General features: G+C 71.3%; 44 protein-coding genes. 24 read left to right on the forward strand and 20 right to left on the reverse strand.

What is annotated here, in order from left to right:
* From R2S09_RS34750 to glgB, 3 genes are all read left to right on the forward strand, one after another.
* Nucleotides 1-132, forward strand: a 132-nt coding sequence (locus tag R2S09_RS34750; RefSeq protein ID WP_316745343.1) for an alpha-glucosidase C-terminal domain-containing protein, incomplete at its 5' end; no start/stop codon positions are given.
* A gap of 93 nt (nucleotides 133-225) precedes the next feature.
* Complete coding sequence (locus R2S09_RS34755; protein ID WP_316745326.1) at nucleotides 226-1665, forward strand: maltokinase N-terminal cap-like domain-containing protein; 1440 nt, start codon at nucleotides 226-228, stop codon at nucleotides 1663-1665.
* Nucleotides 1666-1725: 60 nt separating this feature from the next.
* The gene (glgB, locus tag R2S09_RS34760; protein ID WP_316745327.1) at nucleotides 1726-4359 is read left to right on the forward strand and encodes a 1,4-alpha-glucan branching enzyme; all 2634 of its coding nucleotides are present in this window, start codon (nucleotides 1726-1728) and stop codon (nucleotides 4357-4359) included.
* A 72-nt stretch (nucleotides 4360-4431) separates the two neighbouring features.
* Here glgB and R2S09_RS34765 read toward each other — a convergent pair whose 3' ends face one another.
* The 5 genes from R2S09_RS34765 to R2S09_RS34785 form a co-directional block, all read right to left on the reverse strand.
* Nucleotides 4432-6666 carry an AAA family ATPase gene (locus R2S09_RS34765; RefSeq protein ID WP_306191786.1) on the reverse strand — a complete coding sequence of 745 codons (2235 nt, stop codon included), beginning with the start codon at nucleotides 6664-6666 and terminating at the stop codon, nucleotides 4432-4434.
* A 196-nt stretch (nucleotides 6667-6862) separates the two neighbouring features.
* Nucleotides 6863-7198, reverse strand: a complete 336-nt coding sequence (locus tag R2S09_RS34770; protein WP_306191781.1) for a co-chaperone YbbN — start codon at nucleotides 7196-7198, stop codon at nucleotides 6863-6865.
* Nucleotides 7195-7641, reverse strand: coding sequence for a MerR family transcriptional regulator (locus tag R2S09_RS34775; RefSeq protein ID WP_306191780.1), 447 nt, complete (start codon nucleotides 7639-7641; stop codon nucleotides 7195-7197). Before R2S09_RS34775 ends, R2S09_RS34770 begins: the two co-directional genes overlap by 4 nt.
* 58 nt (nucleotides 7642-7699) lie before the next feature.
* Nucleotides 7700-8464 (reverse strand): DUF2127 domain-containing protein, encoded by a 765-nt coding sequence (locus R2S09_RS34780; protein ID WP_316745328.1) that lies wholly within the window; start codon nucleotides 8462-8464, stop codon nucleotides 7700-7702.
* A 100-nt stretch (nucleotides 8465-8564) separates the two neighbouring features.
* On the reverse strand, nucleotides 8565-10244 hold the full coding sequence (locus R2S09_RS34785) for an MFS transporter (RefSeq protein ID WP_316745329.1): 1680 nt from the start codon (nucleotides 10242-10244) through the stop codon (nucleotides 8565-8567).
* Between the two features lie 116 nt (nucleotides 10245-10360).
* On the opposite strand from R2S09_RS34785, the gene R2S09_RS34790 reads away from it, so the two are divergent.
* A complete protein-coding gene (locus R2S09_RS34790) occupies nucleotides 10361-10978 on the forward strand; it encodes a TetR/AcrR family transcriptional regulator (protein WP_306191777.1) in 618 nt (205 codons plus the stop codon).
* A 193-nt stretch (nucleotides 10979-11171) separates the two neighbouring features.
* Here the strand turns inward: R2S09_RS34790 and R2S09_RS34795 are convergent, their stop codons facing one another.
* Entirely contained in the window at nucleotides 11172-12581 is a 1410-nt protein-coding gene (locus R2S09_RS34795; RefSeq protein WP_316745330.1) for a cation:dicarboxylate symporter family transporter, read from the reverse strand.
* A 151-nt stretch (nucleotides 12582-12732) separates the two neighbouring features.
* Here R2S09_RS34795 and R2S09_RS34800 point away from each other — a divergent pair, with 151 nt between their 5' ends.
* The 3 genes from R2S09_RS34800 (at nucleotide 12733) to R2S09_RS34810 (ending at nucleotide 16062) form a co-directional block, all read left to right on the forward strand.
* Nucleotides 12733-14469 (forward strand): sensor histidine kinase, encoded by a 1737-nt coding sequence (locus R2S09_RS34800; RefSeq protein ID WP_306191775.1) that lies wholly within the window; start codon nucleotides 12733-12735, stop codon nucleotides 14467-14469.
* Nucleotides 14466-15170 carry a response regulator gene (locus R2S09_RS34805; protein WP_306191774.1) on the forward strand — a complete coding sequence of 235 codons (705 nt, stop codon included), beginning with the start codon at nucleotides 14466-14468 and terminating at the stop codon, nucleotides 15168-15170. The genes R2S09_RS34800 and R2S09_RS34805 overlap by 4 nt, the downstream gene beginning before the upstream one ends.
* A gap of 181 nt (nucleotides 15171-15351) precedes the next feature.
* Entirely contained in the window at nucleotides 15352-16062 is a 711-nt protein-coding gene (locus R2S09_RS34810; RefSeq protein ID WP_316745331.1) for a helix-turn-helix transcriptional regulator, read from the forward strand.
* Here R2S09_RS34810 and R2S09_RS34815 read toward each other — a convergent pair.
* Nucleotides 16059-17084 (reverse strand): ATP-dependent 6-phosphofructokinase, encoded by a 1026-nt coding sequence (locus R2S09_RS34815; protein ID WP_316745332.1) that lies wholly within the window; start codon nucleotides 17082-17084, stop codon nucleotides 16059-16061. The two genes, R2S09_RS34810 and R2S09_RS34815, sit on opposite strands and share 4 nt — an antisense overlap.
* Before the next feature lie 248 nt (nucleotides 17085-17332).
* Here R2S09_RS34815 and pta point away from each other — a divergent pair, with 248 nt between their 5' ends.
* The 3 genes from pta to pyk all read left to right on the forward strand — a co-directional run bounded on the left by pta (nucleotide 17333) and on the right by pyk (nucleotide 22232).
* Complete coding sequence (gene pta, locus R2S09_RS34820) at nucleotides 17333-19438, forward strand: phosphate acetyltransferase (RefSeq protein ID WP_316745333.1); 2106 nt, start codon at nucleotides 17333-17335, stop codon at nucleotides 19436-19438.
* 36 nt (nucleotides 19439-19474) lie between these two features.
* Nucleotides 19475-20692, forward strand: coding sequence for an acetate kinase (locus R2S09_RS34825; RefSeq protein WP_316745334.1), 1218 nt, complete (start codon nucleotides 19475-19477; stop codon nucleotides 20690-20692).
* 109 nt (nucleotides 20693-20801) lie between these two features.
* Nucleotides 20802-22232, forward strand: a complete 1431-nt coding sequence (gene pyk / locus R2S09_RS34830; protein WP_306191769.1) for a pyruvate kinase — start codon at nucleotides 20802-20804, stop codon at nucleotides 22230-22232.
* Between the two features lie 104 nt (nucleotides 22233-22336).
* Here pyk and R2S09_RS34835 read toward each other — a convergent pair whose 3' ends face one another.
* The 4 genes from R2S09_RS34835 to R2S09_RS34850 form a co-directional block, all read right to left on the reverse strand.
* Entirely contained in the window at nucleotides 22337-23746 is a 1410-nt protein-coding gene (locus R2S09_RS34835; protein WP_316745335.1) for a hypothetical protein, read from the reverse strand.
* Nucleotides 23736-24287: a DUF6114 domain-containing protein gene (locus R2S09_RS34840; RefSeq protein ID WP_306191767.1), complete on the reverse strand. Its 552-nt coding sequence runs from the start codon at nucleotides 24285-24287 to the stop codon at nucleotides 23736-23738. The genes R2S09_RS34835 and R2S09_RS34840 overlap by 11 nt, the downstream gene beginning before the upstream one ends.
* A gap of 128 nt (nucleotides 24288-24415) precedes the next feature.
* Nucleotides 24416-25048, reverse strand: coding sequence for a DUF6230 family protein (locus R2S09_RS34845; RefSeq protein WP_306191766.1), 633 nt, complete (start codon nucleotides 25046-25048; stop codon nucleotides 24416-24418).
* 651 nt (nucleotides 25049-25699) lie between these two features.
* Nucleotides 25700-26674 carry a tetratricopeptide repeat protein gene (locus R2S09_RS34850; RefSeq protein WP_316745336.1) on the reverse strand — a complete coding sequence of 325 codons (975 nt, stop codon included), beginning with the start codon at nucleotides 26672-26674 and terminating at the stop codon, nucleotides 25700-25702.
* A gap of 291 nt (nucleotides 26675-26965) precedes the next feature.
* On the opposite strand from R2S09_RS34850, the gene R2S09_RS34855 reads away from it, so the two are divergent.
* Nucleotides 26966-27613 carry a TetR/AcrR family transcriptional regulator gene (locus R2S09_RS34855; RefSeq protein ID WP_316745337.1) on the forward strand — a complete coding sequence of 216 codons (648 nt, stop codon included), beginning with the start codon at nucleotides 26966-26968 and terminating at the stop codon, nucleotides 27611-27613.
* A gap of 108 nt (nucleotides 27614-27721) precedes the next feature.
* On the opposite strand, the gene R2S09_RS34860 is transcribed toward R2S09_RS34855, so the two are convergent.
* The 5 genes from R2S09_RS34860 to R2S09_RS34880 all read right to left on the reverse strand — a co-directional run bounded on the left by R2S09_RS34860 (nucleotide 27722) and on the right by R2S09_RS34880 (nucleotide 31212).
* Nucleotides 27722-29422 carry a methylmalonyl-CoA mutase family protein gene (locus tag R2S09_RS34860; RefSeq protein WP_316745338.1) on the reverse strand — a complete coding sequence of 567 codons (1701 nt, stop codon included), beginning with the start codon at nucleotides 29420-29422 and terminating at the stop codon, nucleotides 27722-27724.
* A gap of 78 nt (nucleotides 29423-29500) precedes the next feature.
* Nucleotides 29501-29839, reverse strand: a complete 339-nt coding sequence (locus R2S09_RS34865; protein WP_316745339.1) for a DUF3817 domain-containing protein — start codon at nucleotides 29837-29839, stop codon at nucleotides 29501-29503.
* Between the two features lie 135 nt (nucleotides 29840-29974).
* Nucleotides 29975-30484 carry a MarR family winged helix-turn-helix transcriptional regulator gene (locus tag R2S09_RS34870; RefSeq protein WP_030170104.1) on the reverse strand — a complete coding sequence of 170 codons (510 nt, stop codon included), beginning with the start codon at nucleotides 30482-30484 and terminating at the stop codon, nucleotides 29975-29977.
* Nucleotides 30485-30553: 69 nt separating this feature from the next.
* Nucleotides 30554-30871 (reverse strand): MTH1187 family thiamine-binding protein, encoded by a 318-nt coding sequence (locus R2S09_RS34875; protein ID WP_306191760.1) that lies wholly within the window; start codon nucleotides 30869-30871, stop codon nucleotides 30554-30556.
* Nucleotides 30868-31212: a DUF3817 domain-containing protein gene (locus tag R2S09_RS34880; protein ID WP_306191759.1), complete on the reverse strand. Its 345-nt coding sequence runs from the start codon at nucleotides 31210-31212 to the stop codon at nucleotides 30868-30870. Before R2S09_RS34880 ends, R2S09_RS34875 begins: the two co-directional genes overlap by 4 nt.
* A 131-nt stretch (nucleotides 31213-31343) precedes the next feature.
* Between R2S09_RS34880 and R2S09_RS34885 the strand changes: the two genes are divergently transcribed.
* The 4 genes from R2S09_RS34885 to R2S09_RS34900 all read left to right on the forward strand — a co-directional run bounded on the left by R2S09_RS34885 (nucleotide 31344) and on the right by R2S09_RS34900 (nucleotide 33994).
* On the forward strand, nucleotides 31344-31976 hold the full coding sequence (locus R2S09_RS34885) for an AIM24 family protein (protein WP_316745344.1): 633 nt from the start codon (nucleotides 31344-31346) through the stop codon (nucleotides 31974-31976).
* Between the two features lies 1 nt (nucleotide 31977).
* Nucleotides 31978-32628 (forward strand): AIM24 family protein, encoded by a 651-nt coding sequence (locus R2S09_RS34890; RefSeq protein WP_306191758.1) that lies wholly within the window; start codon nucleotides 31978-31980, stop codon nucleotides 32626-32628.
* The gene (locus R2S09_RS34895; protein ID WP_316745340.1) at nucleotides 32625-33422 is read left to right on the forward strand and encodes an AIM24 family protein; all 798 of its coding nucleotides are present in this window, start codon (nucleotides 32625-32627) and stop codon (nucleotides 33420-33422) included. Before R2S09_RS34890 ends, R2S09_RS34895 begins: the two co-directional genes overlap by 4 nt.
* A 95-nt stretch (nucleotides 33423-33517) precedes the next feature.
* On the forward strand, nucleotides 33518-33994 hold the full coding sequence (locus R2S09_RS34900) for a MarR family winged helix-turn-helix transcriptional regulator (protein WP_306191756.1): 477 nt from the start codon (nucleotides 33518-33520) through the stop codon (nucleotides 33992-33994).
* A 125-nt stretch (nucleotides 33995-34119) separates the two neighbouring features.
* Here the strand turns inward: R2S09_RS34900 and meaB are convergent, their stop codons facing one another.
* Together meaB and R2S09_RS34910 are read right to left on the reverse strand one after the other, a co-directional pair.
* Entirely contained in the window at nucleotides 34120-35076 is a 957-nt protein-coding gene (gene meaB, locus R2S09_RS34905) for a methylmalonyl Co-A mutase-associated GTPase MeaB (protein WP_030170126.1), read from the reverse strand.
* Between the two features lie 55 nt (nucleotides 35077-35131).
* Nucleotides 35132-36340, reverse strand: a complete 1209-nt coding sequence (locus R2S09_RS34910; protein ID WP_306191755.1) for an acetyl-CoA C-acetyltransferase — start codon at nucleotides 36338-36340, stop codon at nucleotides 35132-35134.
* A gap of 149 nt (nucleotides 36341-36489) precedes the next feature.
* On the opposite strand from R2S09_RS34910, the gene mce reads away from it, so the two are divergent.
* From mce to R2S09_RS34945, 7 genes are all read left to right on the forward strand, one after another.
* Nucleotides 36490-36930, forward strand: coding sequence for a methylmalonyl-CoA epimerase (gene mce, locus R2S09_RS34915; protein ID WP_306191754.1), 441 nt, complete (start codon nucleotides 36490-36492; stop codon nucleotides 36928-36930).
* A gap of 255 nt (nucleotides 36931-37185) precedes the next feature.
* Nucleotides 37186-41100 (forward strand): polarized growth protein Scy, encoded by a 3915-nt coding sequence (gene scy / locus R2S09_RS34920; RefSeq protein WP_316745341.1) that lies wholly within the window; start codon nucleotides 37186-37188, stop codon nucleotides 41098-41100.
* Nucleotides 41101-41328: 228 nt separating this feature from the next.
* Complete coding sequence (locus R2S09_RS34925) at nucleotides 41329-42264, forward strand: cellulose-binding protein (protein ID WP_306191752.1); 936 nt, start codon at nucleotides 41329-41331, stop codon at nucleotides 42262-42264.
* Between the two features lie 89 nt (nucleotides 42265-42353).
* A complete protein-coding gene (locus R2S09_RS34930) occupies nucleotides 42354-43349 on the forward strand; it encodes an ATP-binding cassette domain-containing protein (protein ID WP_316745342.1) in 996 nt (331 codons plus the stop codon).
* 3 nt (nucleotides 43350-43352) lie between these two features.
* A complete protein-coding gene (locus R2S09_RS34935) occupies nucleotides 43353-44126 on the forward strand; it encodes an ABC transporter permease (RefSeq protein ID WP_306191750.1) in 774 nt (257 codons plus the stop codon).
* 142 nt (nucleotides 44127-44268) lie between these two features.
* Entirely contained in the window at nucleotides 44269-45549 is a 1281-nt protein-coding gene (locus R2S09_RS34940; RefSeq protein ID WP_306191749.1) for an ABC transporter ATP-binding protein, read from the forward strand.
* Nucleotides 45546-46421 carry an ABC transporter permease subunit gene (locus R2S09_RS34945; RefSeq protein WP_306191748.1) on the forward strand — a complete coding sequence of 292 codons (876 nt, stop codon included), beginning with the start codon at nucleotides 45546-45548 and terminating at the stop codon, nucleotides 46419-46421. Before R2S09_RS34940 ends, R2S09_RS34945 begins: the two co-directional genes overlap by 4 nt.
* Before the next feature lie 55 nt (nucleotides 46422-46476).
* On the opposite strand, the gene R2S09_RS34950 is transcribed toward R2S09_RS34945, so the two are convergent.
* Nucleotides 46477-46809, reverse strand: a complete 333-nt coding sequence (locus R2S09_RS34950) for an ATP/GTP-binding protein (RefSeq protein WP_306191747.1) — start codon at nucleotides 46807-46809, stop codon at nucleotides 46477-46479.
* Between the two features lie 245 nt (nucleotides 46810-47054).
* Between R2S09_RS34950 and R2S09_RS34955 the strand changes: the two genes are divergently transcribed.
* Complete coding sequence (locus R2S09_RS34955; protein ID WP_306191746.1) at nucleotides 47055-48083, forward strand: LLM class flavin-dependent oxidoreductase; 1029 nt, start codon at nucleotides 47055-47057, stop codon at nucleotides 48081-48083.
* Between the two features lie 84 nt (nucleotides 48084-48167).
* On the opposite strand, the gene R2S09_RS34960 is transcribed toward R2S09_RS34955, so the two are convergent.
* A complete protein-coding gene (locus tag R2S09_RS34960) occupies nucleotides 48168-48560 on the reverse strand; it encodes an SCO5389 family protein (protein ID WP_030170159.1) in 393 nt (130 codons plus the stop codon).
* Between the two features lie 301 nt (nucleotides 48561-48861).
* Between R2S09_RS34960 and nucS the strand changes: the two genes are divergently transcribed.
* The gene (gene nucS / locus R2S09_RS34965; protein WP_306191743.1) at nucleotides 48862-49533 is read left to right on the forward strand and encodes an endonuclease NucS; all 672 of its coding nucleotides are present in this window, start codon (nucleotides 48862-48864) and stop codon (nucleotides 49531-49533) included.
* Nucleotides 49534-49635: the final 102 nt, after the last annotated feature.

The raw sequence follows: 49635 nt of genomic DNA on the forward strand, positions 1-49635 counted from the left end.
CGCGGGCGGCACCCGGTCGAGCTGTTCGGCGGGGTGCGCTTCCCGGCCATCGGCGAGCTGCCGTACCTGCTGACCCTGGCGGGGCACGGCTTCTACTGGTTCCGGCTCCGTACGGACGGCGTCACCGCGTAGCACCCCCTGGTGGGGCGGTTTCCCCCGCCCCACCTGTGGGCACGCGTCAGTCACAACCGACCAGCGATTGGACGCGACGCCATGTCGGAAGCCATGTCGCAAGCCGTCACACGCTCTGTCACCACCAGCCCCGTCACGAGCGGCTCCGCCACCAGCAGCGGCCACGGTCTCCTCGCGTCACTGGACCCGCTGCTGCGCGAGTGGCTGCCCCGGCAGCGCTGGTTCGCGGGCAAGGGGCGCCCGGTCACGGGATTCTCGCTGGTCGCGGCCACGGAGCTGCTTCCCGTCGAAGGGAAGACGGGGCTGTACCACCTGCTGGTCCGCGCCCACCAGCCGCTCGCCGCCGTGCAGGGGCACGTCCCGCACCCCGGCGACTGCTACCAGCTGCTCATAGGCGTGCGCGAGGCGCTGCCCCCGATGCTGGCGCCCGCGCTGATCGGTCACGTCCACGAGGGCCCGCTCGCCGGCCGCACGGTGTACGAGGCCCTGTACGACCCCCGGGCCGCCGAGGTGATCCTGGAGGCGCTGCGCACACGGGCCCGTATCGGCGGGCTGCGCTTCGAGCGGCGCGGCGAGATACGTCCCGACCTGGTGCCCCGCATGGTGACCGCCGAACAGTCCAACTCGTCCGTCATCTATGGCGATACGTTCATTCTCAAACTGCTGCGCCGGGTCCTGCCCGGCGTCAACCCCGACCTGGAACTGCCGCTCGCCCTGGCCCGCGAGGGCTGCCCGAGGGTTCCCCCGCCGACGGCGTGGATGACGGCGGAGGCCACCATCGAGGCGGGCACCGACGAGCCGTACGTCCTGGGCGTGCTCCAGCCGTTCGTCCAGGGCGCCTCGGACGGCTGGGAGCTGGCGCTGCGCGAGCTGGCCAAGGGCGAGGACTTCAGCGCCGAGGCACGGGCGCTGGGCCGCGCCACGGCCGAGGTGCACACCACGCTCGCCCGGGCCCTGCCCACCGTGACCCTGGGCCACCTCCAGCTCCAGTCGCTGGTCGACGGCATGACCGAGCGCCTGGAGGCGGCGGCGCAGGCGGTGCCCGCGCTCCAGCCGTACGCACCCGCCCTGTGCTCCGCCTTCGAAGCGCTGGCCGACCTGGCCGCCGAGGGCGAGACCTGGACGGCCCAGCGCATCCACGGCGACCTCCACCTCGGCCAGTGCCTGCGCTCGCCGGCCGGGGAGTGGTCGCTGATCGACTTCGAGGGCGAGCCTGCGAAACCGCTGGCCGAGCGGCGGATGGCCCAGCCCGTGGAGCGTGACGTCGCCGGGATGCTGCGTTCCTTCGACTACGCCGCGCACTCGGCGGGCGGCCCGCCCGCACCGGAGTGGGCCGAGGCCTGCCGGGCCGCCTACTGCACCGGATACGCGGAGGTCAGCGGGCGCGACCCGCGCACCGACCCGGTCCTGCTGCGGGCCTACGAGACCGACAAGGCGATCTACGAAGTCCTCTACGAGGCCCGGCACCGCCCCGACTGGCTGCCGGTACCGCTCTCCGCGGTGCGCCGCCTGGCCGGCCCCGCCCCGGTGTGATGCCTCTGTCAGCACGCACCGACCCGACCTGTCCTGTCCTGCGCCGAGGAGGCTCCGCCCGTGACTGACCGCCCCCCGTCCAGCGGTTCGGACCCGAAGCAGACGGCCCAGGCCGCCGGCGCCGAGCAGCCGGCGGTCGCGAAGAAGGCCACCCCGAAGAAGGCCGCCGCGAAGAAGACCACGGCGAAGAAGGCGACCGCGAAGAAGACGGCGGTCAAGAAGACGGCCGCCAAGAAGACCGATGCGGCGACGGCGATGACCACGGCGAAGAAGACCGCCGTGAAGAAGACGGCCGCGAAGAAGACGACCGCGAAGAAGACGGCGGCCGGGGAAGCGACCGCCACCAAGGCACCCGTGAAGAAAGCCCCCACGAAGAAAGCCCCTGCCAAGAAGGCCCCCGCCAAGAAGGCCCCCGCGAAGAGGTCCCCCGCCGAGGCGGTCGCCTCCGCCGCCGTGCCGGCCGTAGGGACGGAGGCCGCCGGGCTGACGGCGTCGGCGGGCATGGCCCTCTCCCCCGCCGTCGGCGTCCTGGACCGCGAGCGGCTGCTCGGCGGCACGCACCACGACCCGCACTCGGTGCTCGGCGCGCATCCCGTGCCCGGCGGGGTCGCCGTGCGGGCCTTCAGGCCGTACGCGCTGGGGGTGGCCGTCATCGCCGGCGACCTCCAGGTCGAGCTGAGGCACGACGGGGAGGGGTTCTTCTCGGGGCTGCTGCCGCTGCCGGACGTACCGGAGTACCGGCTGGAGGTGGCCTACGCGGGCACCGTGCAGCGCACCGAGGACGCCTACCGGTTCCTGCCCACGCTCGGCGAGCTGGACCTGCATCTGATCGGTGAGGGGCGGCACGAGCAGCTGTGGCAGGCGCTGGGGGCGCATCCGATGACCCACCAGGGCGTGGCCGGCACCCGGTTCGCGGTGTGGGCGCCCAACGCGCGAGGGGTGCGGGTGGCCGGTGACTTCAACTTCTGGGACGGCACCGCGTTCCCGATGCGCTCGCTCGGCTCCACCGGTGTGTGGGAGCTGTTCGTGCCCGGGATCGGCGAGGGCGAGCTGTACAAGTTCGAGATCACCCGGCCGGACGGCTCCCGGACGCTGCGCGCCGACCCGCTGGCCCGCCGCACCGAGGTGCCGCCCGCCACCTCGTCCGTCGTGCACGCCTCCCACCACGAGTGGGGGGACGGGGAGTGGGTTCTCCGGCGCGCGCAGCGGCCCGCGCACGAGGCGCCGTTCTCCGTGTACGAGGTACATCTGCCGTCCTGGCGCCCCGGGCTGACGTACCGTGAACTGGCCGAGCAGCTGCCCGCCTACGTCAAGGACCTGGGCTTCACCCATGTGGAGCTGATGCCGGTCGCCGAGCATCCCTTCGGCGGCTCCTGGGGCTACCAGGTCACCGGCTTCTACGCGCCGACCGCGCGTCTGGGCACCCCGGACGACTTCAAGTACCTGGTGGACCGCCTGCACCAGGCGGGCATCGGGGTGCTGATGGACTGGGTGCCGGCGCACTTCCCGCGCGACGAGTGGGCGCTGGCCGAGTTCGACGGGCGCCCGCTGTACGAGCACTCCGATCCGCTGCGGGCCGCGCACCCCGACTGGGGCACCCTCGAGTTCGACTTCGGCCGGCGCGAGGTGCGCAACTTCCTCGTCGCGAACGCCCTGTACTGGTGCGAGGAGTTCCACATCGACGGGCTGCGCGTGGACGCGGTGGCCTCCATGCTCTACCTGGACTACTCGCGTGAGCCGGGCCAGTGGACGCCGAACCAGTACGGCGGCCGGGAGAACCTGGACGCGGTGGCCTTCCTGCAGGAGATGAACGCGACCGTGTACCGCAGGGTGCCGGGCGTGGTGACCGTCGCCGAGGAGTCGACGGCCTGGGACGGCGTCACCCGGGCCACCCACCACCGGGGCCCGAGCGGCTTCGGCGGCCTGGGTTTCGGGCTGAAGTGGAACATGGGCTGGATGCACGACTCGCTGCAGTACATGAGTCACGAGCCGATCCACCGCAAGTACCACCACGACGAGATGACGTTCTCGATGGTGTACGCCTACAGCGAGAACTACATGCTGCCGATCTCCCACGACGAGGTGGTGCACGGCAAGGGCTCACTGGTGTCGAAGATGCCCGGCGACTGGTGGCAGCAGCGCGCGAGCCTGCGCGCCTATCTCGGCTTCATGTGGTCCCACCCGGGCAAGCAGCTGCTGTTCATGGGCCAGGAGTTCGCCCAGGGCAGCGAGTGGTCCGAGGAGCGCGGCCCCGACTGGTGGCTGCTGGACCCGTCGTACGGCGCGGCGGCCGACCACCGGGGCGTGCTGGACCTGGTGCGCGACCTGAACGCCGCCTACCGGGCGACGCCCGCCCTGTGGGCGCGGGACGTCCACCCCGACGGCTTCCAGTGGATCGTCGGGGACGCGGCGGACGACAACGTCTTCGCGTTCCTGCGCCACGACACCGAGGGCGCCCCGCTGCTGGCGGTGTCCAACTTCTCCCCGGCCGTCCGCCACGACTACCGGCTCGGCGTCCCCGACGACGTTCCCGCCTGGCTGGAACTGGTCAACACGGACGCGGCCCGCTACGGCGGCAGCGACGTCGTCCACCCCGATCCGATCAAGCCGGAACCCCAGGGGTGGCACGGCCGGCCGGCGAGCATCCGGCTGGCCCTGCCGCCCCTGGCGACGGTGTGGCTGCGCCCGGCGTGAGTGTCCCGGGGGCTCCCCGGAGCTCCCGGAGCCCCCGGAACCCTGGAGCGACCGGAGCCAGGACGGCCACCGCTACTCGGTGAACGCGGCGGCCAGGGCGGGGGGCAGCGCCCCCGTGTGCACCACACCGAGCCGCTGCGTGGCCCGGGTCAGGGCCACGTAGAGATCGCTCGTGCCGTAGCGGCCCGGCTCGACCACCAGGACGGAGTCGAACTCCAGGCCCTTGGCCTGGCGCGGGTCGAGGAGGACGACCGTGTGCGTCAGGTCGGGTTCGGCGCCGGCCGTGACCCCGTCCAGCCGGGCGGCCAGGGCGCGGTGCAGGTCGCGCGGGGCGATCACGGCGAGCCGGCCCTCGTCCGGGGTGAGCTCGGCGACCGCCTTCTCCACCGCGCCGGGCAGGTCGTCGGTGGCACGGGCCCAGGGCCGCACGCCCGTGGAGCGCACCGAGCTCGGCGGCCGGAAACCGGGGTTCTCCGCGCGGACCACGGCCGCGGCCACGTCCATGATCTCGGCCGGGGTGCGGTAGTTGACGCCGAGGCGGGTGTGCTCCCAGCGGTCCTCGACGTACGGCTGGAGGATGCCCTCCCAGGAGCCGACACCGGCCGCCTCCGCGGTCTGCGCCGGGTCGCCGACCAGGGTCATCGAGCGGGTGGGGCAGCGCCGCATCAGCAGCCGCCACGCCATCGGCGACAGCTCCTGCGCCTCGTCGACGATGATGTGCCCGAACGCCCAGGTCCGGTCGGCCGCCGCGCGCTCGGCGGCGCTGCGGTGGTCGGCCTCCTCCTGCCGCTCGGCGAACCGCTCGGCGTCGATGATGTCGTGCGCGGACAGCACCTCCGACGCGTCCGGGTCACCGTCCTCCTTGTCCTCGAACTCGTAGGTCCGGGAGGCGTACGACACGTCCAGGACGCCCTGCGCGTACGCCACCTGGGTCTCGCGCTCCCGCTCGGCGCGGGCCCGGGCCACCCGGTCGTCCTCGCCCAGCAGCTCGGCGGCCTCGTCGAGCAGGGGGACGTCCGCCACGGTCCAGGCCCGGGTCACCGGCCGGCGGACGGCGTCCGCGTCCTCCTCGGACAGATACCCGTCCGGCTCGGCGAGGAAGTCCGCGACCAGCCGCTGCGGGGTCAGCCGCGGCCACAGCTGGTCGATGGCCGCCCAGACCTCGGGGTTGTCGGCGAGTTCGTCGCGGATCTGGGTGATGTCGGAGGCGTCGAGAAGGCTGGAGCCGTCGTAGGGGTCGGTGCCGACCCGCTCCGCGTACAGCTCGGTCAGCGTGTTCAGGACGTGGCCCTCGAAGTGCTCGCGGGCCACGTTGTGCGGCAGCTTCGCGGCGCGGGTGCGCTCGCGGGCCACGCTCACCAGGCCGTCGTCGAGCATGAGCACCTCGCGCTCGTGCTCGACGGCGATCACCGGATCGGGCAGCGCCTGCCGGTCCCTGACGGCGGCGGCGAGCACGTCGGCCATGTCGGCGCGGCCCTTGACGGCGGCGGCCTCGGGCGTGTCGGTGCCCTTGGCCCGCACGCCGGGGAACAGTTCGCCCACGGTCGCCAGCAGGACGCCGGTCTCGCCCAGGGAGGGCAGCACCTCGCCGATGTAGCCGAGGAAGGCGGGGTTCGGGCCGACGATCAGCACGGCGCGCCGGGCGAGCAGCTCCCGGTGCTCGTAGAGCAGATAGGCGGCCCGGTGCAGCGCGACCGCGGTCTTTCCCGTGCCCGGGCCGCCCTCCACCACGAGCACACCACGGTGCGGCGCGCGGATGATGCGGTCCTGGTCGGCCTGGATGGTCCGCACGATGTCGCCCATCCGGCCGGTGCGCGCGGAGTTGAGCGCGGCCAGCAGCACCGCGTCGCCGGTCGGGTCCTCGTGCCCGGTGCGGGTGGCGTCGCCGAGGTCGAGGATCTCGTCATGCAGGGAGGTGACCCGGCGGCCCTCGGTGGAGATGTGCCGGCGGCGGCGCAGGCCCATCGGGGTGTGGCCGGTGGCCAGGTAGAAGGGCCGGGCGACGTCGGCCCGCCAGTCGATCAGGATCGGAGTGCGCTCGGCGTCGTCGGCGCGCAGCCCGATACGGCCGATGTGATGGCTGACTCCGTCGGTGAGGTCGATCCGGCCGAAGCAGAGCGAGCCGTCCACAGCGTTCAGCGCGGCGAGCAGCCCCGAGCGCTCGGCGACGAGGATGTCCCGCTCCAGCCTGGCCTGCATGGGCTTGTCGCCCTGTGCCAGCGCGTCCGTGACGGAGGCCTCGGCGTCGCCGCGCAGGGCGTCCACGCGCACGTACAGCCCGTCGATGAATTCCTGCTCCTGCCGCAATTCACCGTCGTGAAATTCGGTGTTTGACAATTCCGCTCCCGCCCGGATATACTGTGCGCACAACACTTCTCGGTGACCCGATTTCTCGGAAGTCGTGAATCACCGAATATACGCAGAGAAATCCTCCGAGCGCAATTGCGCTCGGAGGATTTCTCGTCTCTCCGGGCCCGCGGCCGGCCCGCTGTCGCCGAACCGCTCAGAGCACGTCGGCCAGCTCCTCCATCAGCCGCCGCTTGGCCCGCGCCCCCACCATCGACCTCACCGGCTCCCCGTCCCGGAACACCATCAGCGTCGGGGTGCCCAGCACGCCGTAGGCGAGCGTGGTCCCGGGATTCCGGTCCACGTCCAGCTGGACGATCTTCAGCCGGTCGCCCTCCTCGAACGCGATCTGCCCCAGCACGGGCGCCAGCTGCCGGCACGGCCCGCACCACTCGGCCGTGAACTGCACCAGCACCGGCAGGTCCGCCCCGAGCACCTCGGCCTCGAAGTCCGCGTCGGTCACCTCGGCCACCCCGGCCACCTGCTTGATCATCGCTCCTGCCCTCCCGGCGCCTGCTCGGGCACCAGCTCGCACCTCGGCTCCGGCCCACCCGGAACCAGCGCCTCGGCGGCCAGCTCGGTACGCGCCTGCTCGGCCCGCGACAGCTGCCCGGCGACCCGCGCCCGCACCGCCCGCAACTCACCGATCAACGCGTCCAGCTCGTCCAGTTTGCGCCGGTACACCGCGAGCGAGGCCGGGCACGAGTCCCCCTCCGGATGCCCGGCCCGCAGACACTCCACGAAGGGCCGCGTCTCCTCCAGCTCGAACCCGAAGTCCTGGAGCGTCCTGATCTCCCGCAGCAGCTTCAGGTCCCGCTCGTCGTAGGTACGGTGCCCCTGGGCATCCCGCCGCGCGGGCAGCAGCCCCCGCGACTCGTAGTACCGCACCGCCCGCGCCGTGGTCCCGGCCCGACCGGCAAGCTCACCGATTCGCATGCCGTCGACGGTACGGCTTGACGCCGACGTCAAGGGAAGCGCGAGGGGTCGCGGACCGTCAGACCAGCACGCCCGCCGACTCCTCCACCTCCAGCAGGGAGGCGCTGCGGCGCTCCTCGTCGAAGGCCCGGCGGCCGCCGCGCAGGCCGAAGAGGCGCTTGGCGAGGGCGATGTAGAGGACGGCGAGGACGTTGAGGGCGAGGGTGGTGATCTTGACCGCGCTGATGTGCTCGGTGAGTTCGTAGATCTCCAACGGGAGGAACGCGGCGGTGGCGACCACCGTCAGGTACTCCGCCCAGCGCTTGGCGTACCACAGGCCGACCGCCTCGATCAGTTCGATCAGGGCGTAGACCAGCAGCACTCCGGCCAGCAGGAGCAGGGTGGAGTGCTTGTATCCGAAGGTCTTCTGGATGGTGCCGACGACCGGAGAGTGGTCCAGGTCGTAGTGGAAGTGCCGGAAGACGGGCCGGAAGACGTCCAGGTACTCGTTGAACAGCCGGCGTACGGCGTCCTGGCTGTTGCTGAATTTCCACACCGCGACCGCGACCAGCACGATGAACACCCCGCGCACGGCCCGCTCGATCGCGAGGAAGCGCAGGATCAACAGATCCCGCAGCACCTTGCCGCGCGGCACCAGCGGAGCGTTCGCGGCCGGACCGGAGCCGTGCGGCTCCCCGAGCACGAAGTCGCCGCAGCGCAGGCAGCGCCAGACCTCGCCCAGCGCGGTGTCGGCGTGCAGCCGGATGCGCAGCCGGGGGTCGTCGGGCGCGTAGGTCACGTGGCCCTTGCGGGCGCAGGTCCGCCGGTTCCAGTCGATCGCCATCCCCCGTGCCTCCGTCTACGTGCTCGCGCGGCCGCGCCGCGCCGGTCGATCCGGCACGGCACGGTAGTGCATCGTGGTGAGAGACGTCGGCCGGGGGCTTTCAGTTCACGCCCGCACCGCTTTCCACCAGCTCCTTCACTTCCTCTGCCGGCTGGGCCGCGCGGGCGGTGCCGCGCGGCAGCAGCAGGGCGACGGCGAGCGTGCCGAGGCCGAGTATCACCGCGCCGACCAGGCTGGTGTGGGCGACCGCGTCGGCGAAGGACGAGCCGACCGCGTCCCGCATCCGCCGGGCACCCTGGGCGAGCTGCCCGGCCTGGGCCTTCAGCTGGGCGGCCTGCTGGGGGTCGCTCGCGTGGGCGGCCTGTGCGGCGAGGTGCCGTGCCTTGTCGCCGATGCCCTGGGCCACGGCGTATCCGGCGCCGACCGAGTCCTGGGCGGTGGACAGGGCGCTCGCCGGGAGCCCGCTGCCGGCGGTGGTGTCGGAGAGGTGATGGGAGTACGACGTCGACAGCAGCGAACCGAGGATCGCGATGCCGAGGGAGCCGCCCAGCTCGAGCGAGGTGTCGTTGACGGCGCCGCCGACGCCCAGCTCGGACTCCGGGAAGGCGCCCATGATGGCGTCGGTGCAGGGCGAGAGGGCGAGTCCGATCGCCAGGCCCAGGATCACCAGGGGTGCCACGAAGTCACCGTACGAGGACGAGCCGTCCACCCGGGTCAGCAGCGCCAGCGCGGCGGTGCCGCCGGCCATGCCCGCGGTGACCGTCCACCGCATGCCGACGCGCGGGGTGAGATAGCCGGTCAGGGCCGAGCCGGCGAAGACCGCGCCCGCCAGCGGCAGCATGCGCAGGCCGGTGGCCAGGGCGTCGTAGCCGAGGACGAACTGCAGGTGCTGGGTGAGGTAGTAGAAGGCGCCGAAGACGGCCAGGAAGAACAGGGCGACGGCGAGGTTGGAGCCCGCGAAGCGGCGGGCGGTGAAGCGGCGTACGTCGATGATGGGGCGCGGGTGGCGCAGCTCCCACAGGACGAAGGCCACCAGGCCGGCGCCCGCCACCGCCGCGGCCGTGACCGCCTTGGCGTCCCAGCCGAAGTGCGGGCCCTCGATGATCATGTAGACGAGCGAGCCGATCCAGATCACGGACAGCAGGCCGCCGACGTGGTCGATCCGCTCGTGGTGGCGGGCCCGGGAGGGCGGGACGAGCGCGAGGGCGGCCACCAGGGCCACGGCGGCGATCGGCACGTTGATCAGGAAGGTCGACGCCCAGCCGTGGTCCTTGAGCAGGGCGCCCGCGACGACCGGGCCGGCGGCGATCGCGAGGCCGGCGGTGGCGGTCCACAGGGTGATCGCCTTGGCGCGTTCGGCGCGCGGGAAGGTCGCGGCGAGCAGGGAGAGCGTGGCCGGCATGATCAGTGCGGCGCCGACGCCCATGACCGCGCGGGCCGCGATGACGGTGGTGGCGCTGTCGGCGAGGGAGCCGAAGACGGCTCCGCCGCCGAACACGACCAGGCCGAGGACGAGCGCTCCGCGCCGGCTGTACTTGTCGCCGATCGCGCCGAGCAGCAGCATCAGCGCCGCGTACGGGACGGTGTAGCCGTCGATCACCCATTGCAGGTCCGCGCTGGACAGGCCCAGGTCCCGGGTCATGTCGGGCGCGGCGACGGTGAGGGCGGTGTTGGCCATCACGATGATCAGCAGGCTGAGGCAGAGCACGAGGAGCGCCCACCAGCGCCGGGCGTAGGGCCGGTCCATCCGTTCGACCGGTTCGTTGATGACGAGTCGCATGGCAGGGGTCGCCTTCCTCGGATGCGCGACGAGACTTGCACAGTGATGTGCAGTTGCACAATGCTGTGCAATGTACGCCGGTTGCACAGCGCTGTGCAAGTCGGGAGGAGGGCACAATGTCAGCCATGACCACGGGTAACACCAGCCGCGCCGACGCGAACCGGCGCCGCATCCTCGACGTCGCTCTCGCCGAGCTGCTGCGCGACCCCGACGCGTCCATGGACCAGATCGCGCGCGCCGCGGGTGTCGTACGGCGCACGGTGTACGGCCACTTCCCCAGCCGCGAGGCGCTGATCAGCACGCTCGTCGACGACGCGGTGCAGGCACTCGCCGAGGCGCACGCGGCGGGCCGCGAAGGCGTGGAGGAACCGGCGGAGGCGCTGGCCCGCTCGGTGCTGGCGATCTGGCACATCGCCGACCGCTACCGCCTGCTGGTGGCGCTCGCCCAGCGCACGGTCACCACGCAGGGCATCCGCGAGCGGCTGACCCCGGTCCGGGAGAGCTGTGCGGAACTGCTCCGGCGCGGCCTCGACCAGGGCGCCTTCAGCTCCCCGCTGCCCGCGCCGGCCCTCGCCTACGTTCACGAGCAGATCCTGTTCGCCCTGATGGAGGCCGTGAACGACGGCCTGCTGGCAGCGCGGGAGGCGGGGCGCTCGGCGGCGGTCACGGTGCTGACGTCGGCGGGGGTGCCGGCCGCACTCGCGGGCGCGCTGGTGGAGAAGATCGGCGACTGACCGGCTGACCGGCTGACGTGGGCCGGCCGGCCGGGGCAGGCTGGTCAACCGGGGCACGCACGCAAAGAACCGAGCGGCCGGCCCACGGGGGAAGGGCACGGCCGCTCGGCGGTATTTCCTTGTCGCCGGATGCCCGGCCCGGGTTCAGACGGAGCCGGGCATCCGGAGCAGGGGTCGGCAGGGCGTATCGGTGTCAGGCCTTCGCCAGCTCCTTCTCGCCGCCCTCGCGCTGCTCCGGCACGTCCGTACGGGCGTCGTCGCCGGCGGAGTCGTCCAGCAGGGTCCGCTCGTCGAAGGGCAGGTCGCCGGCGAGCACCCGCCGCACCCGGTCCTTGTCGACCTCGCCGGTCCAGGTGCCGATCAGCAGGGTGGCGACGGCGTTGCCCGCGAAGTTCGTCAGGGCGCGGGCCTCGCTCATGAACCGGTCGATGCCGACGATCAGGCCGACGCCGTCGACCAGGGCGGGCTTGTGGGACTGCAGGGCACCGGCCAGGGTCGCCAGGCCGGCGCCGGTGACACCGGCGGCGCCCTTGGAGGCGATCATCATGAACAGCAGCAGGGTGATCTGCTGGCCGATGGAGAGCGGCTGGTCCATGGCGTCGGCGATGAAGAGGGACGCCATGGTCAGGTAGATCATGGTGCCGTCGAGGTTGAAGGAGTAGCCGGTCGGCACGGTGATGCCGACGACCGGGCGGCTCACACCCAGGTGCTCCATCTTGGCGATCAGCCGGGGCAGGGCCGACTCCGACGACGAGGTGGACAGGATCAGCAGGAACTCGCGGCCCAGGTACTTCAGCAGCTGGAAGATGTTGACGCCGGAGACCAGGCGGGTCATCGCGCCGAGCACCACGAACACGAACAGCAGACAGGTGACGTAGAAGCCCAGCATGATCGTGGCGAGTGCCTTCAGGGCGTCGACGCCCGTCTCACCGACGACGGCGGCCATGGCGCCGAAGGCGCCGATCGGGGCGGCCCACATGATCATGGCGAGCACGCGGAAGACCAGCCGCTGGATGTGCTCCACCCCGCGCAGGATCGGCTCGCCCCTGCGGCCCATGGCCTGCAGCGCGAAACCGACGAGGAGGGCGACCAGCAGCGTCTGGAGCACCTGGCCCTCGGTGAAGGACGACACCAGGGTGGTCGGGATGATCCCGAGCAGGAAGTCGACGGGGCCCTCCGTCGCGGCGTCCGCCTGCGCGTGGCCCACGCCCTTCACGGCCTCGGTGAGGTGCATGCCGCTGCCCGGGTGCACGATGTTGCCGACGACCAGGCCGATGGCCAGCGCCACGAACGACATGGCGACGAAGTAGCCGAGGGCGAGCCCGCCCACCTTGCCGACCTTGGCGGCCTTGCGCACCGAACCGACGCCGAGCACGATCGTGCAGAAGATGATCGGGGAGATCATCATCTTGATCAGGTTCACGAAGCCCTTGCCGAGCGGCTTGAGCTCCTTGGCGAAGTCCGGTGCGGCGAACCCGACGATGATGCCGAGGACCACCGCGGCGATCACGGCTATGTAGAGATAGTGGGTACGGTCCCGCTTTGCTGCGGGGCCGGGTCCTGCGGCGGGTGCGGCGGGTGCCGTATCGGCTGCGCTGCTCACGAGCGGCCCTCCTTGACGACGTCGTCGGCATCACCGGCGTGCGGCTCACGTCCGGGGTTTTCGGGGATGCCGTGACTATCTCCCGTCATGTGAGGGCGGTCACCCTTCCGTTCATTTAGTTCACGCCAGAACGGAGAGGCAGACTGACGGCATGCGGATACCCGTCCCTTCGAAACCTCGCAGCCTGGCGGGCCAGCTCTTCGCCATGCAGGCCGTGCTGCTGGCGCTCGTCGTGGCCGGATATGCACTGTTCACCTTCGTCAGCGACCGCGGCCAGGCCGAGAGCGCTGCCCGTCGGCAGGCGACGGCGGTGGCCCGTTCGATCGCCGACTCCCCCTCGGTACGGTCCGCGATCCACACCCCGAACCCCACCGCGGAACTCCAGCCGTACTCGCTGAAGGTGCAGCGGGACACCGGGGTCGACTTCGTCACGATCATGAGTCCGCAGGGCATCCGCTGGACCCATGTGGACTGGAAGCAGATCGGCAAGCCCTTCATCGGCACCATCGCGCCCGCCCAGCACGGCCGGACCTTCACCGAGACCTACACCGGCACCCTCGGCCCGTCCGTCCGTGCGGTCACGCCCGTCGAGGAGGGCGGGCAGGTCATCGGCCTGGTCAGCGCCGGCATCAAGGTCGAGGCGATCAGCCAGCGGATCCAGGAGCAGGTCACCGCGCTGTTCGGGGTCGCGGCCGGCATCCTCGCGCTCGGCGCGCTCGCCACGTACGTCATCAACGCGCGGCTGCGCCGGCACACCCACGGGATGAACGCCGAGGAGCTCAGCCGGATGCACGACTATCATCAGGCCGCGCTGCACGCGGTGCGCGAGGGGCTGCTGATGCTGGACGCGCAGTACCGGGTGGCGCTGATCAACGACGGCGGGCGCGAGCTGCTCGGGGTGGGCCGCGAGGCCGGTGAGGCGGACGTGGTGGGCAGGTCGGTGGCGGACCTCGGCCTGCCCGCGCCGCTGACGGGCGCGCTGCTGGCCTCGGAGCCACGGGTGGACGAGGTGCATCTGACCGACTCGCGCGTCCTGGTGGTGAACACCTCGCCGGTGTCGGGCGGTGAGCGCCGGGGCACGGTGGTGACCCTGCGCGATGTCACCGAGCTGCAGTCGCTGATGGGCGAGCTGGACTCCGAGCGCGGTTTCACGCAGGCGCTGCGCTCCCAGGCGCACGAGGCGGCGAACCGGCTGCACACGGTGGTGTCGCTGATCGAACTGGGCCGCGCCGAGGAGGCGGTCGGCTTCGCCACGGCAGAGCTGGAGCTGGCGCAGGCGCTGACCGATCAGGTGGTGGCGGCGGTCAGCGAGCCGGTGCTGGCCGCGCTGCTGCTCGGCAAGACCGCGCAGGCCAACGAGCGGGGCGTGGAGCTGGTGGTGTCCGAGGACAGCGGCCTGGACGACGGCCTGCTCCCCGAGACCCTGCCGCCCCGGGACCTGGTGACGATCCTCGGCAACCTCGTCGACAACGCGGTGGACGCGGCCCAGGGGGCCGAGAGCGGCCTGCGGCCGCGGGTGACCGTGACCGTCACGGCGTGCGCCGAGGACACCGAGCTGGTCCTACGGGTCGCGGACACCGGCCCCGGCGTGGACCCCGCCCACGCCGACCTGGTCTTCCAGCGCGGCTTCTCCACCAAGCCGACGGGCCCCGGCGGCCGCGGTCTGGGACTCGCCCTGGTGCGGCAGGCGGTCCACCGCCACGGAGGAACACTGACGGTGACGGAGGCCGAGAGCGGCGGCGCGGCGTTCGAGGCCCGACTGCCCCTGGGAGACGCCCCGGAGGAACGGGCGGCCATCGGGATCGGGGCCACCGGGACGGGGACCCGGGACGGGTCCGGGGCCGAGGTCACAGCCGGGCGCCGAGGCCGGGACGGGAGACACGGATGACGGACGGCAGCGGTGCGGCGATCCGTGTGCTGGTGGTCGAGGACGATCCGGTCGCGGCGGACGCGCACGTGATGTACGTGGGGCGGGTGCCCGGGTTCGTCGCGGTCGGCAAGGCGCACACGGGTGCGGAGGCCCGGCGGGTGCTGGAGCGGACCCCGGTGGACCTGCTGCTGCTCGATCTGCACCTGCCGGATGTGCACGGGCTCCAGCTGGCCCGTTCCCTGCGGGCCGCCGGCCATCACGCGGACGTGATCGCGGTGACCTCGGCCCGGGACCTCGCGATGGTGCGCGAGGGGGTGTCGCTGGGCGTGGTCCAGTACGTCCTGAAGCCGTTCACCTTCGCGACCCTGCGGGACCGTCTGGTCCGCTACGCCGAGTTCCACGCGGCGGTCGGCGAGGCCGGCGGCCAGGACGAGGTGGACCGGGCGCTCGCGGTGCTGCGCGCCCCGGGCCCCGCCGCCCTGCCCAAGGGGCTGAGCGCGCCGACGCTGGAGCGCGTGACCGGCGCGCTGCGCACGGCGGAGGAGGGGCTCACGGCGGCCGGGGTCGCCGAGGCGGTGGGCATCTCCCGGATCACGGCCCGCCGCTATCTGGAGCACCTGGTGGACGCGGGGCGGGCCGCGCGGCGCCCGCTCTACGGGCAGGTGGGCAGACCGGAGCTGGTGTACCGGTGGGTGCCGGGGGGTGCCCCGAGCCGGTAGCCGAGCGCGTCCGGTGCCGCGACTGCCGCGACTGCGGTGACGTGGGGGGGTGACGTGGGCGGTCACGCGGGCGGTCAGGCGGGCGGTCACGCGGAACCTACGGAACCGTAGGTTCGTACAAGCTGTGATCCTGTGGGAACGGACCGTGGTCAAGGGGTCGGCGGGGCCCTAGCTTGTGGGCGTGCGCCGACCCGACCAGCCCAGTTCGTCCGCCGCTCCGCCGTTCAACGCCCCGGCCGCGCGGCGGCTTCGTGCCGCACTCGGGATGGGGCCCGAACATGTCGCCCACGGGATGCGGGTCTCGTACGGGCTGCCCTACGTCACCCCCGGCCTCGTCACCGCCTGGGAACGCGGGATCGCCTCCCCGTCCGGCCCGGAGCTGACCGCGCTCGCCGGTGTGCTGTGGTGCGCGCCGGGCGAGCTGATCGGCAGGCCGCGCACCCTGCGCGAGCACCGCATCGCGCGCGGGCTGCCGCCGGAGGACGTGGCCCGCGCGGTCGGGCTCGACCTGCCGCGCTATCTGCGGATGGAGGACCGCGACGACTTCAGCGGCACCGAGCGGCAGTCCGCCGCGCTCGCGGGCGTGCTGGAGCTGTCGCTGCCCGACTTCGTCGCCGTCGCCGGACGCGAGGGCAGACTGGCCGAGTTGCTGCGCAGCGCCGTCGACACCCGCTGGCAGGCCTACGTCCGTCCGGTGGGCAAGGTGGTGCCCCTGGAGCGGCGCGTGCTGGAGAAGGTGCTCCAGGAGCTGCACCAGGACTACCAGGGGCAGATGGTCGCCTCGCTCAGCTGGGGCGGGAACAGCGCCGCCGACCAGGCGGGCGACGCCGGGCGCGACTTCCTGGAGCGGATCGTGGAGCGGTTCTGGGCCAAGGCCGGCCCGTACGGCTAGAAGACCGACTCCGCCTCGTCCATCCGGTCCTTGGGGACCGTCTTCAGCTCGGTCACCGCCTGCGCCAGCGGGACCATCACGATGTCGGTGCCGCGCAGTGCGGTCATGTGGCCGAACTCGCCGCGGTGCGCGGCCTCCACCGCGTGCCAGCCGAAGCGGGTGGCGAGGACACGGTCGTAGGCGGTGGGCACGCCGCCGCGCTGGACGTGGCCGAGGATGACCGGCTTGGCCTCCTTGCCGAGCCGCTTCTCCAGCTCGTAGGCCAGCGCCGTGCCGATGCCCTGGAAGCGCTCGTGGCCGAACTTGTCGATCTCGCCCTTGCCGTAGTCCATGCTGCCCTCGACGGGGTGGGCGCCCTCGGCGACGCAGATCACGGCGAACTTCTTGCCGCGGGCGAAGCGCTCCTCGACCATCTTGACCAGGTCGACGGGGCCGAAGGGGCGTTCGGGCAGGCAGATGCCGTGGGCGCCGGCGGCCATGCCGGACTCCAGGGCGATCCAGCCCGCGTGCCGTCCCATGACCTCGACGACCATCACCCGCTGGTGGGACTCGGCCGTCGTCTTCAGGCGGTCCATCGCCTCCGTCGCGACGCCGACGGCCGTGTCGAAGCCGAAGGTGCGGTCGGTGGAGGAGATGTCGTTGTCGATGGTCTTGGGAACGCCGACGACCGGGAGTCCCGCGTCGGAGAGCATGCGGGCCGCCGTCAGCGTGCCCTCGCCGCCGATCGGGATCAGGGCGTCGATGCCGAACTGGTGGATCATGTCGGAGGCGTTCTCGCAGGCCTCGCGGAGCCGGTCGCGCTCCAGCCGGGAGGAGCCGAGGATGGTCCCGCCGCGGGCGAGGATGCCGCCGACCGCGTTGAGGTCCAGCTCGCGGTAGCGGCCGTCGAGCAGGCCGGCGTAGCCGTCCTCGAAACCGATGACCTCGTCGCCGTACGTCGTGACCGCTCGGTGCACGACCGACCGGATCACCGCGTTCAGTCCCGGACAGTCGCCGCCTGCCGTGAGAACTCCGATACGCATCGTGCTGTGTCTCCTGCTCGCTGTTGACACCGGTGATCCTGTCCGATTGTTTCACGAACCGGAGGCTGCTCGGTCTTGACGGGCGCCTTATCTATCGGCGGGGGTATTGTCAAGAGGGTTCCGCTCACCCCGGCGGGCGTTTTTTTGCCCAGATGGGCGACACATCGGAACACTCCCGATGAAGCCGGCCATCTCGGCGTACCCGATGAACGACCACCACGACGTACCTGATGAAACGGAGAGCCCGCGTGACTCGCAGCGTGTACGTGACCGGCATCGACCGCGGTGACGGCCGCCAGGTCGTCGAGCTGGGAGTCATGGAGCTGCTGACCCGGCAGGTCGACCGGGTCGGCGTCTTCCGCCCGCTCGTCCACGACGGTCCGGACCGGCTCTTCGAACTGCTGCGCTCCCGCTATCGGCTGGCCCAGGACCCGGCGACCGTCTACGGCCTGGGCTACCAGGAGGCGTCCGCGCTCCAGGCCGAGCAGGGCACCGATGAGCTGGTGTCCGTGCTCGTCGACCGCTTCCACCGGGTGGCCCGGGACTACGACGTGGTGCTGGTGCTGGGCACCGACTTCGCCGACACCCAGCTGCCGGACGAACTGTCGCTGAACGCCCGGCTCGCCAACGAGTTCGGCGCCTCCGTGCTCCCGGTCGTGGGCGGCCGCAGGCAGACCGCGGAGTCCGTGCTCGCCGAGACCCGCAACGCCTACCGCGCCTACGACGGCCTCGGCTGCGACGTGCTGGCCATGGTCACCAACCGGGTGGCCCGCGAGGACCGCGACGAGATAGCCGGGCGGCTGGCCGGCCGGCTGCCCGTGCCCTGCTGGGTGGTGCCCGACGAGCCCGCCCTGTCCGCGCCGACCGTCGCCCAGATCACCCAGGTCCTGGACGGCAAGGTGCTGCTGGGCGACGACGCCGGGCTGTCCCGGGACGCGCTCGACTTCGTCTTCGGCGGCGCCATGCTGCCCAACCTCCTCAAGGCCCTGACCCCGGGCTGTCTGGTCGTCACCCCCGGCGACCGCGCCGACCTGGTCGTCGGCTCGCTCGCCGCGCACAGCGCCGGCACCCCGCCGATCGCCGGCGTCCTGCTCACCCTGAACGAGGCGCCGGGCGAGGAGATCCTCACCCTGGCCGCCCGGCTCGCCCCGGGCACCCCGGTCGTCTCGGTCGCCGGCAACAGCTTCCCCACGGCCGAGCGGCTGTTCTCCCTGGAGGGCAAGCTGAACGCGGCCACCCCGCGCAAGGCCGAGACAGCGCTCGGCCTGTTCGAGCGCTACGTCGACACCTCCGACCTCAACAAGCGCGTCTCCGCGCCCAGCAGCGACCGGGTCACTCCGATGATGTTCGAGCACAAGCTGCTCGAACAGGCCCGTTCGGACAAGCGGCGGGTGGTGCTGCCGGAGGGCACCGAGGAGCGTGTGCTGCACGCGGCGGAGGTGCTGCTGCGCCGCGGGGTGTGCGACCTGACGCTGCTCGGTCCGCAGGGCACCATCCGCAAGAAGGCCGCGGACCTCGGCATCGACCTCGGCGACTCGCAGCTGATCGACCCCGCCGTCTCCGACCTGCGGGACGCCTTCGCCGAGAAGTACGCCCGGCTGCGCGCCCACAAGGGCGTCACGGTCGAGCTGGCGTACGACGTCGTCTCCGACGTGAACTACTTCGGCACGCTGATGGTCCAGGAGGGCCTGGCCGACGGCATGGTGTCGGGGTCGGTGCACTCCACGGCCGCCACCATCCGGCCCGCCTTCGAGATCATCAAGACGAAGCCGGGGGCCTCGATCGTGTCGTCGGTGTTCTTCATGTGCCTGGCCGACAAGGTGCTGGTCTACGGCGACTGCGCGGTCAACCCGGACCCGGACGCCGAGCAGCTCGCCGACATCGCCGTCCAGTCGGCGACCACCGCCGCGCGGTTCGGTGTCGAGCCGCGGATCGCGATGCTGTCGTACTCCACCGGTACGTCCGGCTCGGGCGCCGACGTGGACAAGGTGCGCGAGGCCACCGAGCTGGTGCGGCTGCGCCGCCCGGACCTGATGATCGAGGGGCCGATCCAGTACGACGCGGCCGTGGAGCCGTCGGTGGCCGCCACCAAGCTGCCGGACTCGGAGGTCGCCGGGCAGGCCACCGTGCTGATCTTCCCTGACCTGAACACCGGCAACAACACCTACAAGGCCGTGCAGCGCTCGGCGGGCGCCATCGCGGTCGGGCCGGTGCTCCAGGGCCTGCGCAAGCCGGTGAACGACCTGTCCCGCGGCGCGCTGGTGCAGGACATCGTCAACACCGTCGCGATCACCGCGATCCAGGCCCAGAGCCCCTCGGCGTCCACGACGCCGGCCGCCGAGCCCGCCCACTGACGTCCACGACGCCCACACAGAGAGCTTTCGAACACCGTGAACGCGACCCGCGTCCTCGTCCTCAACTCCGGTTCCTCCTCGGTGAAGTACCAGCTGCTCGACATGCGCGACGCGAGCCGCCTCGCCGTCGGACTGGTCGAACGCATCGGCGAGCAGACCTCCCGGCTCAAGCACGCCTGCGTCGCCTCGGGGGACACCCGCGAGCAGAACGGCCCCATCGCCGACCACGACGCCGCCCTCAAGGCCGTCGCCGAGGAGCTGGCCAAGGACGGGCTGGGCCTGGACTCCCCCGAACTGGCCGCGATCGGGCACCGGGTGGTGCACGGCGGCATGTTCTTCACCGAGCCGACCGTCATCGACGACGCCGTGCTCACCGAGATCGAGCGGCTGATCCCGGTCGCCCCGCTGCACAACCCGGCCAACCTCACCGGCATCCGCACCGCCATGGCGCTGCGCCCCGACCTGCCCCAGGTCGCCGTCTTCGACACGGCCTTCCACACCACCATGCCGGAGTCCGCGGCCCGCTACGCCATCGAGACCAAGCTCGCGGACCGGTACCGGGTGCGCCGCTACGGCTTCCACGGCACCTCGCACGCCTACGTCTCCCGCAGGACCGCCGAACTTCTGGGCAAGGCTTACGAGGACGTCAACGTGATCGTGCTGCACCTGGGCAACGGGGCGTCCGCCTCGGCGGTGCGGGGCGGCAGGTGCATGGACACCTCCATGGGGCTCACCCCGCTGGAGGGTCTGGTGATGGGCACCCGTTCCGGTGATCTGGACCCGGCCGTCATCTTCCATTTGCAGCGGGTTGGCGGAATGTCCATGGACGAGATCGACACTCTTCTCAACAAGAGGAGCGGTCTGTTCGGTCTGTGCGGCGACAACGACATGCGGGAGATACGGCGCCGGATGGACGAGGGCGACGAGCAGGCGCGGCTCGCCTTCGACATCTACATCCACCGGCTGAGGAAGTACATCGGCGCGTATTACGCGGTACTCGGCAGTGTGGACGCGGTCGCGTTCACCGCCGGGGTGGGCGAGAACGCGGACTTCGTGCGCGCCGCCGCCGTCGCGGGCCTGGAGGGGCTGGGCCTCGCGGTGGACGGCGAGCGGAACGCCGTGCGCGGCGACGAGGCGCGGCTGATCTCGCCCGACGGCGCGCGGGTGGCCGTGGCCGTGGTTCCCACGGACGAGGAAATGGAGATCGCCGGCCAGACCTACGCACTGGTCGGAAAGGACAACCGAGACAACTGAATTCATTCGGCACTCGTTCGACCGGCACTCGCCTGAGCGCGGACCCGCCCATTTGTATTTTCCGCCAGCCGGAATATTCCGCAGCGAAACAAACCGATAGGATCGCCCCATGCGCCGTTCGAAAATCGTCTGTACTCTCGGCCCCGCGGTCGACTCCCACGAGCAGCTCGTCGCGCTGATCGAAGCCGGCATGAACGTGGCCCGCTTCAACTTCAGCCACGGCTCGCACGCCGAGCACCAGGGCCGCTACGACCGTGTCCGCGCCGCCTCCAAGGAGACCGGCCGGGCCATCGCCGTCCTCGCCGACCTGCAGGGCCCGAAGATCCGTCTGGAGACCTTCGCCGAGGGCCCGGTGGAGCTGGAGCGAGGTGACGAGTTCACCATCACCACCGAGGACGTCCCGGGCGACAAGCAGATCTGCGGTACGACGTACAAGGGGCTGCCGGGCGACGTCTCGCGCGGCGACCAGGTCCTGATCAACGACGGCAACGTCGAGCTGAAGGTTCTGGACGTCGAGGGCCCGCGGGTGCGGACGATCGTCATCGAGGGCGGCGTGGTCTCCGACCACAAGGGCATCAACCTGCCCGGCGCGGCCGTGAACGTGCCCGCGCTGTCCGAGAAGGACGTCGAGGACCTGCGCTTCGCGCTGCGCATGGGCTGCGACATGGTCGCCCTGTCCTTCGTCCGGGACGCCAAGGACGTCGCCGACGTCCACCGGGTCATGGACGAGGAGGGCCGTCGCGTCCCGGTCATCGCCAAGGTGGAGAAGCCGCAGGCGGTGGAGAACATGCAGGACGTCGTGATGGCGTTCGACGCTGTGATGGTGGCCCGCGGTGACCTGGCGGTGGAGTACCCGCTCGAGAAGGTCCCGATCGTGCAGAAGCGCCTGATCGAGATGTGCCGGCGCAACGCCAAGCCGGTGATCGTGGCGACCCAGATGATGGAGTCGATGATCACCAACTCCCGCCCGACCCGCGCCGAGGCCTCCGACGTGGCCAACGCGATCCTGGACGGCGCCGACGCGGTGATGCTCTCGGCCGAGTCGAGCGTGGGCGCGTACCCGATCGAGACCGTCAAGACGATGTCGAAGATCGTCCAGGCGGCCGAGGAGGAGCTGCTGTCCAAGGGCCTGCAGCCGCTGGTCCCGGGCAAGAAGCCGCGCACCCAGGGCGGCTCGGTGGCCCGTGCCGCCGCCGAGATCGCCGACTTCCTCGGCGGCAAGGGCCTGGTGGCCTTCACCCAGTCCGGCGACACGGCCCGCCGGCTGTCCCGCTACCGCGCGACCCAGCCGATCCTGGCGTTCACCACCGACGAGTCCACCCGCAACCAGCTGACGCTCAGCTGGGGCGTGGAGCCGCACGTCGTGCCGTTCGTCGACAGCACCGACGCGATGGTCGACCTGGTCGACCAGGAGCTGATCAAGCTCAAGCGGTTCACCGAGGGCGACATCGTGATCATCACGGCCGGCTCCCCGCCCGGCGTCCCGGGCACCACGAACATGGTCCGCGTCCACCACCTGGGCGGCGGCGAGCGCGACTAGGGTCTGTCCGGCGGACGGTTCCGTACGGCGCTGAGGGCGCCCCTCGCCTTGCGGCGGGGGGCGCCCTCAGCTGTTGCGGCTCCCGGACGGGCTTTCGGTGACCGTCAGTCGGTCGTGTACACGTGCATGCCGGGCACGTGCAGGTTGCCGCCGAACTGGGCCGCCTGGACCACCTTCACGTCGGTGAAGTAGATCAGGGGGATGTTCAGCGGGGGCGGGCTGTCCGGGCTGAAGGTGACCGGGATCAGACCGAGCAGGTTGCCGGAGATGGACTCGGTGTACATCACCGTCTTCCCGCCGCGGATCGTGGACGTCGAGCCCTTGGCCGCCTGCACGTGGTAGGTCTTGCCGGACTGCTTGTCCTTCACCGTCTGGTGCAGGTCACCGATGTCCGTGCCATCCGATATGACGTACTTCAGGACCTTCTTCACGGTGCCGTTGGCGGTCTTGACCTCCACGACGCCCTGGTAGTCGGCGCCCTTCAGCAGCAGGGAGCTGGCGTTCAGGTACCAGGGGTCGTCCGCCAGGGGCACCGTGTTGTCGACGCCGCCCTGGGCGTCGGTGGCCGCCGGGCAGTTCTCGGGGTCGGTGGTGGAACCCGCGGACGGGCTCGGCGAGGCGGTGGCCGCGTCGACGGTGTCCTTCACGGTGTCCTTCACCGTCCCGGTGACGTCCCCGACCGCCTTGGACGCCGTGTCGGTGGTGTCCTCGACGGTGCCGGTGACCTTTCCGGTGGTGTCCTTGACGGTGTCCTTCACCGTGTCGGTGACACTCGTGCCGGAGGAGCCGCCCGAGCCGTCCTCGGTCGCGCTCGCCGAAGGCGTGGCGGAGGCGGACGGCGTGGCCGTGGCGTCCGACGTCGTACCGGAGTCCGACGTCCCGCCGGTCAGCACGTTCCCGAGCGTGTCGCCGATCGCGCCCAGCAGGCCGCCGCCGCTGCCCGAGGTCGCCGACGGGGACGGGGTGGCCGTGTCGCCGCCGGCGGAGCCCGAGCCGGAGGTGGACGTATCGGGCGCGGCCTTGTCGTCGGAACCTGAATCCGACGAAGAGGACGTGTCCGAAGGCGACTTGTCCGCCGTACCGCCGGCGTCGGCCGAGGAGGACGGCGACGGGGTCGGCTGCGCCGAGCCGTCGTTGCCGTCGCCGGTCTTGCCGTCGTCGCCGGTCTTGCCGTCCGCGGTGGAGTCGCCGGCGCTCGTGGAGGGCGACGGCGTGGGCGAGGCCGAGGACGTGTCCTTGGCGCCGTCCAGCGCCGCGACGCAGTCCTTGTACTCGTCGGCCGTCAGGGTGTTGGACGGCGAGGACGTGGAGCTGTTGTTGTCGGCGAGGGCGAGCGAGGACGTGAAGCCCATCCCCATGAGGACGGCCGTCGGCATCGCCACCGTGGCTATCGCCTTGCCTGCCGGCATGTGGAACCTGGTGAACAGCGGCTTCTTGGGTGCCGCGTGGCGCGGCCCGGTTCTCACACGGGACTCGTCCACCTCAGTCCCGTGGGTCACCTCGTCAGCCGGCACTGTGCCTCCCGTTCGCCCCGTTGGCCGGGCTCGTTCCTGACAGGTCGTTCGACTCGTTGCTCATCCCGTCCACCGCCGGGCCGGGCGCGGCCTCAGGGGCGCCGTCCCGTGCCGGACCGCTCTCCTCGGCACCCTCCGGGGCGGACTCGCTGCCCGGTGCCCATGCCACGGCCATCGCGCCACCGATCAGCGCGAGCAGGAAGCCGACGACGAAGCCGCCGAAGTTCGACACGGGGAGGGACACCAGCGCCAGCAGAATCGCCGCGACACCCGCGAAGACCCGGATGTGCTTCTGGAACCAGAGGCTGATGCCCAGAACGACGAGCAGTACGCCGATGATCAGGGAACCGGCACCCGCGGTGGTGGCCATCGCCAGGGTCAGATGACCGAGCTGGAGATGGGCGTACGGGAAGTACATGATCGGAAAGCCGGCGATCAGGACGAACAGACCGGCCCAGAACGGTCGCGTGCCCCGCCAGGCGCGGAACTGCAGCCTCCGGCGGGTGAACTGGCCGGGTACGGCAGGAGTTTCGGCGCTCATGGAAAACAGCTCCCTGGTGCGGCGTTGCTGTGGTGAGGGGTGGTGGTGCGTGTGGGGGGTGTGTGAAGGAGCGGGTGAAGGTGGAACGGGCGGGGGCGCCATCGGCTCCCCCGCCCGTCACCGAGCGCCTAGTAGCACTCGTGCGTACCCGTCTTCAGCGACATCTTCAGGCCACTGAGCTTGAAGGTTCCGGCGGTGGTCGCCCACGCCGTCTGCTTCACGCCGGTCAGCGTGGCCGAGTCGGCCTGCTGGGCGAACCCGTACGGGTTGGACATCTCGCCGTTGCCCTTCATGCCCGGACCCTTGTTGGCGTCCTTGGCGGCAACACCGATGTCGATGTTGTTGAAGGTGGCGTCGGCGTTGAGGTCGGCGACGTCGATGTAGAGGTTGTCGGCCTCGACCGGCTTGTCACCGCCCGCCTTCAGAACCAGGCTCACCGAGCCCAGCAGCGGGATGTCCGGCGTGACGACGGACTGGCACATGTTGTTGATCGAGGCCTTCTTGAAGGCCGAGACCGCGACGGGGTGCGCCGTCTTCTGCCCGTCGAGGGTGTAGCCCTGGTCGATCGCGCCGTACTGCTCGAACCCGGTGCCGACCAGCTTGTCGGCCGTCACCTTGAACGACTGGCCGGAGACGCTGAACGACGCGGCGAGAGCACCCTGCGCCAGGGCCACGCCTATCGCCGCCGTGGCGGCCACGCTGGGCACCATGACGACGGCGAACCGCTTCCATCTGGTCCCGCCACGCACCTGGGACTCCATATTTCCTCCTTCTCGGACGTACATCTCCTGGCCTCGGCTCGCCTCCGGGTCGGCGGCTGGAGCCGGGCAGGGATGGGAGAAGTGCTACGTCCTCGGGAAGGAGAGCGCCCGCGCTCGTCAGGCGCGAACCGCACCCGAATCACCGGCGATCACCCCCGAGCGACAACCACTGGTCGCGCCTGACACGCATCACGCACAACCTTGCTGGACAGGCTTCGCCGGAAAGGGCGAAGACCCCCCTGTCCAAGAGCCGGCGCCACTGCCGCCGGCTCTGCTCGGTGGGGACCCAGACATCCCGCGACCCGACCGGCTGCCGGGGTACGGGAATGGACCGAGCGTCGCCGATCGTGGTGCATTCTCGCCGCCCGCACAAGGGGGTTCGTTACTGGCTAGTAACGGCCGCATAACCGCGTGACGACGCACCGGCCCCGAACGGCGACACTGGGTGGTAACAAGGGCCGGAACAAAACTGTTGATGACTGGATAGAAGCGGGCAGAACAACGCCCTCGACTTACTCGCAGTAACAGCGGCCGCGATTACCAAGTTTTGGTAAAGCGCGGCCGCTGTGACGGCTCGTCGGCAGATCTTTCACTCGGGCATCACATGCCCTGGCGTTTAGCGACTGGTCAGCCGACCGGCTCTCGGCCGGCTCAGAACAGCGCCCGCGCGAGCGCCCGGCGCGCCCCCGCCACCCGGGGATCCTCGGCTCCGACCACCTCGAACAGCTCCAGCAACCTCAGCCGCGCCGCGTCCCGGTCCTCACCGGCGGTGCGCTGCACGGTCTCGATCAGCCGGCCGAAGGCGTCCTCCACATGGCCGCCCACCAGGTCCAGGTCCGCGGCGGCGATCTGCGCGGCCACATCGGCCGGCTTCTCGGCCGCCTCCTGACGGACCCTCTGCGGGTCCATGTCCTGCACCCGCTGGAGCAACTCGGCCTGCGCGAGACCCAGTTTGGCCTCGGGGTGGGCCGGGTCGTCGGCCAGTACGTTCTTGTACGCCTGGACGGCGCCGCCCAGGTCACCGGCGTCCAGGGCCTGCGCGGCGGCGTTCAGGAGCGAGTCGTACGGACCCTCCTTGGGCCGGGGGGCCTCCTCGGCGCCGCCCGGCTGGGCGTTCGGGTCGACCGTCAGGCCGGTCAGGCCGAAGCGCTGCTCGGCGACCTGCACCAACTGGTCCAGCGTCTGCCGGATCTGGGCCTCGCCCGCGGCCCCCTGGAACAGGGGAAGGGCCTGGCCGGCCACCACCGCGAAGACCGCCGGGATTCCCTGGACCCCGAACTGCTGCATCAGCAGCTGGTTGGCGTCCACGTCGATCTTGGCGAGGAGGAAGCGCCCGTCGTACTCGACGGCCAGCCGCTCCAGGACCGGGCTCAGCTGCTTGCAGGGCTGGCACCACTCGGCCCAGAAGTCGATGACGACCGGGACCTCGGCGGAGCGCTGCAGGACGTCTCGTTCGAAGGTGGCCTCGTCGACGTCGATGACGAGATCGGCGGGGGCGACGGCCCCTGCCCCGCCCTCCCGGGCGGCTTGGGCGCGCACCTGCTCCGCCTTCGCCTTGGCCTCCTGGGCCGCCTTCACCGCGGCGAGGTCGACGACTCCGCTCATGGACATGTTCCGTGGCTGCATGCGTCTATCCTCCCCCGATCCACGTGCCTGAGTGAAAACGGCTGGGAAAGCCGGTTCGTTCCGGGCGCCTGGTCCCCACCGGGCGCCGGTGTGCTTGATGGTGCGTGATGCCGTTCTGTACCGCTGTGCGTGGTGCTGCGATGTGGTCGTCGCTCGGGCACGGGCTGCCGCCCATGCTTTCGATACGACCCGTAGCGTAATGGCACGGGGTGCCTCCGCGAAACCGGGCGCCGGTGATCTCCCTCACGACCGCTCACGAACGGCGGATTTCGGTCCGGTTATGGTCATGGGATGCAGAGCCGCACCTCGCCCAACCGTGCCGGCCGCCCGCGCAACGCCGCCGCGGACGCGGCGATCCTGGCCGCCACCCGCGCGGCCCTGGTGGAGCTCGGCTGGTCCAAGCTCACCCTGGGAGACGTGGCCACCCGGGCCGGGGTCGCGAAGACCACGCTGTACCGCCGCTGGGCAGGCAAGAACGAACTGGTCGTGGACGCGGTGGCCGAGCTCTTCGACGAACTCCGGCTGCCCGACCGCGGCAGCCTCGCAGCCGACATCGAGGGCGTGGTCCTGCAGTTCGCGGCGATCCTGGTCCGCCCGGAGGCCAAGAGCGGCCTGATGGCCGTCGTCGCCGAGTCGACCCGTGACGACGCACTGCGGGAACGTATCCGCGACTCGATCGTGGAACGCCAGAAACGGCTGGTTCTCGAGGGCCGCGCCCGCGCCCAGACCCGGGGCGAACTCCCCGTCGAGGAGCCCCCCGAAGAGGCCTCCCGCACCGCCGACCTCATCTTCGACATGGTGGCGGGCGCGGTGGTCCACCGCACCCTGTTCAGCGCAGAACCGGCGGACGAGGAGTGGGTACGGAGCTTCACCCGGGTACTTCTGACCGGGCTGGCATCGAGCAGCCCGTCCAGGGGTGCCCCCTCCGGGGGAGATTGAGGACGAGGCCGTCAAAGGCCGATGCGGGGGTCTGGAGACGCGGCCCCCAGGGACGGGCAGGGGCGGCGGGGGCGAAAACCCTCCGGCGCCCCGGCCACCCTCCGGCGCTCAGAACCCAGCGGGCTCCGTGTACACCCCCCACTCGTCCCGCAGCACCCCACAGATCTCGCCCAGCGTCGCCTCGGCCCGCACCGCCTGAAGCATCGGCTCGATCATGTTCGCCCCGGACCGCGCGGCCGCCAGCATGGCGCCCAACGCCGAGCGCACCGCCTCCTCGTCCCGCGCCCTCTTGCGCTCGCCCAGGATGCGGACCTGCTCCCGCTCCACCTCGTGGCTCACCCGCAGGATCTCCAGGTCCCCGGTGACGGACCCAGTGTGCACGTTGACGCCGACGACCTTCTTGTCGCCCTTCTCCAGCGCCTGCTGGTACCGGAACGCCGACTCGGCGATCTCGCCGGTGAACCAGCCGTCCTCGATGCCCCGCAGAATGCCGGAGGTGATCGGCCCGACCGGATGCTGCCCGTCCGGGTGGGCGCGCAGCCCCCGCTCCTTTATCTGCTCGAAGATCTTCTCGGCGTCCGCCTCGATCCGGTCCGTCAGCTGCTCGACGTACCACGAACCGCCGAGCGGGTCGGCGACGCTCGCGACTCCCGTCTCCTCCATCAGCACCTGCTGCGTGCGCAGCGCGATCTCCGCCGCCTGCTCGGAGGGCAGCGCCAGGGTCTCGTCGAGGGCGTTGGTGTGCAGGGAGTTGGTGCCGCCGAGGACCGCCGCCAGAGCCTCCACCGCCGTGCGCACGACGTTGTTGTACGGCTGCTGGGCGGTCAGCGAGACACCGGCGGTCTGCGTGTGGAAGCGCAGCCACTGGGCCTTCTCCGACTTCGCGCCGTAGACGTCCCGCATCCAGCGGGCCCAGATGCGGCGCGCCGCGCGGAACTTGGCGATCTCCTCGAAGAAGTCGACGTGCGCGTCGAAGAAGAAGGACAGGCCGGGGGCGAACACGTCCACGTCCAGGCCGCGGCTGAGCCCCAGCTCGACGTAGCCGAACCCGTCGGCCAGCGTGTACGCCAGCTCCTGCGCGGCCGTCGCCCCGGCCTCGCGGATGTGGTAGCCGGAGACGGACAGCGGCTTGTACGCGGGGATGCGCGCGCTGGTGTACTCCATCAGGTCGCCGATGAGGCGCAGATGGGGCTCGGGCTGGAAGAGCCACTCCTTCTGGGCGATGTACTCCTTGAAGATGTCCGTCTGGAGCGTGCCGTTGAGGACGGAGCCGTCCACGCCCTGCCGCTCGGCGGCGACCAGGTACATGCAGAAGACGGGGACGGCCGGCCCGCTGATCGTCATCGACGTGGTGACGTCGCCGAGCGGAATGTCCTTGAACAGGACCTCCATGTCGGCGGCGGAGTCGATGGCGACTCCGCAGTGGCCGACCTCGCCCAGCGAGCGCGGGTCGTCGGAGTCGCGGCCCATGAGCGTGGGCATGTCGAAGGCGACCGAGAGCCCGCCTCCGCCGTTGCGGAGGATCATCTTGTAGCGCTCGTTGGTCTGCTCGGCGTTGCCGAATCCGGCGAACTGCCGGATGGTCCACGTACGCCCTCGGTAGCCGGTCGGGTACAGGCCGCGGGTGAAGGGGTACTCACCGGGCCAGCCGATGCGCTCGAAGCCCTCGTAGGTGTCCCCGGGCCGGGGTCCGTACACCGGCTCCACGGGGTCGCCGGAGAGCGTGGTGAAGTCTGCGTCGCGCTTGCGTGCGGTGTCGTACCGGGCCTGCCAGCGTCGGCGGCCCTCTTCGATGGCGTCAGCGTCCATACCTTCGAATTTACTAGGACGTCCAAGTAAATGTCGACGGCAGACCGCCGTACGCGGGTGTGACGTACGGCGGTGCGGCTACGCTTCGGCGACGGCCGGCGCACGGTCCGCGACCGTGGGCTCCAGCTCACGGCTGACCTTGCGCTCCACGAAGAAGGCGGCGGTCGGGATGGTCCCCGCCAGCAGCACCCACAGCTGCCTGGTGACCGGCCACTTCGCCTTGGAGCCCAGGTCGAAGGCGAAGATCAGGTAGATCACGTACAGCCAGCCGTGCGCGATGCCGATGACGGTGGTGAACTTGGCGGCGCCGTCGATCTGGAGGCCGTACTTGGCGATCACGCCGAGGGTCAGCAGGACCAGCAGCACGCCGGTGACGTAGGCCATGACGCGGTAGCGGGTCAGCACGCTCTTCTTCATGGAGTCGAGCGTAACCGTCCGTTCCGGGGGATCTTGCCCCGGGTCGCCCCCACGCGCTCCGTGCGTCGAGGGGCACCGTCCGTCCTCTTCGAAGCCGTCAGTCCTCTTCGAAGCCGTCAGTCCTCTTCGAAGCCGTCAGTCCTCTTCGAAGTCGTGTGCGGCGACGCGCAGCGGGCGGAGCATCGCGAAGATCTCCGCGCACTCCTCGGCGTCGTAGGCACCCAGGCCGAAGTCCATCGCCATCAGGTCGCGGGTGGCCGACTCGACCACCTCGCGGCCCTTGTCGGTGATGACGGCGAGGGTGCCGCGGCCGTCGTTGGGGTTGGGGCGCTTGGCCACCAGACCGGACCTGACCAGGCGGTCGACGGTGTTCGTCACGGACGTGGGGTGCACCATGAGCCGCTCACCGATCTTGGACATCGGCAGTTCGCCGGCCTTGGAGAAGGTGAGCAGCACCAGGGCCTCATAGCGCGCGAACGTCAGTTCGTACGGCTTGACCACCGCGTCGACCTCGGCCAGCAGGATCTGGTGCGCGCGCATGATCGAGGTGATCGCGGCCATGGACGGCACATTGCCCCAGCGCTGCTTCCAGAGTTCGTCGGCGCGGGCGATGGGATCGAACGGGAGACTGAGGGACTTCGGCACGTCACCAGACCCTACCCGCCGGTCATATCCCGGTCAGCCCCGTCTCGCCCTTCGGTCGCCGCAGGGACATCAGCCGGCCGGCGCCTGCTCCCCCTGCTGTGCCAGGTGGCGTTCCACCGTCTCCACCTTGGACGTCAGGCCGTCCGTCACGCCGGGGCGGATGTCCGCCTTGAGGACCAGGGAGACGCGCGGCGCACGCGCCTCCACCGCGGCCACGGCGCGTCTCACGACGTCCATGACCTCGTCCCACTCCCCCTCGATCGAGGTGAACATCGCGTCGGTGCGGTTCGGCAGCCCGGACTCACGCACGACGCGCACCGCGTCGGCCACGTACTCCCCCACGTCCTCGCCGACGCCGAGGGGGGTCACGGAGAAGGCGACGATCACGCGTTCACGATCCCTTCGCGGCGGGCGCGGGAGGCGATCACCGCGTCCTCGGCCTCACGCTTCAGCCTGCGCTCGGCGAAGAAACCGCCGGTCGGCAGGACGGAGAGGACGAAGTAGAGGGCGGCGGTCTTCAGCGGCCACTTCGTGCGGTTCCAGGCGTCGGCCCAGAAGATCACGTAGAGGATGAACAGGACGCCGTGGATCGAGCCCATCACGGGTACCGCGTTGAAGTCGGTGGTCCGCTTCAGGACCGAGCAGACCAGCAGCAGGATGAAGGACACCGCCTCGGGGGCGGATACCAGGCGGAGGCGGCGGAGGGCGGTGGCGGTCTTGATGTCCACGGGTCACCTTCGGTGGGAGAGACGCGTTTGTGAACGCGGGCACAAAGTTTCGTCCATTGTGGCAAATCGTCCGGGGATGGTCGGGAGGGGGTGTCCGCGCCCGTGTCCGCCGCTACCTTCGCACCGTGGCGATGTTCCGACTTCAAGGCAGCAAGGTGCTCGCCGTCGACATGACCGGGGACGCCGTGAAGGCGAAGAACGGCTCGATGGTCGCGTACGACGGGCAGATGGCCTTCAAGAAGCTGACGGGTGGCGGTGAGGGGCTGCGGGGGATGGTGACGCGGCGGCTCACCGGTGAGCAGATGACGGTGATGGAGGTACGGGGGCAGGGGACCTGCTGGTTCGCCGACCGGGCGTCCGAGATCGGTCTCGTGCGGTTGCAGGGCGAGAAGCTGTTCGTCGAGTCGAGCAATCTGCTGGCGACCGACGGGGGGCTCAGGACGGGGACGACGTTCACCGGGCTGCGGGGTGCCTCGCAGGGCAACGGGCTGTTCACGACCACCGTCGAGGGGCACGGGCAGGCGGCCATCCTGTCGGACGGGCCGGCGGTGGTGCTCCGGGTCGCTCCGCAGTACCCGCTGATCGTCGATCCGGGGGCGTATGTGGCGCATCAGGGGAACGTGCGGCAGTCCTTCCAGTCCGGTGTGACCTTCCGCACCCTCCTGGGTGAGGGCGGCGGGGAGGCCTTCCAGATCCGGTTCGAGGGGGACGGACTCGTGTATGTGCAGCCGAGCGAGCGGAACACGATCGCGGGGGACGTCTGACATGACCTTGCGGGAGATCAACTCCAAGATGGTCGAGGCCACGGTGGTGCCGGGGCAGCGGCTGTTCAGCCAGCGGGGGGCGATGCTGGCGTACAAGGGGGATGTGTCGTTCACGCCCGACATCCAGGGTGGTCAGGGCGGGCTGATGTCCATGATCGGGCGGCGGGTGGCGGGTGAGGCCACGCCGCTGATGACCGTGGAGGGCAGCGGCACCGTGTTCTTCGGGCACGGCGGGCACCATGTGCAGGTCATCAACCTCTCGGGCGACACCTTGTACGTGGAGGCGGACCGGCTGCTCGCCTTCGAGGGCACGCTCCAGCAGGGCACGATGTTCATGGGCTCGCAGGGCGGCGTCATGGGCATGGTGCGGGGCCAGGTCACCGGCCAGGGGCTGTTCACCACCACCCTCAAGGGGCACGGCGCGGTCGCCGTCATGGCGCACGGCGGCGTGTTCGAGGTGCCGATCACCCCGCAGCGCCCGGTCCACGTCGACCCGCAGGCCTACGTCGCCCACCACGGAGACGTGCGCAACAAGCTCTCCACGGCGCTGGGCTGGCGCGACATGGTGGGGCGCGGCTCCGGCGAGGCCTTCCAGCTGGAGCTGAGCGGCAACGGTGCGGTGTACGTGCAGGCCTCGGAGGAGAAGCTGTGAGCGGTTACGGAACGGCCGGGCCCGTGGTGTACGACCCGATGAGCCTGCCGGCCGACGACAACGTGAACAGCTACACCTTCTGCGTGGAGCTCAAGGGAAGCCAGTGGTTCCTGCAGAAGGGGAAGATGATCGCCTACTACGGGACGATCGAGTTCAACGGTGTCGGGCACGGGCGGCTGGACCGTCTGGTGCGTACCTCGTTCCATTCGCCTCTGCACGCGAGCGACTGGGTCGTGGCGGAGGGCTCGGGCAAGATGCTGCTCGCCGACCGGGCCTTCGATGTCAACTCCTACGACCTGGACGACGGCAATCTGACCATTCGCTCGGGCAATCTGCTTGCTTTTCAGCCAAGTCTCGCGCTCAAGCAGTCGATCGTGCCCGGCTTTCTGACCCTGATCGGAACCGGGAAGTTCGTGGCCGCGTCCAACGGGCCGGTGGTGTTCATGGAGCCGCCGATCAGGGTGGACCCGCAGGCGCTCGTCGGATGGGCCGACTGCCCGTCCCCCTGCCACCACTACGACCATGGGTACATGACCGGGGTGATGGGCGGTCTACGTGCGATGACGGGCCTGGGCGGGGCCTCCGGGGAGGAGCATCAGTTCGAGTTCGCGGGAGCCGGTACGGTCCTGCTCCAGTCGACCGAGACCCTCATGGCCGAGCAGGCCACGGGAGTGGTTCCGCACGAGCCCGGGGTACCCGGTGGCGCGGGAGTGTCCGGAAGCCACGGACCGCAAGCCGGCGCACCGCGCCTTCCCGGACAGCTCGGAGACCTCCAGCGTCGCTTCGGGCTGTGAGCGGTAGTCTGCGGAGTGTGACGGCTCGAACACGTGCGCGCCGTCACACCACCCCTCACTAGTTCGCCTTTCAACTTCTTAGGTAGACTTCATTCATGGAGACCGAGACGGCCACGCGCTGGCTGACCGATGCGGAGCAGTGCGCCTGGCGCACCCACCTGGAGGTCAACAGGCTGTTGACGCACCAGCTCGAGAAGGATCTGCAGCCGTTCGGCCTGACGATCAACGACTACGAGATTCTGGTGAATCTCTCCGAGTCGGAGGACGTGCGGATGCGGATGAGCGACCTCGCGTCCGCCACCCTCCAGTCCAAGAGCCGCCTCTCGCACCAGATCACCCGCATGGAGAACGCGAACCTGGTGCGCCGTGAGAACTGCGAGTCCGACCGCCGGGGACTGTACGCGGTCCTCACCGAGCACGGCATGGAGACCATGCGGAAGGTCGCGCCGCACCACGTGGCGTCCGTGCGGAGGCATTTCATCGACCTGCTGGAGCCCGAGGCGCTGATGGAGCTGGACAAGGCTCTCAAGCCCATCGCCGAGCGCCTGCGGGGGCAGCGGGGGCGCCCCTGAGGACCCCCGGAGGATCCTGACGGCCCCGACGGCCCCTGACCGCCCCTGACGGCATGGAGAAGGCGGAGCCCCGATGGTGGGCTCCGCCTCCGCCTTCTGTCGTGCCACCGGGCCACTGGCCGGGCTCAGGCCTGCGTCAGGCCCTCCACCAGCTCGTCCGCCGCGCGGTACGGGTCCAGTTCGCCGGCCACGATGCGCTCGGCGAGGGCACCCAGATGGCGGTCTCCGTGGAGATCGCCGATGCGTTCGCGCAGGGCCGTGACCGCGATCGTCTCCACCTCGTGCGCGGCACGGGCCAGGCGGCGCTCGGTCAGGACGCCGTGCTCCTCCATCCACGCCCGGTGCTTCTCCAGGGCCTCGACGACCTCGTCGACGCCCTCGGCACGGGCCGCCACCGTCTTGACGATGGGCGGGCGCCAGTCGCCGGGGGCGCGGGACTCGCCCAGGCCCAGCATGTGGTTCAGCTCGCGGGCCGTGGCGTCGGCGCCGTCGCGGTCGGCCTTGTTGACGACGTAGACGTCGCCGATCTCCAGGATGCCGGCCTTGGCCGCCTGGATGCCGTCGCCCATGCCGGGGGCCAGGAGGACGACGGAGGTGTCCGCCTGGGAGGCGATCTCCACCTCCGACTGGCCGACGCCGACCGTCTCGACCAGGATCACGTCGCAGCCTGCCGCGTCCAGGACGCGGATCGCCTGCGGCGCGGCCCAGGCCAGGCCGCCCAGGTGGCCCCGGGTCGCCATCGAGCGGATGTAGACGCCCGGGTCGGAGGCGTGCTCCGACATGCGGACCCGGTCGCCGAGCAGCGCGCCGCCGGAGAAGGGCGACGACGGGTCGACCGCCAGCACGCCGACCCGTTTGCCCTGCTTGCGGTACGCGGTGACCAGCGCCGAGGTGGACGTCGACTTGCCGACGCCCGGGGAGCCGGTGAGGCCGACGACGTAGGCGTTGCCGGTCAGCGGGGCGAGCGTCGCCATGACCTCCCTGAGCTGCGGGGACGCCCCCTCCACCAGGGAGATCAGCCGGGCGACGGCCCGCGGCCGCCCTTCCCTGGCCTGGGCCACCAGCGAGGAGACGTCCTGCATCACTGCTCCGTTCACATGATCCGCGTAAAGAGGTTCGGTCGTCGGCCGGGAGGGCTTACGCCTTCGGCACCCGGACGATCAGCGCGTCGCCCTGGCCGCCGCCGCCGCACAGTGCCGCCGCGCCGACGCCGCCGCCGCGGCGCTTCAGCTCGAGCGCCAGGTGCAGCACGAGCCGGGCCCCGGACATCCCGATCGGGTGACCCAGGGCGATGGCGCCGCCGTTCACGTTCACCTTTTCCGTGGACACGCCGAGGTCCTTCATTGACTGCACGGCCACGGCGGCGAACGCCTCGTTGATCTCGATCAGGTCCAGGTCGGAGACCTCCAGGCCCTCCTTCTTCAGGGCGTGCAGGATGGCGTTGGAGGGCTGCGACTGGAGGGAGTTGTCCGGGCCGGCCACGTTGCCGTGGGCGCCGATCTCGGCGATCCAGTCCAGGCCCAGCTCCAGGGCCTTGGCCTTGCTCATGACGACCACGGCCGCAGCGCCGTCGGAGATCTGCGAGGAGGAGCCGGCGGTGATCGTGCCGTCCTTGGCGAAGGCCGGGCGCAGCTTGGCCAGGGACTCGGCGGTGGTGTCACCGCGGATGCCCTCGTCCTTGCTGAACAGCACCGGGTCGCCCTTGCGCTGCGGGATCTCCACCGGGGTGATCTCCGCCTCGAAGATGCCGTTCTTCTGGGCGGCGGCGGCGCGCTGGTGGGAGAGGGCGGCGATCTCGTCCTGCTCGGCGCGGCCGATGCCCAGGCGCGTGTTGTGCTTCTCGGTGGACTCGCCCATGGGGATGGTCTCCCACGGGTCGGTCAGGCCGTCGTGGGCCATCGCGTCGATCATCTGCACCGCGCCGTACTTGAAGCCCTCGCGGGACTTCGGCAGCAGGTGGGGGGCGTTCGTCATGGACTCCTGGCCGCCGGCCACGATCACGTCGAACTCGCCCGCGCGGATCAGCTGGTCGGCCAGCGCGATCGCGTCCAGCCCGGACAGGCACACCTTGTTGATCGTGAGCGCGGGGACGCTCATCGGGATGCCGGCCTTGACCGCGGCCTGACGTGCCGGGATCTGCCCCGCACCGGCCTGGAGCACCTGGCCCATGATCACGTACTGCACCTGGTCGCCGCCGATCCCCGCACGGTCGAGGGCGGCCTTGATCGCGAAGCCGCCGAGGTCGGCTCCGGAGAAGGACTTCAGCGAGCCGAGCAGCCGGCCCATGGGCGTACGGGCGCCCGCGACGATCACCGAGCTGGTCGTACCGGGAGTTCCAGAAGACATGAGCTGCGATCCCCTTACCGGCCTGCACAGCCGAGGAGTGAACGAGGGTTTACTTCGAATGTACTGAGGGGCGGTCCGCCCCGTCATCGGGCCGTCGGTGTGATCGCGCGCACGTTGCGTAACCACCGGGTTGGCGTTGCACTGAAACCATGCTGACGCGAATCGACCACATCGGGATCGCCTGCCACGACCTCGACGCCACCGTCGAGTTCTACCGGACCACCTACGGCTTCGAGGTGTTCCACACCGAGGTCAACGAGGAACAGGGCGTGCGCGAGGCCATGCTCAAGATCAACGAGACCTCCGACGGCGGTGCCTCCTACCTGCAGCTTCTGGAGCCCACCCGCGAGGACTCCGCCGTCGGGAAGTGGCTCGCGAAGAACGGCGAGGGCGTCCACCACATCGCATTCGGTACGGCGGATGTGGACGGCGACGCCGCCGGGATCCGCGGGAAGGGCGTACGCGTTCTGTACGACGAGCCGCGACGCGGCTCCATGGGGTCACGGATCACCTTCCTGCACCCCAAGGATTGTCACGGCGTCCTGACGGAACTGGTCACTTCGGCGGCTGTTGAGTCGGCTGAGCACTGACCCTCGTACATAAGGGCCGGTAGGGTTGGGGGCGGTCGTCCCTGAAGCAGGGGCGGCCGGGTTCTGCCGTCGCGGCCGGGTTGTCCCGTCGTGGGCGGCGGAACCTCGCCGGGGTCCGGGTTTCGGGGGACGAGCGACGGGGCAGCAGCCCGTGCTCCGCCGTTGATCTGACACCATTCCCCGGGGGCCCCGTTCGGCGGATGGACGGAGCTCGTTTGGACAGGCTTGCGACCAGGGGACGGATGGGACCGCGCAGTGCGGGGCTACGAACGCCAGGAGCGAGAGCCGGCGGCTGACGTCGACCACCTCTCTCGGTTCGAGGCCGAGATGGAGCGGCTGAAGACCGAGCGGGAAAAGGCGATCCAGCACGCCGAGGACCTCGGCTACCAGGTCGAGGTGCTGCGCGCCAAGCTGCACGAGGCGCGGCGCACCCTCATGACCCGGCCCGCCTACGACAGCGCCGACATCGGCTATCAGGCGGAGCAGTTGCTGCGCAACGCGCAGATGCAGGCCGACCAGCTCCGCGCGGATGCCGAGCGGGAGCTGAGCCAGGCCCGGGCGCAGACCCAGCGCATCCTCCAGGAGCACGCCGAGCAGGCCGCGCGCCTGCAGGCAGAGCTGCACCAGGAGGCGGTGACCCGCCGCCAGCAGCTCGACCAGGAGCTGGCCGAGCGTCGGCAGACCGTCGAGTCGCACGTCAACGAGAACGTGGCCTGGGCGGAGCAGCTGCGGGCCCGTACCGAGCAGCAGGCCCGCCGGCTCCTCGACGAGTCCCGCGCCGAGGCCGAGCAGGCGATGACCGCCGCCCGAGCGGAGGCCGAGCGGCTGACCGCCGAGGCCCGGCAGCGGCTGCAGAGCACGGCCGAGGAGGCCCGCGCGGAGGCCGAGCAGATCCTGCGCCGGGCCCGTACCGACGCCGAGCGCCTGCTCAACGCCGCCTCCACCCAGGCCCAGGAGGCCACCGACCACGCCGAGCAGCTGCGCAGCAGCACGGCGAGCGAGTCCGACGCCGCCCGCCGCCAGGCCGCCGAGCTGAGCCGCGCCGCCGAGCAGCGGATGGCGGAGGCCGAGGAGGCCCTGCGCAAGGCGCAGTCCGAAGCCGAGAAGACGGTCGCCGAGGCCAAGGAAGCCGCGGCCAAGGCGCTGGCGAGCGCCGAGTCCGCCAACGAGCAGCGCACCCGCACGGCCAAGGAGCAGGTCGCCCGGCTGGTCGAGGAGGCCACGAAGGAGGCCGACCAGACCAGGTCCGAGGCCGAGCAGCTGGTCGCGGACGCCCGCGCCGAGGCGGAGAAGATCGTCGCCGAGGCCGCGGAGAAGGCCCGTACGATCACCGCCGAGGAGAGCGCCACCCAGCTGTCGAAGGCGGCCAAGACCGCCGAGGACGTGCTGAACAAGGCGTCCGAGGAGGCCAAGCGGACCACGAAGGCCGCGGCCGAGGAGGCCGAGCGGATCCGCACCGAGGCCGAGGCGGAGGCGGACCGGCTGCGCGCCGAGGCGCACGACCTCGCCGAGCAGCTCAAGGGCGCGGCGAAGGACGACACCAAGGAGTACCGCGCCAAGACCGTCGAGCTCCAGGAGGAGGCGCGCCGGCTGCGCGGCGAGGCCGAGCAGCTGCGTGCCGAGGCGGTCGCCGAGGGCGAGCGGATCCGGGCCGAGGCCCGGCGCGAGGCCGTGGCGCAGATCGAGGAGGCGGCGAAGTCCGCCGAGGAGCTGCTGGCCAAGGCCAAGGCGGACGCCGACGAGCTGCGCAAGACCGCGACGGCGGACAGCGAGAAGGTGCGCACCGAGGCCATCGAGCGCGCCACCACGCTGCGCCGGCAGGCCGAGGAGACCCTGGAGCGCACCCGCAAGGAGGCCGAGCGGCACCGCGCGGAGGCGGAGGAGCAGGCGGAGACGGTCCGGGCGGACGCCGAGCGGGCCGCGGCCGAGCTGCGCGAGGACACCGAGCGGGCGCTGGCCACCCGGCAGGCGGAGGCCGCCGAGGAGCTGACCCGGCTGCACACCGAGGCCGAGGAGCGCCTGGCCGCCGCCGAGCAGGCGCTGACCGACGCCCGTGAGGAGGCCGCGCGGATCCGCCGCGAGGCCGGCGAGGAGGCCGACCGGCTGCGCACCGAGGCGGCCGAGCGGATCCGCGCCCTGCAGCAGCAGGCGGAGGCCGAGGCCGAGCGGCTGCGCGACGAGGCCGCCGCGGACGCGTCCGCCTCGCGCGCCGAGGGCGAGGCGATCGCCGTACGGCTGCGTTCGGAGGCCGCGGCGGAGGCCGAGCGGCTCAAGGCGGAGGCCCAGGACACCGCCGACCGGGTCCGTGCCGAGGCGCAGGCCGCCGCGGAGCGGCTGGGCTCGGAGGCGTCCGAGACGCTGGCCGCCGCCCAGGAGGAGGCCGCCCGGCGCCGCCGCGAGGCCGAGGAGCTCCTCGGCGCGGCGCGGCAGGAGGCCGACCAGGAGCGCGAGCGGGCCCGCGAGCAGAGCGAGGAGCTGCTGGCGGTGGCGCGGGGGCGCGTGGAGGAGGCGCAGGCCGAGGCCACCCGGCTGGTGGAGGAGGCCGACCGGCGCGCCACCGAGATGGTCGCCGCCGCCGAGCAGCACGCGCAGCAGGTACGGGATTCCGTCGCCGGGCTGCACGAGCAGGCGCAGGAGGAGATCGCCGGGCTGCGCTCGGCCGCCGAGCACGCGGCGGACCGTACGACGCGGGAGGCCGAGGAGGAGGCGGACCGGGTCCGCGCCGACGCCTACGCCGAGCGGGAGCGGGCGAGCGAGGACGCGTCCCGGCTGCGGCGCGAGGCGCAGGAGGAGACCGAGGCCGCCAAGGCGCTCTCGGAGCGTACGGTGTCGGACGCGATCGCGGAGGCGGAGCGGATCCGCGCCGATGTCGCCGAGCACGCCCAGCGGGTGCGCACCGAGGCCTCGGACGCGCTTGCCGAGGCCGACCAGGCCGCGGCCCGCACCCGGGCGGACGCCCGCGAGGACGCCAACCGCATCCGGTCGGACGCGGCGACGCAGGCGGACACACTGATCTCCGAGGCACGCGCGGAGGCCGAGCGGCTCCAGACGGAGACCGTCGCGGAGGCCGACCGGCTGCGGACGGAGACGATCGACGAGACGGACCGGCTGCGCGCGGAGACGGCCGCGGAGGCCGAGCGGGTGCGGGCGGAGTCCGTCGCCAGGGCGGAGAAGCTGATCTCGGACGCCACGGGGGACGCGGAGCGGCTGCGTGCCGAGGCCGCGGAGACCGTGGGCTCCGCGCAGTCCCGTGCCGAGCGGATCCGCAACGAGTCCGAGCGGCTGAAGGCCGACGCGGAGGCGGAGGCCGAGCGCACGCTGGCCGCCGCCCGCGAGGAGGCCGAGCGGACCCTGGACGAGGCCCGCCAGGACGCCAACAAGCGGCGTTCGGAAGCGGCCGAGCAGGTCGACATGCTGATCACGGAGACCACCGCCGAGGCCGACAAGCTGCTCAACGAGGCGCAGGCGAGCGCGGTCAAGACCAAGGCGGACGCGGAGTCCCAGGCCGACACGATGGTGGGCGCGGCCCGCCAGGAGGCCGAGCGGCTCGTGTCCGAGGCGACCGTGCAGGGCAACACGCTGGTGGAGAAGGCCCGTACGGACGCGGACGAGCTGCTCGTCGGCGCCCGCCGGGACGCCACGCAGATCCGCGAGCGCGCCGAGGAGCTGCGCGATCGCCTGACCGCCGAGATCGAGGAGCTGCACGAGCGGGCCCGGCGCGAGGCCGCCGAGACGATGAAGTCGACGGGCGACCGCTGCGACGCGCTGATCAAGGCCGCCGAGGAGCAGCTGGCCAAGGCGCAGGCCAAGGCCAAGGAGATCGTCTCGGACGCCAACTCCGAGGCGGGCAAGGTGCGGATCGCCGCGGTGAAGAAGGCGGAGGGTCTGCTGAAGGAGGCCGAGCAGAAGAAGGCCACGCTCGTGAAGGAGGCCGAGGAGCTGAAGGCCGAGGCGGTCCGCGAGGCGCGGCGCACGGTCGAGGAGGGCAAGCGCGAGCTGGAGATCCTGGTGCGCCGGCGCGAGGACATCAACGCGGAGATCTCCCGGGTCCAGGACGTCCTGGAGGCGCTGGAGTCCTTCGAGGCCCCCTCGTCCGGCAAGGACGGCGGCGTGAAGGCGGGCGCGGCGGTGGGGGCACCCCGGTCGGGTGGCAAGGGGTCAGAGGGCTAACCTGAAGAGTGAATTCGGGTCGTTTCGGTGGCTTCTTCGGGAGCCGTCCGGGAGCCCTCCGGGTGCCCTTCGGGGGGCTTTGACCCGGTCCTTGGCAAGCCGTCCGGCGGTCAGCCACTCAAAAGAGGTGTCATTCTCCAGATCAAACACGTATCCGCTCGATGACACACCGCTTCGGCCCCTAGGATTCGACCTATCACCTCACCGGTCTCATTCGACAGGAACCCCATGAGCGACACTTCCCCCTACGGCTTCGAGCTTGTGCGGCGTGGGTACGACCGCGCTCAGGTGGACGAACGTATCTCCAAGCTCGTCTCCGACCGTGACAGCGCTCTCGCCCGCATCACCGCTCTGGAGAAGCGCATCGAGGAGCTCCACCTCGAAACGCAGAACGCCCAGGCCCAGGTCACCGACGCGGAGCCGTCGTACGCGGGTCTCGGCGCGCGGGTCGAGAAGATCCTGCGCCTCGCCGAGGAAGAGGCCAAGGATCTGCGTGAGGAGGCCCGGCGCGCCGCCGAGCAGCACCGCGAACTCGCCGAGTCGGCGGCCCAGCAGGTCCGTAACGACGCCGAGTCCTTCGCCGCGGAGCGCAAGGCCAAGGCCGATGACGAGGGCGTCCGGATCGTCGAGAAGGCCAAGGCCGACGCCTCCCAGCTGCGTGCCGAGGCGCAGAAGGACGCGCAGTCCAAGCGGGAGGAGGCGGACGCCCTCTTCGAGGAGACCCGCGCCAAGGCCGCCCAGGCCGCCGCCGACTTCGAGACGAACCTCGCCAAGCGCCGCGAGCAGTCCGAGCGCGACCTGGCGTCCCGTCAGGCCAAGGCCGAGAAGCGGCTCGCGGAGATCGAGCACCGCGCCGAGCAGCTGCGTCTGGAGGCGGAGAAGCTGCGCACCGACGCCGAGCGCCGCGCCCGCCAGACCGTCGAGACGGCCCAGCGCCAGGCCGAGGACATCGTGGCCGACGCCAACGCCAAGGCGGACCGCATCCGTTCGGAGTCCGAGCGCGAGCTCGCCGCGCTGACCAACCGCCGCGACTCCATCAACGCCCAGCTGACCAACGTCCGCGAGATGCTGGCCACCCTCACGGGTGCCGCGGTCGCCGCCACGGGCGCGCCGGCCGAGGACGAGCCGATCTCCCGCGGGGTTCCGGCCCAGCAGTCCCGCTGACGACGAACGCCCCCGCCGGGGCCGGACGTCGTGGAGCCCCCCGCCGCCTTCCGGTGGCGGGGGGCTTTGTGCGCATCTAGCGTGGCCGCATGATCGAGCTGTCGGGGCTGACCAAGCGGTACGGCGAGAAGGTGGCGGTGGACGACCTCACCTTCACGGTGCGGCCGGGCATCGTCACGGGCTTCCTCGGGCCCAACGGCGCCGGGAAGTCCACGACCATGCGGATGATCCTCGGCCTGGACCGTCCCACCGCCGGAGACGTGCGCATCGACGGCCGGCACTACCACGAGCTGGCGGACCCGCTCACGTACATCGGCGCCCTGCTGGACGCCAAGGCCGTGCACGGCGGCCGCCGCGCCTACCACCATCTGCTCTGCCTCGCCCAGAGCAACGGCATCCCCACCGGCCGGGTGCACGAGGTGCTGGAGACGGTGGGTCTGACGGCGGTGGCCCGGAAGAAGGCGAAGGGCTTCTCGCTCGGCATGAGCCAGCGGCTCGGCATCGCGGGCGCGCTGCTCGGCGATCCGCGGATCCTGATGTTCGACGAGCCGGTCAACGGCCTCGACCCCGAGGGCATCCTCTGGATCCGGAGCCTGATGAAGTCGCTGGCCGCCCAGGGCCGTACGGTCTTCGTCTCCTCCCATCTGATGAGCGAGATGGCGCTGACCGCCGACCACCTCGTCGTCATCGGCCAGGGCAGGCTGCTGGCGGACACCTCCATGGCCGACTTCATCGAGCGCAACTCCCGCACTTACGTCCGGATCCGCACCCCGGACCGCGAGCGGCTGCTCGACGCGCTGCACGGCGCCGGGATCACGGCCGTGGAGAGCGGCGGCGGGCAGCTGGAGGTCGACGGCGGCAAGGCCGAGCAGATCGGGGAGCTGGCCGCACGGCACCATGTGGTGCTGCACGAACTGAGCGTGCGGCAGTCCTCCCTGGAGGAGGCGTTCATGCGGCTGACGGCCTCCTCGGTGGAGTACCACGCGCGCACGGACCCGCCGCCCGAGCGGCCGTGGGGCGCGGACTGGGACACGGGAGCCGCGAAGGCCGCGGCCGACACGGTCACGACGACGGCGGAGGGCTGAGGCATGGCGGCGACCCAGGTCATCCGGTCCGAGTGGACCAAGATCCGGTCGGTGGCGTCCACCGTGTGGACGCTGTCCCTGGTGGTGGTCGTCACCGTCGCGCTCGGGATGCTGATCTCGGCGCTGACGAAGCACGAGTTCGGCAACATGCCCCCGCGCGAGCGGCTCTCCTTCGACCCGACGCTCGTCAGCTTCGCGGGCATGACACTCGGCCAGCTGGCGATGATCGTGTTCGGGGTGCTGGTGGTGTCCAACGAGTACAGCACCGGCATGATCCGCACCTCGCTGGCCGCGGTCCCCCGGCGCGGCGCCTTCCTGGCGAGCAAGGTGGCCGTCGCGACGGCTCTGGCCCTGGCCGTCGGCTTGGTCACCAGCTTCGCCGCCTTCTTCCTCGGGCAGGCGATGCTCGGCTCGCCGCTGCGGACCTCGCTCGACGCCCCGGGCGTGCTGCGCGCGGTCCTCGGCGGCGGGCTCTACATGGCCCTCATCGCGATGTTCTCGATGGGCGTCGCCGCGATGCTCCGCTCGCCGATGCTGTCGCTGGGCATCCTGATGCCGTTCTTCTTCCTGATCTCCAACGTCCTCGCCAACGTGTCCGCGACGAAGAAGATCGGCCAGTACCTGCCGGACCAGGCCGGCAGCCGGATCATGCAGGTGGTTCCCCGGGTCGGCGACGACACCCCGTACGGACCCTGGGGCGGCCTGGCGATCATGGTGCTGTGGGTGGTCGCGGCGCTCGCGGGCGGCTACGCGCTGCTGCGGCAGCGGGACGCCTGAGATTCGTTCCTCTGTGCCCCACTCGGTTTTACTTTCTTTTGGCCGGAACCGTCAGCGCCCGGATATCCTCCTAACCCTTACGGGGGCGTGTGCCCCGCTGTCCTGAAATCCCGGGACGGGTACCTTCCGATGGGACCGGAGCATGATCGAGGCAGTCGGCCTGACCAAGCGCTATGGCGACAAGACCGCCGTGTACAACCTCTCCTTCCAGGTACGGCCCGGCGCCGTCACCGGCTTCCTGGGCCCCAACGGGTCGGGCAAGTCGACGACCATGCGGATGATCCTCGGCCTGGACAACCCCACCGCGGGCACGGTGACGATCGGCGGCTACCCGTACCGCAAGCTGCCCAACGCGCCGCGCCAGGTGGGCGCCCTGCTGGACGCCAAGGCCGTGCACGGCGGCCGGAGCGCCCGCAGCCACCTGCTGTCCCTGGCCCAGCTGTCGGGCATCCCTGCGCGCCGCGTCGACGAGGTGCTGGGCGTGGTGGGTCTGCAGGACGTGGCCAGGAAGCGTTCCAAGGGCTTCTCGCTGGGCATGGGCCAGCGGCTCGGCATCGCGGCGGCGCTGCTGGGCGACCCGCAGGTGCTGCTGTTCGACGAGCCGGTGAACGGTCTCGACCCCGAGGGCATCCTCTGGGTGCGGAACCTGATGAAGGCGCTGGCCGCCGAGGGACGGACCGTGTTCGTCTCCAGTCACCTCATGAGCGAGATGGCGCTGACCGCCGACCACCTGATCGTCATCGGGCGCGGGCAGCTGCTCGCCGACATGAGCGTGACGGCCTTCATCTCGGCGAACTCCGCGGACTTCGCCCGGGTGCGCACCCCGGACACCGAGCCGGAGCAGCGGGAGAAGCTGACCTCGGCGCTGACCGAGGCCGGTGGGCATGTGCTGCCCGAGCCGGACGGCGCGCTGCGGGTGACGGGGCTGCCGCTGCCGCGCATCAGCGACCTCGCGCACGAGGCCGACGTACGGCTGTGGGAGCTGTCGCCGCACCAGGCCTCGCTGGAGGAGGCGTACATGCGGATGACGCAGGGCGCCGTCGACTACCGCTCGACGACCGACCAGAAGGCGGGGCTGATGCAGCCCCTGCCGCCCGGCGCCCAGCCGCCCGTGCCGGTCCCGGGCCAGGGCCAGCCCGGCTGGTACGCCCCGCCGCCGCCCCAGCAGGGCGGTCAGCCCTTCGCCGCACCGCAGCCGCAGCCGCAGCCGCAGCCGGGCCAGGGTCCCTACGGCGCCCAGCCCCACCCCCAGGCCTACGGCGCCCCGGGTGCGGGCGTGCCGAACCCGTACGCCCAGCCGGTCGCCGCGCCCGCCGTGCCGGCCGCCCCCGCCGCGCCGCCCGCCGCGCCCGCCTCCCCCGCGCCGGAGGCCGCCGCCCCCGCCCCCGCCGTCGACACCACCAAGTCCGAGGACGCCCGATGAGCACGCCGCAGACTCCGATGCCGCAGGCCGCGCCGCCCGCCTGGGAGGCGGCGGCCGGCAGCCCGTACCCCGGTTACACCTCGCCGATCCCCGTGGTCCGTACGCACCTCGGGCACGCCCTCGCCTCGGAGTGGACGAAGATCAAGTCGGTGCGCTCCACCATGTGGACGCTCGGTGTGTTCGTCCTGCTCGTGCTCGGGATCGGGCTGCTGACCGGCCTGGTGATCGCCAACTCCTCGTCGGACCTCTCCGGTGACGAGAACCCGCTGTCGCTGGGCTTCTTCGGGCTGCTGCTCGGCAGCATCTGCCTCATCACGCTCGGCGTGCTCACCACGGCCTCCGAGTACGGCACCGGCATGATCCGCACGACGATGACGGCGTGCCCCAGCCGGGGGCGGGTGCTCACGGCGAAGGCGCTGGTGTTCTTCCTGGTCGCCTTCACGATCACGCTGGTGTCCACGGCGCTGGTCGCCTTCATCCAGATGGCCCTGCTGGAAGGCAGTGGCGCCCGGCAGCCGACCGGCGCGGAGTGGTTCAAGGGCACGGTCGGCGTCAGCCTCTACATGGCCCTGCTCGGCCTTCTGTCGCTGCTCGTCGGCTCGGTGCTGCGGCACTCGGCGGGCGGCATCACCATCATGATCGGTGTGGTCCTCGCCCCGCTGGTCATCGCGCTGTTCATGTTCACGCAGTCGCTGGAGAAGGTGCGCCAGGCCCTGTTCGAGTACTCCATCCCGAACCAGTTGAGCGTGTTCTACTCCAACTCCCTCAGCCGCTCCGGCCCTTCGGGCTGGGACCCGCTGTGGATCATCCTGGGAGCGACGGTGGTCGCCGCCGTCGGCGCCTGGGCGCTGCTGCAGAAGCGGGACGTCTAGGAGAAGCGGGCCGTGCAGGAGCGGGCCGTGCAGGAACGGGCCGTGCAGGAACGGTTCAGAACCTCGGCGCGTTACGGGACCGCCGCACCCGCGTGGTGCGGCGGTCCTTCGCGTTCCAGCAGGCCTTGTGCCAGTGCCGGCGGTCGTCCACCCCGGCGTGCTCGGGCCAGGCCACCACGTGCGGGACACCCGAGCCGATCACCTGGTCGCAGCCCGGGCAGCGGTAGGTCTTGCCCGCCGCGCTGGCGCCCGCGACATGGCGCACGCTCCACTCCACGCCCTGCCAGCTCTCCGTGGACTGCCAGCCGCCGTATCGGCTCGTCGCGTCGTCCTCGGCGCTCCGGCCGGACGAGCCGGCTCCCTTGGGGCGGTTGCGACGCGGGGACACGGGACACCTCACCGGTTCTGCTGCAGGACGGGTTCGCCTCCAGCGTACGCGGCGCTGACAGGGGCACACGTCAGGATCCGTCACGATCGGAATACCCGAGCAAATCCTGTCAACTCACCCTCAAGGACGTCCGATTCCGCAGACAATCCGGAAATCCCTTCGCCAGGCCGTGTCCTCGTCACGTGTCGTGCGGTTATGCCCGGTGGGGGAGCTCCGCGTCGGAGCCGAGGAAGCAGGAAAAAGCAATGCGCGTAGGAAGTTTCGTGTTGGCCGCCCAGTTCCCGGGCCAGGGCCAGGGGGAGGCACTGCACCGCGCGGTCCGTACGGCCGAGGTCGCCGAGGAGGCGGGGCTGGACGCGGTCTGGCTGGCCGAGCACCACTTCGTACCGTACGGGACGTGCCCGTCGGCCGTCACCCTGGCCGCGCTGCTGCTCGGCCGTACCCGCCGGCTGAGGGTGGGGACGGCGGTCAGCGTGCTGCCCACCGTCCACCCGGTGGCGCTCGGCGAGCAGGCCGCGCTGCTGCACGTGACGAGCGGCGGCCGGTTCTCGCTGGGCGTGGGACGCGGCGGGCCGTGGGTCGACCTGGAGGTGTTCGGTACCGGTCTCGAGGCGTACGAGAAGGGGTTCCCGGAATCACTCGATCTGCTGGTCCGCTGGCTGCGCGATGCGTCGGTGTCGGCCTCGGGGGAACGATTCAGCTTCCGGGAGGTCCCCGTCGTGCCCCGCCCCTCGGAGGCGCTGCACGAGGTCCCGGGCCCCGAGGTCGTCGTCGCCTGCACCTCCCCGGCGAGCGTGCGGCTGGCCGCCGAGCGCGGGCTGCCCATGCTCCTCGGGATGCATGTCGGGGACGAGGAGAAGGCCGAGATGATCGCCCTGTGGCGGCGCTGCGCGCGGGCGGCCGGACGGTCCGGGGAGGAGATCCGGGGCGCCGAGCATGTCTCGGCCGGTGTCTGCCAGATCGCGGACCGGCGCACGGACGCGGCCGAGTCCCTGCTGAAAGCGATGCCCGGCTGGCTGAAACAGGGGCTGGACGCGCATGTCACGGTGGACGGCCGCAGCCGCCGGATGCGCGATCCGCTGGCCTACACGGAGCTGCTCTGCGGGCTGCACCCCGTGGGCACCCCCCGCCTGTGCGCCGACCGGCTGGCGGCGACCGCCGAGCGGACCGGCATCTCCCGGTTCGCCCTGCTCGTCGAGGGCTCGGGAGACCTCGCGGCGACCGAGGAGAACGTACGCCGGCTCGGCGCCGAGGTACTCCCCCACCTCGGCTGAGCCGGCGGCCGTCACCGGAGGGCTTGCCGCCCCGGCACTTGATGCACCTCCCGCGTGCGGAGCGGCAAGCAGACAACTGTCCCGTCAGCAGTCCCTGAGCTCCGGTGACTGGTTGAGCAGCTGGGCGCGCACCGACGTGAACTTCGCCAGCCTCTCGTCGGCCGAGGCGTCCAGCGGGAACACCGCCACCCGGTGGCAGTTCTGGAAGGCCAGCCGGACACCGAAGTGCCGCTGCAGCGCGCCCCGTATGGCGTCACTCGCGAGCGCACGCAGCAGCTGACCGCGATGCTGCTCACTCGGCGGCGGCGTCTGGTTGTCGGCGAACTCTCCGCCGTCCACCTTCAGCTGGGCCACCAGGGAGCTGATCATCTCCCATGCGTAGGGCAGGGAGGTCCGGACGCAGTCGACGAATTCAGCTTCGTCGACCTCGCCTCGCTCGGCCTGTTCGAGTAGGGCCGGTGAGACGTCGAGCGACATGGGTTCTCCTCTCGCACCCCCGGTGAGCAGGGGTTGCCGGACAGATAAGGGAGTGGGCGATACCGAACACGGTGCGTACACACATCGCGACCTCCCGTTCTCTACGGTAGGCAACGAAACGAGGCCCCACCAGGCGAATGCACGTACAGACAGGGCGGGTTGGGCACACAATCGGCCATAAGTGAACACGGGTGATCCAGGGAAAAATGGGACGACCTTCAGGGAGGCGGTCAACCGCCGGGAAGGGGGTCCCGGTGACCGAATCGCGCGCGGCCCGGTGCGTCGAGTAGCGTTGCGGACCATGCGTCTCGTCATTGCCCGCTGCTCCGTCGACTACGCGGGCCGGCTCACCGCCCACCTTCCGTCAGCGCCCCGCCTGATCCTGGTCAAGGCGGACGGCAGCGTCTCGATCCACGCTGACGACCGCGCCTACAAGCCCCTGAACTGGATGTCGCCGCCGTGCACCCTGAAGGAGGGCACCGGCGACGAAGAGGGCGTGTGGACCGTCGTCAACAAGGCGGGCGAGAAGCTCATCATCACGATGGAGGAGATCCTGCACGACTCCTCGCACGAACTCGGCGTGGATCCGGGGCTGATCAAGGATGGCGTGGAGGCGCACCTCCAGGAGCTCCTCGCCGACCGCATCGAGACGCTCGGCGAGGGCTACACGCTCATCCGGCGCGAGTACATGACGGCCATCGGCCCGGTGGACATCCTGTGCCGGGACGGCGAGGGGCAGACCGTCGCCGTGGAGATCAAGCGGCGCGGCGAGATCGACGGCGTGGAGCAGCTCACCCGCTATCTGGAGCTGCTGAACCGCGATCCGCACCTCGCCCCGGTGCGCGGCGTCTTCGCCGCGCAGGAGATCAAGCCGCAGGCCCGGGTGCTGGCCACCGACCGCGGCATCGGCTGCCAGGTGCTGGACTACGACGCGCTGCGCGGCCTCGAGGACGACAAGCTGCGGCTGTTCTGAGGGCGGTGGCAGGGCTCGAGGCGGAGGGGGGGGGGCCCCCGGGGCCGGGGGGGCCCCCCCCCCCGGGGGCGGACCTAAACCGACCCGGGGGGCCGGGGCGGG

Origin of the sequence: Streptomyces sp. MK7 (assembly GCF_032658145.1) — a bacterium.
GTDB classification, from domain to species: Bacteria; Actinomycetota; Actinomycetes; order Streptomycetales; family Streptomycetaceae; genus Streptomyces; species Streptomyces spiralis.

What these genes read in the sequence shown, in the direction of transcription:
- R2S09_RS34755 (WP_316745326.1), top strand. Translation starts at nt 226, where the DNA reads ATGTCGCAAGCCGTCACACGCTCTGTCACCACCAGCCCCGTCACGAGC.
- R2S09_RS34770 (WP_306191781.1), bottom strand. Translation starts at nt 7,198, where the DNA reads ATGATCAAGCAGGTGGCCGGGGTGGCCGAGGTGACCGACGCGGACTTC.
- R2S09_RS34775 (WP_306191780.1), bottom strand. Translation starts at nt 7,641, where the DNA reads ATGCGAATCGGTGAGCTTGCCGGTCGGGCCGGGACCACGGCGCGGGCG.
- R2S09_RS34780 (WP_316745328.1), bottom strand. Translation starts at nt 8,464, where the DNA reads ATGGCGATCGACTGGAACCGGCGGACCTGCGCCCGCAAGGGCCACGTG.
- R2S09_RS34785 (WP_316745329.1), bottom strand. Translation starts at nt 10,244, where the DNA reads ATGCGACTCGTCATCAACGAACCGGTCGAACGGATGGACCGGCCCTAC.
- R2S09_RS34790 (WP_306191777.1), top strand. Translation starts at nt 10,361, where the DNA reads ATGTCAGCCATGACCACGGGTAACACCAGCCGCGCCGACGCGAACCGG.
- R2S09_RS34800 (WP_306191775.1), top strand. Translation starts at nt 12,733, where the DNA reads ATGCGGATACCCGTCCCTTCGAAACCTCGCAGCCTGGCGGGCCAGCTC.
- R2S09_RS34805 (WP_306191774.1), top strand. Translation starts at nt 14,466, where the DNA reads ATGACGGACGGCAGCGGTGCGGCGATCCGTGTGCTGGTGGTCGAGGAC.
- R2S09_RS34815 (WP_316745332.1), bottom strand. Translation starts at nt 17,084, where the DNA reads ATGCGTATCGGAGTTCTCACGGCAGGCGGCGACTGTCCGGGACTGAAC.
- pyk (WP_306191769.1), top strand. Translation starts at nt 20,802, where the DNA reads ATGCGCCGTTCGAAAATCGTCTGTACTCTCGGCCCCGCGGTCGACTCC.
- R2S09_RS34840 (WP_306191767.1), bottom strand. Translation starts at nt 24,287, where the DNA reads ATGAGCGCCGAAACTCCTGCCGTACCCGGCCAGTTCACCCGCCGGAGG.
- R2S09_RS34845 (WP_306191766.1), bottom strand. Translation starts at nt 25,048, where the DNA reads ATGGAGTCCCAGGTGCGTGGCGGGACCAGATGGAAGCGGTTCGCCGTC.
- R2S09_RS34850 (WP_316745336.1), bottom strand. Translation starts at nt 26,674, where the DNA reads ATGCAGCCACGGAACATGTCCATGAGCGGAGTCGTCGACCTCGCCGCG.
- R2S09_RS34855 (WP_316745337.1), top strand. Translation starts at nt 26,966, where the DNA reads ATGCAGAGCCGCACCTCGCCCAACCGTGCCGGCCGCCCGCGCAACGCC.
- R2S09_RS34860 (WP_316745338.1), bottom strand. Translation starts at nt 29,422, where the DNA reads ATGGACGCTGACGCCATCGAAGAGGGCCGCCGACGCTGGCAGGCCCGG.
- R2S09_RS34865 (WP_316745339.1), bottom strand. Translation starts at nt 29,839, where the DNA reads ATGAAGAAGAGCGTGCTGACCCGCTACCGCGTCATGGCCTACGTCACC.
- R2S09_RS34885 (WP_316745344.1), top strand. Translation starts at nt 31,344, where the DNA reads ATGTTCCGACTTCAAGGCAGCAAGGTGCTCGCCGTCGACATGACCGGG.
- R2S09_RS34890 (WP_306191758.1), top strand. Translation starts at nt 31,978, where the DNA reads ATGACCTTGCGGGAGATCAACTCCAAGATGGTCGAGGCCACGGTGGTG.
- R2S09_RS34900 (WP_306191756.1), top strand. Translation starts at nt 33,518, where the DNA reads ATGGAGACCGAGACGGCCACGCGCTGGCTGACCGATGCGGAGCAGTGC.
- meaB (WP_030170126.1), bottom strand. Translation starts at nt 35,076, where the DNA reads ATGCAGGACGTCTCCTCGCTGGTGGCCCAGGCCAGGGAAGGGCGGCCG.
- R2S09_RS34910 (WP_306191755.1), bottom strand. Translation starts at nt 36,340, where the DNA reads ATGTCTTCTGGAACTCCCGGTACGACCAGCTCGGTGATCGTCGCGGGC.
- mce (WP_306191754.1), top strand. Translation starts at nt 36,490, where the DNA reads ATGCTGACGCGAATCGACCACATCGGGATCGCCTGCCACGACCTCGAC.
- R2S09_RS34925 (WP_306191752.1), top strand. Translation starts at nt 41,329, where the DNA reads ATGAGCGACACTTCCCCCTACGGCTTCGAGCTTGTGCGGCGTGGGTAC.
- R2S09_RS34930 (WP_316745342.1), top strand. Translation starts at nt 42,354, where the DNA reads ATGATCGAGCTGTCGGGGCTGACCAAGCGGTACGGCGAGAAGGTGGCG.
- R2S09_RS34935 (WP_306191750.1), top strand. Translation starts at nt 43,353, where the DNA reads ATGGCGGCGACCCAGGTCATCCGGTCCGAGTGGACCAAGATCCGGTCG.
- R2S09_RS34940 (WP_306191749.1), top strand. Translation starts at nt 44,269, where the DNA reads ATGATCGAGGCAGTCGGCCTGACCAAGCGCTATGGCGACAAGACCGCC.
- R2S09_RS34945 (WP_306191748.1), top strand. Translation starts at nt 45,546, where the DNA reads ATGAGCACGCCGCAGACTCCGATGCCGCAGGCCGCGCCGCCCGCCTGG.
- R2S09_RS34955 (WP_306191746.1), top strand. Translation starts at nt 47,055, where the DNA reads ATGCGCGTAGGAAGTTTCGTGTTGGCCGCCCAGTTCCCGGGCCAGGGC.
- R2S09_RS34960 (WP_030170159.1), bottom strand. Translation starts at nt 48,560, where the DNA reads ATGTCGCTCGACGTCTCACCGGCCCTACTCGAACAGGCCGAGCGAGGC.
- nucS (WP_306191743.1), top strand. Translation starts at nt 48,862, where the DNA reads ATGCGTCTCGTCATTGCCCGCTGCTCCGTCGACTACGCGGGCCGGCTC.